The organism is Haliea sp. E1-2-M8 (assembly GCF_030649675.1).
Lineage (GTDB): Bacteria > Pseudomonadota > Gammaproteobacteria > Pseudomonadales > Halieaceae > Haliea.
Map to the genome: position 1 here is coordinate 57406 of NZ_JAUTDR010000008.1, position 57671 is coordinate 115076.

Genomic DNA, 57671 nt, shown 5'->3' on the forward strand with positions numbered 1-57671 from the left:
TATGGCGTCACCGGCTCGTTCGGCGGTGAGATCAACTCGATCCTGAAAAAACCGCTGCGCACCCCAAGAGCGGAGGTCGGTGCAGAATTCGGCAGTTATGACACGCAGAATTACTCCATTGATCTCGGTGGCCCCCTCAATGACGCAGGCACCGTCTCGGGGCGCCTGGTTGCCAAATACGGCGAATATGACCTGCCGCTCGACATCGACGGCGAAGATTTCCCCAACTACCAGTTCATGGTGATGGGTGCAGTGGCCTGGGATATCGCACCGATGACAACCCTGCGGGTGAGCTATTTGCACCAGGAACGCAACATGGATCCATGGGATGGTGGAGCTCTCGTCGAAAACCCCGACGGCACGCTGGCCATGCCCAATGCGGATCCCGAACAGTGGTACTTCTCCCATCCGGACCAGTCCAAGGAAACGCTGGACATGGAATTCGGCATTGTTGAGCTCGAACACCAGCTCGCCAGCGGCTGGAACTCCACCACCCAGCTGGCCTGGAACAAATACGATGAGGACCTCTCCTACTTCTATCCATTCGGCCCGTTTGGTGCGTACTCGCTGGGCGATGATGAAATCTACATCTACACCTACGATGTTGAGCGCGACGGCGAGGAACTCACGCTGCGCCAGTCACTGGGTGGCGATTTCGACCTGTTCGACAAGAACCATGAGTTCTTTCTCGCGGCAGAATATAGCGACAATCAGGATCCGGACCGTTTCCAGCTGCTGAACTCGGCCTTCCAGGGCTTTGGCACCATTGACATGTACGGCGCCGGCTACGACGGTCAGCCGCGCTTTGCCGACGGCTCCGAATTCAATCCGATCTCGGGTAATCGCGAGGCAATACTCGGTGTGCGGCAGGAGTTGCTCGACGAAACGGAAGACCTGTTGCTGAGTGCGCAGGTGCTGCTCAACCCGACCGAACGACTGCAGCTGATGTTCGGTGTGCTCTATCAGAAGAACAACAGCACCACAACCATTCCGATTAACTCCGGTGTTGTGAACAATCCGCCGGAAGTGACCAAAGTCGGCTTCGAAGAAGAGGTGTACCGCTTTGGCGCCACCTACGACATCGTCGACGATCTGGGCTTTGTTGACGATGCGCGGGTCTACTACAGCTACAGCGAGGGCTTTGAGCCGCAGATCTTCAATGATGCCGACGGCAATTCGGTGAGTGCGCCGCAGAAGATGGAGCAACACGAAATCGGCTTAAAAACCGAGATGTTCGACGGCGCGGTGGCGACCTCGCTGGCTCTGTACGACTATGAGATCACCAACATAGAAGTCTCCAGCGCGTTCCTCGGGTCCTTTGGCGGTTTCGGCAGTACCGTCCTGGAAGGTCTCCAGGAGGCTACCGGGGTTGAGGCCGAAATCATCGGCGAGATCCTGCCGGGCTGGAACGTCTCCGCAAACTACGCCTGGTCCGACATCGACATCGTCGACCCCAACAGTGGCTCGGCACCGCCACGGACCACCCCGGAGCATTCCGGCGCCATCATCACTACCTACGAGTTCCTCGAGGGCTCCATGGCGGGACTGCGCGTTGGCGCCACGCTCAAGATCAGCGGTGACTACAGCTTCATCGACGGTCCGACCAACGTCGGCCGCTTCGGTGCACTGGAAGACGGCGCTCACGAGCGCCTTGATCTGCATGCATCCTATGCACCGCGTTCGGGCCAGTTGGAGAATTTCGAGTTCTACGCGAATTTCAACAACGTGTTTGACGAGGACATCATGGTGGCCAAGCAGGGCAACCCGGGCTACGGCATCATGTTCATCGATCAGCAGCGCATGACCGTGGGCATGCGCTACATCCTCGAATGATGGGCCCTGTGCGCAGCATGACGCGAGCCGCACGGGGCAGTTTCTGCCTGCTCCTCGCGCTGTCGTTCGCCGTTCCGGCGGGCGCCAGCTACGGGATCTACGTGGGGCGCGAGCTCACGGCCGATGGCAGTGTGCTGCTGGGCGGCACCGGCGAGGAGGTCTCCAGTCACTGGCTGGAGATCGTTCCCGCCGGAACTCACCCCGAGGATGCCACGATCTCCGTTGGCGTCGACGAGCGCGCCAACTACCCGGGCGAGTTCATCGAGATTCCGCAGGCCCCCCGGACCGCGAAATACATCACGATGAACTACACCGACTACGAGGGTTTTCCTCCGCCGCTGACCAACGGCGGACTCAACGAGCACGGTGTCGCCGCGCGTGATATATGGGCTCCCTCACGACCTGAGCTCGCCGCAATGACCCCCGAGCCTCAGCGCGGCCCCAACTATTCGGATCTCTCCCGCATCGCCGTAGAGCGTGCCAGCAGCGCCCGCGAAGCGGTGGCAATCATCGGTGCGCTCATGGATGAGTACGGCTATTCCACCTACGGTGGCAATTCGCATCTGTTTGCGGACGCGAAGGAGGGCTGGGTGGTACTCAACTTCGCCGGTGGTCAGGGCCTGTGGATCGCGCAGCGTCTGGGCCCTGATGAAGTACGCATGTCCTACCCCGGCTACATTCACGAGGTACCACTGGACTACCGCGAACGCGACGACTGGATGGGCTCGGAAAACTTCACCTCCTTCGCCGTGGAGCAGGGCTGGTGGGATCCCGAATCCGGTGAGCCCTTTGACGCCAATGCGGTTTACGGCAATGGTGAAGGTCGCTCCGAAGGTGTACGCATCATCGAGGCACGACTGCGCGAGCAGGCGAAGGATGGCGGTGTCACACTGCGGCAGATGATGGACGCGGTGCGCGATCCGCTGATTTCGTCCGACGCTGCAGGCTACGGACAGGTAGCCCACATCCGTCAGCGGGATCCGCATCCGGAGCTGAAGATGCTCTGGGTGGCGCCTACCGGCTCGGTGACGGCACCCTTTGTTCCCTACTGGATTGCCGGGTCCGAGGTGCTGCCGGAGTTCGGCAAGCACCGCTACCTGACCAAGGGCCAGGCCTCGACCTTCGTCCGTCCGGACTTCGCGATTCAGGAGGCATCCCGCTTCGCAGGGCGACTGTTCAAGCGTTTGATGTACTACACCTGCGATGCCCCGGCGCGATTCCTGCCCGAGGTGACCGAGGCGCTGACGGCGTTCGAGAACCAGAGCATGGAACAGGCGAATGCCATTGAGGCGCGCTCGCTGGCGCTGTTCAAGGCGGGTGAGCCCGAGCTGGCGCGAGGCGTGATCGACGACTATTCATCAGCCCGGGCCCGGGCGGCGCTGGAACTGGGTGGCGCTCTGCTGGGCAGCATCGAGGCCCGGCACCGGCTGCTGGAGGGTCTGCAGGCCCCCGTGGACACGCGCGAAATTGGCACCCGCCACGGCCCCTATGTGAACTGCCGCATCGACTGATGGGTCAACCCGCCCGGGGCCGCTCAGGCAGCGTCCCCGGGCGGCAGTATCGGCGCCAGGATCTTTCGCAGCGGCGCCAGCTCTTCCTCGTAATTGCGCCAGCGCTGGACCGAACCGCGATAGATCGGCTGTCGGACCTGCCAGCGACTGGGCGTGCGCACCCCGCGCTCGGTGCGATGGAAATCCAGGCAGGCGGCTTCCCATTCCAGACCGCAGTGCTGCAACAGCCTCTGTACCTGACCCTCCGTGTCTTCCACCATGGCTTCATAGGGTAGATTCAGGATCTCGATCGGCAGCACCTCCTGCCAGTGCTGCATCAGCCGGTGATAATCCAGATAGTACCGCCCCAGAGTGTCGAGTCGATTGGCGAAATGGATCTGGTCGGCGAAGCTGGTGAAGTAGCAGGACAGGCAGTTGTCCAGTGGATGGCGCTGGCAGTGCACCACCTTGGCGCCGGGAAACAGCAGTGCGATCACGCCCAGGTGCATGAAGTTGAACGGCAGCTTGTCGGTAATGCGGTCGGCGCTGGTGGAGACCTTGTCCAACTGCTCCAGATAGCGCCGGCCCATGCGCCGCAGGGCCACGCGCCCGGTGGTCAGCAAGCCCTCCGGGTACGGCTCGCCGGAGCGCGACAGCTCACCGATCTGATAGCTCACTTTCAGCAGCATCGACATCTCGCCCCCGGCAGCGACCCGGGAATGGCTCGCCAGGATCTGTTCGGTCAGCGTGGTCCCGGAGCGGGGCATGCCGACCACGAAGATCGGACGCTCCGATGTGAGGCCGGAATCGACAGCCCCGGCGTAGAATGACCGGTCCAGCGTGCTAATCAGTCGATCAATGGCGCGACTGTAACCGTCGCTATCGAAGGGGTCGCGTGCGGCCTGGACGTCGTAGCCCCGCTGCAAATGCTGGAAGGCCTTGTGGTACTCGCCGGCACGGTCCGCATGATAACCCAGGGCAATGTTCAGCCGGATGCGGCCGTCCTCCGGCGTTGCCGGATTCCCGGCCAGTCGCTGTGCCGTTGCCACCCACTCCGGGGCGACCTCACCCTCGCGCATCTGCAGCAGCCGGGACAGCGCCAACGGGCTCTCCGGCTCCCGGCGCAGGATGGCGAGGTACTGCATCCGCGCCTGTCGGAAGCGGCCAGCAGACTCGCAAGCGTCCCCCAGGCCGAGGCGAATGCGCGGGTCGTCCGGATCTAGCTTCAGCGCCTCCTGGAACGTATCGATCGCCGCTGCCACGTCACCGCTCTTGATCTGCACATCGGCGAGCACTCGTAGCGGCCCCGGCTGTCCCGGCCGCAGCGTCACCAGCTTTTCCAGCAGCGGCCGGGCCTGGTCAAAGCGGCTCAATTGTCGCAGGGCCTGGGCCAGGTTGTTGAGGGCGTCGGGGTGCTCCGGGGCCAGCTTCAGCGCTCTGGAGAAGGGCTCGAGAGCCTCCTGGGGCGCATCTGCCTTGACCCGGACACTGCCCAGGTCGCTCCAGGCGTTGGCGTTGCGCGGCTCGATCGCAACCGACCGGGACAGCAGGCTGTCGGCCTCCTTCAGCCGGCCCTGTTGCAGCTCGGCCAGGCCCATGTAGTGCAGCGCCTGCCAGTGCTCCGGCTCCGCGGCGAGAATACCCCCGTAGATCCGGGCCGCCGCCGCGACGTCGCCCCGGCGCTGGAGTTCGACGCCCTTGCGGACGCGGGCGTCCAGAGTCACAGGCTTGTTCATCAGTCCCTGCCCCGGTCTGCTGGCACCCGATCGGGATCGGCGCCGACCAGGCAGCTGACCGCCTGACCGCCATCGTTGATGTTGCCTGCCGCTGGTGCCGACGGAATGCCATGGCGCAGCCGCACTTCGGTGCCGATGCCGGCCACCAGGTCACGGCCGATCGCCAGAGCCTCGGCGGCGCGTGCGTGGCTTTCCCGAGTGAGCATTGCCCGGGCGGTGTCGGGCTCGCCGGCGGCATAAGCGAGGGCGGTTGCGCGCTCGACAGGTGGCAGGCCGGCGCGGATAGTGTCCTCGAAGGCCGTCAGGGTGGTCTGAACACGGTCGAGCTGTTCTTCAGGGAAGGCACAGGTGAAGTACATCAGGCGCTTGAACACCCGGCCGGCGAATTCCGTGGCCTCACGCAGCTGGAAGTCGGGGTTGATGAAGTCTGGCCCCGAGCCCTCGGTGAGATAGCGGTGCTGGCCGTACTCGGCTGGCACATCCCGGGTGCCGATCCACCAGGGCAGAAATGGTGCCGTCACCGAGCCGGTAGGGGCGATCCAGAGCAGCGCGAGGTCCGGGTGCGGCAGATCACTGCGCAGGTGGGCCACCTGGCCGTAGCCGGCGTGATCGTCGGCGATTCGCGGATCCCGAACCAGGCCCATCATCTCTTTCACGGTCACCGGCGCCAGCGCGCGCAGCTCCTCCTCCAGCATCTGCGGCGAGACATACTTGGTACCCGGGTGGCGCATGATTCCGCCAAGGCCATAGACCTCGTCGACATTGAAGGGCTGATCGGAATCCGGCGCATACCAGCCCTGCTCGACGGCGAAAGAGATCAGGTTGGGCGACCCCATCCAGTCGTCGTGGTCGCGATAGTCCCCCGGGACGTCACCGATATAGCCAGGATAACTGACCCGGACGTCGTCCGGCCCCAGCCGCTCCGCGACCCAGAGCCCCTCTCCGCCGGCGAATTCCAGAACCACCCAGCCTTCGTTCTGGTCGGCGATCAGGTGCGAGTTGCCCCCGTAGGTGGTGTAGCCGTGCTGGTCGATCAGTGCGCCGATAATCGCCACCGCTTCGCGAGCGTTTGTTGCTCGCTCCAGGGCAATGCGGGCCAGGTCGCTATAGTTGGGCCCGGTCTGGCCAGGCGGCGTCATTGCCACCAGTTCCGGCCGGGACGGCGACCAGATATCGCGAATGGCGACCTGGTGTTCGTTGAGGCCACCGTTGGTGAGGGGCGCGGGGAAACCGGCGTAGCTGGTGTAGTTCATGGTTATGTAGCGGAAGGTCTCGCGAACCTGCGGAATCTCGATCAGACGTGCCGGCAGCGAGGCAAACTCTGTCGCGCCGACGGTGATCGTCGCGCCGCGGGCGTGGCTTTGCCGGGGGACGATCTCCAGCCAGTGACTGGACGGCTCCTCGCCCGTGCCGCCCAGCAGCACGCTACCGTCGGCCGTCAGGTTCTTGCCAACGTAATAACCATAACTGGCGCTCGCATCCGCAATGTTGATAGCCGCAAGCAGGATGAGCAGGTGGGGAATAAGTCGAATCAAGGTGCTGGCTCCGGTTGATCAGGGGTTTCAGCACACCGATTCTACCCTATCCGCCGGGTGCGGGTCAGCGCGGTCTCCGGGTCCGGACCTCGCGGTCTCACCCACCGGGTCAGCGAAAAGCGGACAACTCACGTGCTACAGAAACCGCAGAATTCCATTTGCTCCTGTCACCGCGCCGACCGGTTCCTTGACAATATCGCCTGCCGCAGCTTTATTCATTACAACTTCTACATCGTAATCAACACCAGCTGTAAAATCATCGACGGCGTGGGCCCGCGGTTAGGCCTGCTCCTCCAGGGACGGGCGCCGTGCAGTCGCTCTATAAAACTTCCGGTTTGCAAAAAACCGATCATCCTTGGAGAGAACAGCATGAATACAAAAAAACTGACCCTGATGGCCATGATGTTGCCCTTGGCCCTGGCACAGATGGCGAGCAGCGCGTCCAGTGACAAGCCCCCCAAGCAGAGCAACGCGTCAGGCATGCCTGCCCACCTCGCCGGACTGCGCCTGGCCGAGCCGGTGGTGCAAGCCGAAAATCGCAAAATCCACCCCAGCCTGATGCACGCAGATGGCCCGGTGGAGGTCATTATCCGCCTCAGTGAACCCTCGGTGGCGGAGTCCGGGGTGCCCCGCTTCGCGCGCGCCGAGCATAAGCAACGTGTCACACAGCAACAAAATGACTTCCGCAGTACCCTCGCCGCAGCCGGTGCCCAGGAACTGGGAGCCGTCGACACCGTACTCAATGCGATGTTTGCGCGGGTAGATCCGGCAGCCCTGGCCCAGCTGGCGAACAACCCCGCGGTGGTCGCCATTCGCCCGGTGGGCAATTATGAGGTCCACCTGGATGAAACCGTGGATTATATCGGTGCAGCCGCAGTGCAAACGGGCGGCACCACTGGCAGCGGCGTGAAGGTTGCGGTGCTGGATAGCGGTATTGACTACACCCACGTGGCACTGGGCGGGTCTGGCGATCCCGCGGAATACGAGGCCAATGATCCCGACGTCGTCGAAACCGGCACCTTTCCCACCGCCAGAGTCGTGGGTGGGTACGATTTCGTCGGCAGCCAGTGGCCGGGCGGGCCCCTGGCGGACGATGCGGACCCCCTGGATGACGGCCCCGCATCGGGCCACGGCACCCATGTTGCCGACATCATTGGCGGCAGCGGTGGGGTGGCGCCTGACGTCGACCTCTATGCGGTCAAGGTCTGCTCATCAGTTTCCTCCTCCTGCTCCGGTATCGCCCTGATAGAGGGTCTGGACTGGGCGGTAGAGGCGGAAGTAGACATTATCAACATGTCCCTGGGCAGCCCTTACGGCCAGGCCTTTGATGATGACCTGTCGACGGCGGTTGACGGCGCCACGGCAATGGGAGTGCTCACGGTCGCCTCAGCCGGCAACTCCTCGAATAAGCCCTACATTCTCGGCTCGCCTTCAGCAGCCCCCAGTGCCCTAAGCGTGGCCCAGACCCAGGTGCCCTCCGCCAGTCTGCAGCAGATCACCGCGCCCGGCGGCATAGCAATCCCAGCGGTCTTCCAGCCATGGTCGCCAGAACTGAAAGACCCCGTTACCGGGCTGATGCAGTACGGCGCCACAGATGGCAGCAACCTCAACGGCTGCGCACCTTTCGCCGAAGACCTCAGCGAGTATGTCGTGCTGGTGGATCGCGGTGCTTGCGCCTTCACTCTGAAGGCGGCCAATGTAAGCGCAGCGGGTGGTAAAGCAGCCATTATCGGCCTGGTCGCTCCCGGCGAACCCTTCGAGGGTGGCTCCAGCGGTGATACGGTCACGGTGCCCAGCTTCATGATCAGCCAGGCGGATTCGAATACGCTCAAGGGCATCAATGGCACCGAAGTCAGCATAGATCCTGCCAATAGTATCCCTCTGGTCGGCCAGATGGTCGGCTCTTCCTCCCGCGGCCCCAGCGTCCAGTTCAACGCGCTGGCAAAACCGGAAATAGGCGCGCCCGGTGGCTCCGTATCCGCCATTGCCGGATCGGGTACCGACACCGGCCCCTTCGGTGGCACTTCCGGCGCGGCCCCCATGGTCAGCGGCGCCGCGGCCCTGCTGCTCAGTGACAATCTCGAGCTGTCCCCGGCAGAGACTCGCGCGCTGCTGGTGAATACCGGCGAAACCGATATCCGCACCAATGCGTTCTCGGGGCTGGCCCCCATCGCCCGGATAGGTGGCGGTGAGGTCAGGGCCGACAAGGCCGCAGCTACGCCCGTGGCCGCCTGGGATGTGGACACTGAGTCTCCGGTACTGTCCTTTGGCTTCGTCGACGCCGCCGCAGACACGACCTTCTCCAAAACCGTGACTGTCAGGAACTACAGTGACCAGGACCGCACCTATACCATCACGCCGCAATTCCGCTATGACGAGGACGACACCGGCGCCGTCGTTATCACGACGGATCCGAGTTCTGTCACCGTGGGTGCAGAGAACGATGCCTCCTTTACCGTTACCGCGACGGTTGCGCCGGCAAAGCTGAAGACCTGGTACGGCAACTCGGGTGCGCTGGGTGCGGACCCCGCGTGGATCACGGACCTCGAATACGACGGCTATATCCAGTTGCAGGGCACCGACGAGGGCGACGCTATCCACCTGCCCTGGCATATTCTTCCGCGCAAGGCATCCGACGTGTCGGTCGCTGCTGGCCGTGGCAACAAGATCGAGCTGACCAACACCGGTGCCGGTACCGCCCGCGTCGAGGCCTACCACCTGATCGCGACCTCGCCCCAGTTAGCCGACGACCCCTTGACTGGTGGGCGTGGACAGAATAGCCCGATCACCGACTTCCGGGCTATCGGCTATCGCACCGAGCAGGTCCCGGCCAATGTCTGCGGTGCGACGGCGTCCTACGTGATCAGCTTCGCCATCACCTCCTGGGAACCCCAGACCCATGCCAACGTACCCAATCTCTGGGATCTGTACCTGGACTACGATGGGGATGGCATTCCGGACGCCAACATCTATAACTTTGAAGCCGCCGGCAACCTCAGCGATGGCCGCAACCTGACCTTCGCCGCGGGACCTGGCAGCCCCTATTCTGCATTCTTCTTCACCGACCACGAGACCAATAGCCGCAACACGGTCCTCAACGTCTGTGCCGAGCAGATCGGGTTGAAGGCGGGCGCGACCCACGATGCCATCCGCGTCGCCGTCGGCGAGGCCTATGACCTCTACTTCCAGGGCGAGGTCACCGACTCTTTTGCGTCATTCTCGGTGGGCAAGCCGGGCAATGACAACTCACCACTCACCTTCCAGGGCAACAACTCGGGCTACCAGGCGATTCCAGCTGGTGCTACCGTAAGCGCCACCCGGGGTGCGAACCGCCCCACGCTGTTGCTGATCCGCGGCGGCTCAGCCGGTGCTGAGGCCATCATCCTCGACTGATCTCCCCGCAGGCCTGCCTGCACTGCTGTAGCGCTCCGGACTCATGTCCGGGGCGCTGCCTCTCGGCAGCACTCCTCAATTGCCAAATGCGGGCATTCCCGCTACTATCCCCCTTCTGACAGGCAGCTAGCGCTGCCTTTTTGCGTTTCAGGGCCCGGCACTCGGGCCCCTGCACCAGGGAGATAGTGCCGGTGTCCGCATTGATGCAAACCTATGCCAGGCTGCCCGTGACGTTCAGTCACGGTGAGGGTGCCTACCTGTTCGATACGGACGGGCGCCGCTACCTCGACGCGCTCTGCGGCATCAGCGTCACCAACCTGGGTCATGCCCACCCGGCGGTAACCGCTGCGATCCGGGACCAGGCCGGCCGCCTGCTGCACACCTCCAATCTCTACCACATCGCCGCCCAGGAAGCGCTGGCAGATGCGCTCACCACGGTTTCCGACATGGAAACGGCGTTTTTCTGCAACTCCGGGGCCGAGGCCAATGAGGCTGCGATCAAGCTGGCGCGCCTCTATGGGCACCAGCGCGGAATCGACAAGCCCACCGTCATCGTGTTCGAGAACGCCTTTCACGGCCGCACCCTCGCCACCCTGAGCGCCACCGGCAACCGCAAGATCCAGGCCGGGTTCGAACCCCTGGTCAGCGGCTTCACCCGGGCACCGCTGAACGACCTCGAGGCCGTGCGCCACATTGCCGCCAATAACCCGGATGTGGTCGCGGTGCTGGTCGAGCCGATCCAGGGCGAGGGCGGGATCCGGGTGGCGGACCCGGAGTTCATGCAGGGCCTGCGCGCCCTTTGCGATCGGCAGCAGTGGCTGCTGATGCTGGATGAAGTACAGTGCGGCAATGGCCGGGCCGGCCACTATTTCGCCTGCCAGGGCATGGGAGTGGTGGCGGACGTGATCACCACCGCCAAGGGCCTGGGCAACGGCGTCCCCATCGGCGCCTGCCTGGCGCGCGGCCCCGCGGCAACGGTATTCACCGCCGGCAACCACGGCTCCACCTATGGCGGCAACCCGCTGGCCTGCGCCGCGGGCCTGGCGGTGGTCAACACGGTGGTCGGCGAGCAACTCGCTGCCCGCGCCACCGCTGCCGGAGCCCGCCTGCGCCAGCAATTGCAGGACGGCCTCGCTGGTTACCCGGGGCTGGTGGAAATCCGCGGCCGCGGCCTGATGCTCGGCGTCGAACTGCACCGCGACTGTGGCGAGCTGGTGGCGCAAGCACTGGCGGCGGGGTTGCTGATCAACGTCACCACCGGCAACACCATCCGCCTGCTGCCACCGCTGATCTGCAGCGACGCAGAACTCGATGAATTGGCCGCAGGCCTTGTTACGCTGATCCGGGACTTCGACTGAGGTCCCGGAGCACTCTCCCGCAGGAACTTTCCATGGCTTCACCCCGGCACTTTCTCACCCTTCTCGATTTCACTCCCGCCGAGCTGCAGGGGCTGATCGCCCGGGCCTCGGAAATGAAGCGCGACCACCGCGCGGGCGCAGACCAGCGCCGCTTTCACGGCAAGGTGCTGGGGATGATTTTCGCCAAGTCCTCCACCCGCACCCGGGTCTCCTTTGAAGCCGGCATGGCCCAGCTGGGCGGGCACGCCATGTTCCTCTCCCCCCAGGACACCCAGCTCGGCCGCGGCGAGCCGGTTGAGGACAGTGCCCGGGTCATCTCCTCCATGGTCGACATCGTGATGATCCGGACCTATGGCCACGACATTGTCGATCGCTTCGCCGAACATTCCTCGGTGCCGGTAATCAATGCCCTCACCGACGACTTCCACCCCTGCCAGCTGCTGGCGGACATGCAGACCTGGAGCGAGCACCGGGGCCCGATCGCGGGCAAAACCGCCTGCTGGGTCGGGGACGGCAATAATATGTGCCAGTCCTACATCAACGCCGCCCGCCAGTTCGACTTCCAGCTGCGCATTGCCTGCCCCCCGGGCTTCGAGCCGAGGCCGGAGCTGCTGGCCGCCAATCGCGACCGGGTTGAACTGACCCACGACCCGGTGGCGGCGGCGCGCGGGGCGGATCTGCTGGTCACCGATGTCTGGGCATCCATGGGCCAGGAGGCCGAACAGAAGACCCGTGCCCGCCAGTTTGCGCCCTATCAGGTAAACGAGGCGCTGCTGGAGCACGCGGCCAGTGATGCCCTCTACATGCACTGCCTCCCCGCCCATCGCGGCGAGGAGATCAGCGCCGGGTTGATGGACGCCGCCGACACGGTGATCTGGGACGAGGCGGAAAATCGGCTGCACGCCCAGAAAGCACTGCTGGAATTCCTGCTCATCGGCCGCTAATAACCACAGTCTCTAGCGCACCAGATTCTTAGAAGAAATTAATCGATCCCATCGGGCGCACCCCCTTTGCCCCGCCTCCCGGGGCCGACCCAACTCTGTTGCGGCCTCTGGGGTAAGTGGGCACGGACCTGCAATTCCACCAACAGCTTATCCACAACATAAACCCAGTCTTGCGGTCTTGCATTGCCCCTCAGGTCGCATTATCTTGTGTGCATTATCACTGTTCACCCCAATATATGGGGTTCCAACAACAATAAAGCCCTCAGCACCACCCTATTCGGAGTTGCCATGCAAACAGATATCACCCCCGCCGGCGGCGCTCAGGCCGGCCGTTCCACAACTGACGCACAACCGGTTACTGGCAGTATTGCCGCCACTGCTCCCGGCCAGCTGCGGGTCATCAAGCGCAACGGTACCGTGGTGTCCTTCGAGGAGAGCAAGATCTCGGTGGCGATCACCAAGGCCTTCCTCGCCGTCGAAGGGGGCACCGCCGCCGCATCGACCCGCATCCACGAGACCGTGGCCAAGCTGACTGACCAGGTCGCCAATACTTTCCGCCGGCGCATGCCCTCCGGGGGCACGGTGCATATAGAGGATATCCAGGACCAGGTCGAACTGGCCCTGATGCGCGCCGGCGAGCACAAGATCGCCCGCGACTACGTTATCTATCGCGAGGAGCAGGCGCGCAAACGCGCCGCCCGCAAGGCGCTGTCCCCGGCCGCCCAGGAGGCCGCCGGCAACATCAGCGTGGTGCAGATCGACGGCAGCCGCGCACCGCTGGATCTGGAGCGCCTGCACACCATCGTCACCGAGGCCTGCAGCAACCTGTCCGACGTCAGCAGCAGCCAGATCATCGACGAGGCCCTGCGCAACCTCTACGACGGCGTCACTGCCGCGGAGCTCTCCACCTCGCTGGTGATCACCGCCCGCACCATGATCGAGAAGGAACCCAACTACACCTACGTGGCCGCCCGCCTGCTGTGCGACAACCTGCGCGCCGAGGCACTCAACTTTCTCGGCGTGGCGGCATCGGCTACCCAGGCCGACATGGCGGAACTGTATGCCCGGGCCCTGCCCGCCTATGTCGAGCGCGGCATTGAGCTGGAACTGCTGGATCCGGCCCTGCGGCAATTCGACCTGGAGCGGCTGGGCCGCGCCCTGCTGCCGGAACGGGACCTGCAATTCACCTACCTGGGACTGCAGACCCTGTACGACCGCTATTTCATCCACAGCAATGACGTCCGCATCGAACTGCCGCAGGTGTTCTTCATGCGCGTCGCCATGGGGCTGGCCAATGCAGAAGCCGACCGCGATGCCCGCGCCATCGAGTTCTACGAGCTGCTGTCGTCCTTTGACTACATGAGCTCCACCCCCACCCTGTTCAATGCCGGCACCCTGCGCCCGCAGCTGTCGTCCTGCTACCTGACCACGGTCCCGGACGACCTGCACGGGATTTTCGGCGCCATCCAGGACAATGCCATGCTGTCCAAGTTCGCCGGCGGCCTCGGCAATGACTGGACTCCGGTGCGGGCCCTGGGCTCCTACATCAAGGGTACCAACGGCAAGAGCCAGGGCGTGGTCCCCTTCCTCAAGGTGGTGAACGATACCGCGGTGGCAGTCAACCAGGGCGGCAAGCGCAAGGGTGCGGTCTGCGCCTACCTGGAGACCTGGCACCTGGACATCGAGGAATTTGTCGAGCTGCGCAAGAATACCGGCGACGACCGCCGCCGCACCCACGACATGAACTCTGCCAACTGGATTCCCGACCTGTTCATGAAGCGGGTGTTCGACGACGGCGAGTGGACCCTGTTCTCCCCCAACGACGTGCCGGACCTGCATGATCTTTACGGCAAGCCCTTTGAGGAGCGCTATTCGTTTTATGAAGAGCAGGCCCGCAGTGGCAAGCTGAAGCTGCACAAGACCGTGCGCGCCCAGAACCTGTGGCGCAAGATGCTGGCCATGCTGTTCGAGACCGGGCACCCCTGGATGGCGTTCAAGGACCCCTGCAACCTGCGCTCACCGCAGCAGCATGCGGGCGTCGTGCACTCCTCCAACCTGTGCACCGAAATCACCCTGAACACCAGCAAGGATGAGGTTGCGGTCTGCAACCTGGGCTCCATCAACCTGCCCCAGCACATCGATGACAGCCGCCTCAACCTGGACAAGCTGCGCAAGACCGTGCGCACCGCGGTGCGGATGCTCGACAACGTGATCGACATCAACTACTACTCGGTGCCCCAGGCCGAGCGCTCGAACCTGCGCCACCGGCCGGTGGGCCTGGGCCTGATGGGCTTCCAGGACGCCCTCTACAAGCAGCATCTGGCCTACGGCTCCGACGCCGCGGTGGGCTTTGCCGACCGTTCCATGGAGGCGATCAGCTATTTCGCCATCGAGGCGTCCAGCGAGCTGGCGGCGGAGCGCGGCGCCTACTCCAGCTACGAGGGCTCGCTCTGGAGCCAGGGCGTTTTCCCGATCGACTCCCTGGACATCCTGGTGCGGCACCGCGGCGCCGACTATATCCAGGTGGACCGCAGCACCTCCCTGGACTGGGATGCCCTGCGGGCAGTGGTGAAGAGCCAGGGCATGCGCAACTCCAACGTGATGGCCATTGCGCCGACGGCGACCATCGCCAACATCACCGGCGTGTCGCAGTCCATCGAACCGACCTACCAGAACCTGTACGTCAAATCGAATCTGTCCGGCGAGTTCACCGTGGTCAACCCCTACCTGGTCGACGACCTCAAGGCGCGCGGCCTGTGGGATGGCGTCATGGTCAACGACCTCAAATACTACGACGGCAGCGTCCAGGCCATCGATCGCATCCCGCAGGACCTGAAAGCGATCTACGCCACCGCCTTCGAGGTGGAGCCACGCTGGCTGGTGGATGCGGCCAGCCGGCGCCAGAAGTGGATCGACCAGGCCCAGTCCCTGAACCTGTACATCAACAACGCCAGCGGCAAGAAACTCGATGTCACCTACCGCATGGCCTGGTACAGCGGCCTGAAGACCACCTATTACCTGCGCTCCCTGGCGGCTACCGGAACGGAGAAATCCACCATCAGCACCGGCAACCTGAACAAGGTCGCCTCCGGCGGAGGCGGACAGGCGGCGGGGCCAGCCCCGGTGCCCGCGGCCTGCTCCCTGGATGACCCTGATTGCGAGGCCTGCCAGTAGGCGGGCCGGGCACCTGGTTGAGATCACAGTTAAACAGAAGGACAGCACAGTATGTTGAGTTGGGACGACTACCACAGCGAAGAGGCTATCAGCACGGCGACCGCCAGGCAGGTACCGCCACCTCCGCCACCGCGGGAAGAGCCGGTAATGACTGCGGCGCCGCTGCCCACCGAGGCGACAACTTCAGCCGCGCCGGTCGCTGCCGATGCGGCGGACGCGGCAGCGGCGGAGAACATCGCGGCGGCGGCAAAAGCCCTGGAAAAACTGAACCTTGCCGCCGCCCTGGAAGAACTGGAGATGGGTGCGGCCCGGGTTTCGGTAGATGAGAAGGCGATGATCAACTGCCGCGCCGACCTCAACCAGCTGGTGCCTTTCAAGTATGACTGGGCCTGGCAGAAGTACATCGACGGCTGCGCCAACCACTGGATGCCGCAGGAAATCAACATGACGGCCGACGTCGCCACCTGGAAGAGCCCCGAGGGGCTGTCCGAGGACGAGCGCCGCATCGTCATGCGCAGCCTGGGTTACTTCTCCACCGCCGACTCCCTGGTCGCCAACAATCTGGTGCTGGCGATCTATCGCCTGATCACCAACCCGGAATGCCGCCAATACCTGCTGCGCCAGGCATTCGAGGAAGCCATCCACACCCACGCCTACCAGTACTGCATTGAGTCCCTGGGCATGGACGAGGGCGCGGTATTCAATATGTACCGGGAAGTGCCCTCGGTGGCCAAGAAGGCGGCCTGGAGCATCAGCCACACCCACGAAATCTCGGACCCCACCTTCAACACCGGCACGGTCGAGAACGACCAGACCCTGTTGCGCAACCTGATCGGCTTCTACGCCGTGACCGAAGGCATTTTCTTCTACTGCGGCTTTACCCAGATCCTTTCCATGGGCCGCCGCAACAAGATGACCGGCGTCGCCGAGCAGTTCCAGTACATCCTGCGCGATGAATCCATGCACCTGAACTTCGGCATCGACGTCATCAACCAGATCAAGCTGGAAAACCCCCACCTGTGGACCGCGCAGTTTCAGCAGGAAGTCATCCTGATGATCCTGGAAGGCACCCAACTGGAAATCGAGTACGCTCGCGACACCATGCCCCGCGGCGTGCTGGGGATGAACGCGGCGATGATGGAGGAGTACCTGCACTTCATCGCCAACCGTCGCCTTTCGCAGCTGGGCCTGCCGGAGCAGTTCCCGGGGGCGCAGAATCCATTCCCGTGGATGTCCGAGATCATGGACCTGCGCAAGGAGAAGAACTTCTTCGAGACCCGGGTGATCGAATACCAGACGGGCGGCGCACTGAATTGGGACTGACCCACCAACCGAGGATCTGATATGGAAAACCGCGACAACAATCCAAAGGACAGCGAAACGGTCCTGATGGCGCTGGACCAGATCAGCCAGACCATCGATGTCATGACCAGCGTGATTGGCCGCCTGCGCACCCATGTGCAGGAGCAGGCTGCCAGCCGGCAAAACGAACTGCAGGCGGAAATGCAGGCCGACCGGGTGCTGCACTGAGCTGCGGCACTGCGAGTTTCTCTCCGGGCGCGGTTGCCGCGCCCGTTCTCCTTCTACCCTGTTCCAATCTCACCATACTTCCTTAACGCAGCTCCGCCCGGCGCCGCAACAGGAACCTCTGCTCGTCTTCATCGCGGAAACAGGGCACCTCCGGCGGCGGACCAGCGCACGCCAGCACCTGGACTACCTCGCCCAGCACGACCTCTGTGATCAGGGGCAGGTCGAGATTGCCAATCTCCTCGAGGGGAATCCATTGCAGCTGCGACAGCTCATCCGAAGCGCGGGAAAAATCGTCCGGATCGCCGGCGACCGCAGACACATCCACCAGGAAAAAGCGTGCATCAAAGCGCCGCGGTGGACCCACCGGGGTGATCGCCCGGAACACATAGCGAAAGGCAGCCGCGCAGGGCAGGTGGCCGGTGGCACGAAAATCCTCCCAGTCCGCCGGCACCGGGCCGGCCCACTCCCCGGGTGTTCCCAGCACCAGGCCGGACTCCTCCCAGACCTCGCGTATGGCGGCCGCCTGCAGGGCGTGTACCCGTTCCGCCGCCGCCCCTTCCGCCAGCCGCGATGCGCACACATCCCCTACCCCTCCCGCCAGGGGCACCCGCGCATCAGCGGGGTCCACGGCGCCGCCGGGAAAGACGAATTTGCTGGGCATGAATACTGCCTTCGCCCCGCGCTGTCCCATCAACACCTGCGGGCGGGTAGTTCTGTCGCGAACCAGGATAACCGTGGCGGCATCGCGCACCGGTACGCCAACGGTCATGCTCCCTGCCGCTCCCGCCTACAGACTCCAGTCACCATTTTATGCTCCTCCCCGAGGTCCAACCCAGTATAAACGGTTGCGCCGGCAGGATCTGTGTCACCCCGTGCCGGCGGAAGCACAAGCCCGGGTTTTCGTCGGTTTTTCTTTAACCTGGCGGCAGTTATTGCCTATACTCTGCGCTCAACGCCATCAGACGAGGACGTACCATGTTGAAATCCCGATTGTTTGTCATGCTGCAGATCGTTGCATTGCTGGTCGCCAGCACGATGGGGACAGCACAGGCTGCTGTCATCGGCAATGCGGAGCACTTCGCCCAACAGGACCGCAGCCAACAGCTCGCACAGATTGATGCGGTACTGGCCAGGGACGCCGTCCAGCAACAGATGGTCGCCATGGGCGTCAGCCATGCGGATGCCATGGAGCGCATTGGCGCCCTGTCCAACGCCGAGTTGCAGCAGTTGGCGCAGAGCCTCGACACGCTGCCCGCCGGCGGCAGTGCCCTGGGTGTCCTCGGCGCCCTGTTCCTGGTTCTGTTGGTGCTGGAAATCCTCGGCGTGACCAACGTCTTCAGCGGGATTTGATGCATACGCCCAACACACCCTTCCCAGGGTCACCGCAGGGTAACTGACCAGGGGGTTGTCGTGGGTAGAAGCATCATGGCGCTGGCGCTGGTCACGCTGTTAGCCGCCTGCGCGTCTACCACTCCGCCACCACCCCGGCAAGCCGCGAGCGAGCTGGCAGCGGTGCCCTTCTTCCCCCAGACTGCCTACCAGTGCGGGCCAGCAGCCCTGGCCACGGTACTGGTGCACAGCGGGGTGGCCACCAGCCCCGAGACGCTCGCTCCCCAGGTCTACCTGCCGGATCGCCAGGGCAGCCTGCAACTGGAACTGCAGGCAGCAACCCGCCGGGCCGGGCGCATTCCCTATACTCTCGACACCAGCCCCGAGGCGCTGCTGGCAGAGCTTGCGGCCGGCAATCCGGTGCTGGTACTCCAGAACCTCGGGCTGCGCTCAATCCCCCGCTGGCACTATGCGGTCGTGGTAGGCTACGAGCCGACGCAACAGCGGGTCATTCTGCGCTCCGGGACCGAGCGGCGGCGGGAAGAACGCTGGTCCCGTTTCATGGCGAGTTGGGCGCGCGCGGGCTTCTGGGGGCTGGTCGTGCCGCCTCCCGGGGAGCTGCCGGCGAGCGCCAGCGCGGAAGGTATCGGGCCGGAGCTCGCCCGCCAGGAGGCGCAGCTGGAGCCGGCGCTTGCCCGGGCCGCCTGGGAACGTGCGCTGCTACGCTGGCCGGAGGACCCGGATATCCTCTTCGCCGCCGCCAATGCCCGCCGCATGGAGGCGGGCCCGGAGAGGGCGGCAACGCTGTACCAGCGCCTGCTGCGTCTGGCGCCTGCACATCAGGCCGCGCGCAACAACTTTGCCGACCTGCTGCTGCAGGCGGGCTGCCCGGCTGCCGCCGCCAGAATTATCGCACCCGCGCGTGCGGCTGCGCCCGGGCTTGCGCCGCCCGTCCGGGACGCCATAACAAGCACCGCGGCTGCGATTGCCAGCCAGCTGACGGACAATGCAATCGACCCGGCTCACTGCCGGGCTCTAAGCGAGGACCTGCCCAAGCCATGACTACCGTTCTGCGCACACCGGACCAGAATTTTGCCGGGCTCCCCGACTTTCCCTGGGAACCCCGCTACCTGCAGTTTGCCGACAGTCGGCTCGGCCCCCTGCGCATGCACTACCTCGATGAAGGGCCGCGCCAGGGGCCGGTGATACTGCTGCTGCACGGGGAGCCCAGTTGGTGCTTTCTCTATCGCCACATGATCCGCGACCTCACCGCGAGCGGCCTGCGCTGCGTAGCGCCGGACTTGATCGGGTTCGGGCGTTCGGACAAACCCGTGCAACGCAGCGACTACAGCTATGCCGGCCACGTCGCCCAGATGGTGGAGTTCGTCAGCACACTGGATTTGCGGGACATCATCCTGGTCTGCCAGGACTGGGGCGGCCCGATCGGGCTGTCGGTTCTGGCGCAGATGCCGGAGCGCTTCCAGGCGGTGGTGGCCGCAAATACCCTGCTGCCCAACTGTGAGGGGCCACCCGCCGGGGTTGAGCCCTGGCCGGGAGACATTGTCACCCAGTGGGTCGCTGCGACCCAGGCGGCCACGGATCTGCCCATTGCCGATGTGGTCGCGGGGGTTTGCGTGGCCCCACTGTCCGCGGCCGTGCGCGCCGCCTATGACGCGCCTTTCCCGACACCCGCCCACAAGGCAGCGGCGCTGGAGTTTCCCAATCTGATTCCGATCCGCGAGGAGATGCCCGGTGTCGCCGAGAACCGGCGCACCTGGCGCCTGCTGGAGCAGTGGCAGAAGCCCTTTGTCACCGCCTTCAGCGATAGCGACCCGGCAACGGCTGCCTGGGCGGATGTATTCCGCCAGCGCATACCCGGCGCCCGGGGCCAGAACCACCCCGTAATCCGCGGTGCCGGCCACTTCCTGCAGGAGGAGCAGGGCCCCGCACTTGCCGCGGTGGTGGCCGAAGTGGCAAGCTCCCTGGCCTGAATCACCCTTTCCAGCGCGGGCAGCCACGCCATGACCACTGACCAGGCACTGATCCTGACCATCCTGCTCGCTACCATGGGCATGTTTCTCTGGGGGAAGTGGCGCCACGACATGGTGGCGCTGGGCGCGCTGCTGGCCTGCGTGATCGCGGGCCTGATTGAACCCGGCATCGCATTCGGCGGCTTTGGCCATCCGGCGGTAATCACGGTGGCCTGTGTACTGGTGCTGAGCCGCGGCCTGCAGACCTCGGGCGCGGTGGATGCGCTGGCGCGCCACGCCCTGCCGCGAGAGGGCGGGCCAGTCCTGAGCCTGGCGGCGCTGACCGCCCTGGGTGCGGCGCTGTCGGGATTCATGAACAACGTCGGCGCGATGGCCCTGTTGATGCCCGTCGCCGTGCAGATGGCGAAACGGCACGAGCTGCCTCCGGGGCAGGTGCTGATGCCCCTCGCCTTCGGCACCATCCTCGGCGGCATGACCACCATGATCGGCACACCGCCCAATCTGATCGTGTCCGGGTTCCGCGCCGAGACCAATGGCAGCGGCTTCGGCATGTTCGATTTCACACCCGTTGGCTTCGCAGTCGCCACGGCCGGGGTTGTGTTCATAGTATTGATGGGACGGAAACTGGTACCTCAGCGCAAGCAGCAGGGGGCGGGGGATTTTGAAACCAGCGCCTATCTCACCGAAGCGCGGGTTGTAGAGGGGAGCAAGGCAGAAGGGATGACCCTGTGGGAGCTGGAGTCGGCACTGGATGAAGCAGGGGCGCAGGTCGTCGGGCTGGTGCGCAACGAAGTACGCCTGACGGCACCCAACTCGGCGCGGCGAATTCGCGCAGCGGACATCCTGGTCATTGAAGCGGAGGTCGACGCCCTCGGGGGTATCCTGTCGCAGTTGGGCTTGAAGCTGGAGGAATCAATTAAACCTGAAACCCCGGAGAACGGCGCTGACGAGGAAGCGGTGGCGGATCCGCGAACGCCGGCGAAGGAGTCTGACGCCGAGGACGAGGAATCCGGAGAGGGGGAGTCGGAGGCCGACCGGCCGGGCCGTGACGAAGTCGTACTGACCGAACTGGTGGTGCTGCCGGCTTCGAGCCTGGAGGGCCGTTCCGCCAGCGACATCCAGCTGCGCAGCCGCTACGGCCTGAACCTGTTGGCCGTGTCCCGCGAAGGGTCCCGCTCCCACACCCGCCTGCGCACCATGTCCATACGCCCCGGGGATCTACTGCTGATGCAGGGCTCGGCTGCGGGGACGGGGGAATTTGCCGGTGACCACGGCTGCGTACCGCTGGCACAGCGGGACCTGCGCATACCCAACAAACGCAAAGCCGTGCTGGCGAGCGTGGTGATGGCGCTGGCCATCGGCGGCGCCGCCTTCGGCCTGCTGCCCGCCTCAGTGTCATTTGCCCTCGGTGTTCTTGCCTCGATGGCACTGCGTACGGTGCCACCGCGCAATGTCTACACCGCTATCGACTGGCCGGTGATTGTCCTGCTGGCCGCGCTGATCCCGGTGGCAGGGGCCATGGCGTCGACCGGGACCGCGGACCTTATCGCGCGCTTTCTGCTGACCACGGTAGCCCGGGGCAACGCGGTCGCGGCACTGGCACTCGTCCTGGTGGTCACCATGTTCCTCTCCGACTTGATGAACAACGCGGCCACCGCCGCGGTCATGTGCCCGATTGCGCTGGGCACAGCCGGCGCCCTGGGAGCCAACCCGGACAGCTTTTTGATGGCGGTGGCGATCGGTGCCTCCTGCGCATTTCTTACTCCCATCGGTCACCAGAACAACACCCTGATCCTGGGGCCCGGGGGGTTTCACTTCGGCGACTACTGGCGCCTGGGCTTGCCGCTGGAAGTGCTGGTAACAGCGATCAGCATCCCCCTGCTGCTGCTGGTGTGGCCACTCTGATGCAGGGCCCAGTCACCCGGTCTCGACCAGCATTGAATCACCAGCATCATGACACTCTTTGCGCGCGCTAAAGCTGTTCTGGCTGCCGGCGACTGCTTCAGTCTTCGTACCGTGGAGCGCTCATTTCAGGCGCGATCCGCCGCCGCTTCCCGAGCCAGCGGATTATCGCAAGCTGTATCCCGATACCGAGCAACAGCAGCACTGCCGGACGATCGATCACGGCGCTTCCGACGTACAGTAAGGTACTGATGCCTGCAGGCAGCAAGGCATAGGGAATCTGCGTCCTGACGTGCGCGATATGATCCGCGCCGCCAAAAATGGAGGACATCACGGTAGTGTCCGAAATCGGCGAGCAATGGTCACCGAAAACGGCGCCGGAAAACGTCGCGCCGATGACAATCTGCACAACCGTCATGTCATTTGCGCTCTCCGTCAATCCCATCGCAATGGGCAAGGCAATCGGCGTCAGAATCGCCATCGCTCCCCAGGACGAGCCCGTCGTGAACGAGATCACCGCCGCCGTCAGGAAGACGACGAGTGGCAGCATGGCGGACGTCATCCAGGGCGCTGTGAGCGTACGCACATAGTCGGCCGTTCCCAGCGCATCACACGCAGCCGCGATGCTCCAGGCAAGAATCATGATGACCAGGGCGGGAAGCATCGTTCGAAAGCCCGCAAGGATGGCGTGCTCACAGTCCCCCAGATTCATGCCGCGCGTCACGGCGAGCAAAAGTCCGGTAAAAGTCATCGCCACAGCCCCGGCCAGAAGAGCGACACTGATGTCTGCCTCGGCGAGTATGGCGCCCGGCGAGATTCCCGCTTCCGGCCCTGCAGATTGCCAGGCACCCCAGGCCGTGCCAGCGAGGAGTGCCACAATCGGCAGGATAAAATGATGAAGTCCGGCATCCGCCGGCTCATGCACCTCTCCCAGGTCGTCCTCGACATCCGACAACGGAACGTCTCCAGGAGCAACGGGTTGATCGAGCGCGTGCGAACGCTGTTCCGCATCCCGCATCGGGCCGAAGTCCTCTCCGAAAAAGATGATTGTGGGCACTGCCACCAGCGTCAACACGCAATAGAAATTCCATGGAATCGACTGCAGGAAAACGACGTAAGGCGAGGCACCGATCCAGTGTGAGGCGGCGAAGACGGCGGCAATGAGTCCGACCTGGTAACCGATCCAGTCGGAAACGGGACCGATTGTGGCGACGGGCGCTGCGGTGGAATCGAGAATATAGGACATCTTCTCGGTCGACACGCGATACTTGCGTGCGAGGCTGCGGGTGGCATTACCCACGATGACCGTATTGATGTAGTCATTGAAGAAGACGAGGAGGCCAAGAATGTAGGCAAGGAATTGCACCTGCCTGGCAGTCGCAATGCGCCTTGACAGCGACGCGGCAAGCGCGGCAGAGCCTCCGATACGGTGCATCAGCGCGGCCCCGGAACCCAACAGGGAAATCAGGATCAGAAAACGCGCATTCCATTCGTCGGTGACTACTGCGGTGATCCATTCAAAGGCCTGTTCGAGCCCGGCCATGGGATGCCATTGGGATATGACGAGGCCGCCAACCCACACCGCTACGAACAGCGCAATGACAGTCCGTTTCAGGGTGAGCGCGACGACCACGGCAACAAGCGCCGGAAGTAACGATTCAATCCCTGCCATTCGAGCTCCCGTGCACTGCCCTGCCTCTACTGAGCGGCAGCCCGGACGGGCCACAGTCGGAGACTATAGCAAAGGCCCCCGTAGTGGAATGGAGGCCTGTTCAAATGCGTGCTGTCGTACCATGGGGCCATTGAGCGCCACTGGGGGCGGCGGTGGTTAGCGGTTCACGCCGGCCGCCGACACCGGTATAATCAAAGCCCCCGCCGGTGCCAGCCACCCCCGATCCGCAGGCACCCCCGACCCACCGACACAGGACAGCGACATGATCTACCAGAGTGACACGCTCACCGTGACCCGCCTGGAAGGCGACATCGCCGAGCTGCATTTCGACCTCAAGGGCGAATCGGTCAACAAGTTCGACCAGGCGACTGTCAACAGCCTGACCGCGGCCCTGGACGCGCTGGAGGCGGAAAGCGGCCTCAAGGGCCTGCTGGTGACCAGCGGCAAGCCGGTGTTTATCGTCGGCGCCGACATTACCGAGTTCACCAGTATTTTTGGTGCCGGCGCCGAAGAGATCAAGGGCTTCACCGCCGCCAACAATGCCAACTTCAATCGCCTGCAGGCCCTGCCCTATCCAAGCTGCGTGGCGATCAACGGCTTCGCCCTGGGTGGCGGCTTCGAGATCTGCCTGGCCTGCGATTTCCGGGTCATGAGCAGCGCCGCGAAAGTGGGCCTGCCGGAGACCAAACTCGGGATCCTGCCGGGCTGGGGCGGCACCGTGCGCCTGCCGCGGATCATCGGCGTCGACGAGGCCGGGACCTGGATTGCCTCGGCCTCCGAACAGCGCGCCGACAAGGCTTTCAAGGCCGGCGCGGTGGATGCGGTGGCGGAGCCCGAGCAACTGCGCGCCGTGGCCCTGACCACCCTGAACAACGCCATCGCCGGCAAGCTGGACTACGCCGGACGCCGCCAGGCCAAGAGCAGCCCGCTGCCCCTGAACGATACCGAAGCCACGATGGCCTTCTTCACCATGAAATCAATGGTCCAGCAGCAGGCAGGGCGCAACTACCCGGCACCGGTGAAGGCAGTGGAAGTGATCGAGAAGGCCCATGGCATGGGCCTGGAAGGCGCCCTCGAGGTCGAGGCCGAGGGCTTCGCCGAACTGGCTGTCACCCCGGTGGCGGCCGCGCTGGTGGGGGTGTTCCTGGCCGACCAGCTGCTGGGCAAGAAAGCGAAGGACTGGGAGAAAAAAGCCGACAAGAAGGTGACGCGGGCCGCCGTGCTCGGCGCCGGCATCATGGGCGGCGGTATCGCCTACCAGTCCGCCTACAAGGGCGTGCCGATCCTGATGAAGGACATCAACCAGGAGGGGCTGGACCTGGGTCTGGCCGAGTCGGGCAAGCTGCTGGCCAAGCGCGTGGAGCGCGGCCAGATGACAGCGGCGGAGATGGGTGATGTGCTCAACAGCATCGACCCGACCCTGACCTACACCGGCTTCGATAACGTCGATATCGTGGTCGAGGCCGTGGTCGAGAACCCCAAGGTCAAGCATGCGGTGCTGGCGGAAACGGAAAAGGAGATTGACCAGGACACCATTCTCACCTCCAACACCTCCACCATCTCCATTACCTATTTGGCGCAAGCCCTGCAGCGGCCGGAGAACTTCTGCGGCATGCACTTCTTCAACCCGGTGCACGCCATGCCCCTGGTCGAGGTGATCCGCGGTGAAAAGACCTCGGACAAGGCGGTGGCCCGCACCGTGGCCTACGCCAACAAAATGGGCAAGAAAGCGGTGGTGGTGAAGGACTGCCCCGGCTTCCTGGTCAACCGGGTCCTGTTCCCCTACTTCGACGGCTTCTCCAAACTGGTGCGCGACGGCGCCGACTTCCAGGCCGTGGACAAGGTCATGGAGCGCTGGGGCTGGCCCATGGGTCCGGCCTACCTGATGGACGTGGTCGGCATCGACACCGGGGTCCACGCCGCCGAAGTGATGGCCGAGGGCTTCCCCGACCGCATGAAGCTGGATTTCAAGACCGCGACCGAGGTCATGTTCGAGCACGATCGCTTTGGCCAGAAGAATGGCAAGGGCTTTTATGAGTACGTGCCGGACAAGCGCGGCAAACCGAAGAAAACCCCCAGCGAGGAAACTTACAAGTTGCTGGAAGAAGTTGCCGGCGAGCGCGCGGAGTTCGACGCCGATGACATCGTCGCCCGCATGATGCTGCCGATGGCCACCGAGCTGGCCCGCTGCCTGGAGGAAGGTATTGTCGGCACCGCCGCCGAGGCCGACCTGGCACTGCTGTTTGGCGTCGGCTTCCCCCCTTTCCGCGGCGGCATATTCCGCTGGATCGACACTGTGGGGCTGGACTATATCGCTGAGGCCTCAAAGAAATTTGCCCACCTGGGCAAGTCCTACGAGCTGACCGCGGGCATGCAGGCCAAACTCGCCGCTGGCGAAACCTATTACTGAGCACCGGGTGAACTGAGGAGAATTACCGTGAGTCTGAATCCAAGAGACGCCGTTATCGTCGATTTCGCCCGCAGCGCCATGGGGCGCTCCAAGAATGGCTGCTTCCGCAACGTGCGCGCGGATGACCTGTCGGTCGCCGTGATCAAGGGCCTGCTGGCGCGCAATGACAAGCTCGATGTCAATGAAATCGATGACCTGATCTGGGGCTGCGTGCTGCAGCGCGGCGAACAGGGCATGAACCTGGCCCGCCTGCTGGTGTTGCGCGCCCAGCTGCCCTTCACCATTCCCGCACAGACGGTGAACCGCCTCTGCGGCTCCTCCATGTCCGCCCTGCATACCGCGGCGGCCAATATCATGGCGGGCCTGGGTGACGTCTATCTGGTCGGCGGCGTCGAGCATCTGGGTCATCTGCCGATGATGGACGACGTCGACATCAACCCGAAGCTGGGCCTGAACGTGGCCAAGGCGGCGGGCATGATGGGCATGACCGCGGAATATCTGGCCCTGCTCCACGGCATAGGCCGGGAACAGCAGGACCAGCTGGCCCTGCGTTCGCACCAGCTCGCCCACAAGGCCACGGAGGAGGGCAAGTTCGCGCGCGAAATCATTCCGGTCGAGGGCCACGACCAGTCCGGCGCCCTGACGCTGGTGGAGCGGGACGAAACCATCCGCCCGGATACAACTCTCGAGGGCCTGGCCAGTCTGCCGCCCGCCTTCAACCCCCAGGGCGGCACGGTAACCGCCGGCAATTCCTCGCAGATATCCGACGGCGCCTCCGCCATGCTGGTGATGTCCGCCGAGCGGGCCCAGGCTCTGGGCATGACGCCGGTCGGCCGCATCCGGGGCATGGGCCTCGCCGGGGTAGACCCTTCGATCATGGGCTATGGCCCCGTGCCCTCCACCCGGAAAGCCCTGAAGAAGCTGGGCCTGACGATCAAGGACATCGAGATGGTGGAGCTGAACGAGGCCTTTGCCGGCCAGGCCCTGCCGGTACTGAAAGACCTGGATTTGCTCGATGACATGGAGGCAAAGGTGAACGTGCACGGCGGCGCCATCGCCCTGGGCCACCCTTTCGGCTGCTCCGGCACCCGCATTACCGGTTCCCTGCTGACCGTGATGCAGGAGCGGGACCTCACCATGGGAATCTCCACCATGTGCATTGGCCTCGGTCAGGGCATTACCACGGTGGTGGAGCGGCTCTAGGCCTGCCCGTGGGGGCCTGCCCGTGGGAGCTCGCTCCGCGAGCGATAGCCCAAACCATCGCCCACAGAGTGGGCTCCTACATCAAACGTGTAGGAGCTCGCTCCGCGAGCGATAGCCCAAACCATCGCCCACAGAGTGGGCTCCTACATCAAACGTGCAGGAGCTCGCTCCGCGAGCGATTCACCACACCGCTATTCGCCGCCCAGCAGGCTGTCGATACGCCGTAGTGACGCCAGCAAATCTGCAGTTGCCAGCTTCGAGCCGCGGAAATACTCCTCCGCCATTGGCATGATCGCACAGCGCTCCGGCAGCGCGGCGTCCTCTTCCAGCATCTGGTAGACGGTCGGCAGGAACACGAACTGCAGCCACTGGGGCAGAGTCAGGGTGTCCACGCAAAACGGTTCGACCGAGGCCAGCGCCCGGGACGATGGCGGCACCCTCTCCCACAGCGACAGTTGCCGCAGCTCGGCTTCGATATCAATCAGGGTTGCAGCTACTTCATTTCGCATCGGGTTCCCGGCTGCAATGGCGCTAGAACTTTTCCGGCCGCAGCACATCGACGTTGCTGAGGTAGAGAATCATGGCATAGTTGTCATAGTAATGCGCTCGCAGCCCTCCGGCTATCCGCTCGGCGCTGCTGTCGTCGCAAACCACCTCGATGCGGATGTTCCGGTTCGCCTCCCAGTTGCCCTCCCTGACCCCGCGCGCACCCTTGCCGCGGGCCTCGGTAATAGTATAGCCATGGGCACCCCAGCGCTGAATGTCGCGCAATAGATGGGCCTCAATGGTGGACTCGGTGACGATGGTCAGCAGGCGCCGCTGATGCTGATGCATGCTCAGCTTCCTCCGAAAATGGCATAAGCGTGGCGTGTCAGCCAATGGTACAACGGAATGCCCACGACGACATTGAATGGAAACGTAACCCCCAGCGACGCCGCCAGGGACAGCGCGGGGTTGGCTTCGGGCACCGAGATGCGCATCGCCGCCGGGACCGCGATATACGAGGCACTTGCCGCCAGAGTGGCCAGCACCACGGCGCCGCCTACCGACAGCCCCAGTAGCCAGGCCAGTACAAGGCCACAGATGGCCGCCACCACCGGTGCCAGCACCCCGAAGCCCAGCAGGAACAGACCGTAGCGCCGCAGGGTCCCCAACTGGCTGGCTGTGACCAGGCCCATCTCAAGCAGAAACAGCGCCAGCAGACCCTGGAAGGGGCTGAAGAACAGCGGCGCAATACCTTTCAGGCCCTCCTCCCCCGCTGCCCAGCCAATCAGCAGCCCGCCTACCAGCAGCACGATGCTCTTGCCCAGCAGCACTTCGTGGGCGGAGCGGCGCAGGCTGTCGCCACTGCCCAGGCCCTTGGCGAGCACGATACCGACGAGGATGGCCGGGATCTCAAGCAGCACCACAAACACGGGCATGTACGCCTCGTAGCTGATGTCGCGGGCCGAAAGCCAGGCCACAACCACGGCAAAGGTGCCGACGCTGACCGAGCCATAGTGAGCGGCAATAGAGGCGGCATCCGTCCGCGGCAGGCGGCCGAAGTAGAGCAGCACCGGGAAAGCCAACAGCGGCAGGGCGAAGCCCATGGCTATTACTGCCAGCATCTGCGGCACCAGCGCCAGGAAGGGTTGTCGCGCCAGCTCTATCCCGCCTTTCATGCCGATGGCCAGCAACAGCAGGATACTGAGCAGTTCATAGACCTGCACCGGCAAGCGCAGTTCGGAACGCAGCACCCCGGCGGCAATACCGAGCAGGAAGAACATGACTACAGGATCAATCAAGCGCGCTCTCCTTTTCGCGGTACTGGGTGAGCTGCAACACTGTGCGCACACCCTGCTCCAACAGTGCGGAGCTCACGGCGCAAAGGGTAGCATGGCCGAGCTTGCGACCGTGTGCGGGACGTTTACCGTAAAGGTGCAGGTGCGCCCCGGCAACCGCCAGGAGCTCCCGCCGCTCCGGGACCTGACCGACGAAGTTGATCATGGCTGCGGCGCCGCGCGCATCCGTGGCGCCCAGGGGCAAACCGGCTACGGCGCGCAAGTGGTTTTCGAACTGGGAGGTTACCGCACCTTCTATGGTCCAGTGACCACTGTTGTGGACCCGGGGCGCATATTCGTTGGCGAGCAGGCTGTCGCCGACCTGGAACAGTTCCAGCGCCAGTACCCCGACATAATCAAGGGCCTCCAGCAAGCGCCGGCAGTAGTCTTCAGCGAGCATCTGCAGAGGATCCTGCAGCAGCGCACGGGACACACTGAGAATGCCGTTGCGGTGCCGATTCTCCGTCAGCGGCCAGAAGCGGCACTCGCCTTCGCGACTGCGCACGGCGATGACCGAGACTTCGCGGTCGAAGGGAACCATGGCTTCCAGCAGACAGGGGACCCCACCCACCGCGCGCCAGGCTGCCGCGGCGTCGGCGGTCTCCCGCAGCACCACCTGGCCCTTGCCGTCGTACCCCATATGCCGCGTTTTCAACACCGCTGGCAAACCGGTCTCCGCCATGGCACAGACCAGTTCCTCGAGGGTGTCCACGGCAACACAGTGGGCGGTAGGTAACTGCAGGCGGCGAAACAGGTCCTTCTCCAGCAACCGGTCCTGGGCCAGGGCAATTGCCCGGCTGCCCGGCAGCAGCGGCCGCCGCTGCGCGAGATATTCCAGCGCCGCCAGCGGTACATGCTCGAGTTCGGTCGTCACTACATCGATAGCGGCCGCAAAGTCAGCCAAAGCGGCCTCCGCCTTGAAAGCGCCGGTCACCAAACGACCCACCGGTGCTGCGCAGGCCTCCGGCGCCGACTCCAGGAACACACACTGCAGGCCCAGCGGGTGGCCCGCCAGGGCGAGCATCCGCGCCAGCTGGCCTCCCCCCAGAATCCCAATCCTCACGCCAGCGGCTGCCTTGGGTCGGGGTGGTCCAGCACGCGCTCCGATTGCTGCGCCCGGTACAGTCGCAAGCGCTCACGCAACTCGGGATCGTCGCCGGACAGGATCGCCGCCGCCAGCAGCGCGGCATTGACCGCGCCGGCGCTGCCAATGGCCAACGTGCCGACCGGAATACCCGCCGGCATCTGCACGATCGAGAGCAGGGAATCCATACCGTTCAGGGCACGGGACTGCACCGGCACCCCGAGCACCGGCAGCAGGGTCTTGGCAGCCATCATTCCCGGCAAGTGGGCGGCGCCACCGGCGCCGGCGATGATTACCCTGAGCCCGCGTTGTTCCGCCGCTTCGGCGTAGGCGAACAGCTTGTCGGGGGTGCGATGGGCGGATACCACTTCCACTTCATGCGCCACCTGCAGCGCGAGCAGGGTCTCCGCGGCGCCCTGCAGGGTGTCCCAGTCCGAGCGTGAACCCATGGTAATACCCACCAGCGGTGCACTCATTGTCCCGGCACCGGGAGCGTCGTTGCGAGGCGTGGTGAAGCGGAAGTGACGACAAACATGGCGCTCCTCAAATCAGACCAGGGCCGGGGGCTACTGCACGGCGGGCATCCTACAGAAACCCCAAGCTATGATATATTCGATTTTTATACGCGATTTATTCGAGTAAACCTGAAATGACCCCGCTCAACTACAATCATCTGTACTATTTTTTCCATGTCGCCACGGACGGCAGCATCACCCGGGCCAGCGCGCGCCTGAACCTGACCCCGCAGACCATCAGCGGGCAGATTGCCGCGTTCGAGGAGCAGTTGGGCACCAAACTGTTCCGCCGCGAGGGGCGGCGCCTGCGCCTGTCGGCAAAGGGACGCCAGATCTACAGCCACGCTGAAACCATCTTCCTGCTGGGCAGCGAGATCCGCCAGATGCTGCAGACAGACAGCGCCGCTACCGAGGTTTTTCGGGTGGGGATCACCGAGGTCATACCCAAGATCCTCGCCAATCGCCTGCTGCAGCCGATCCTGCGGCGGCCGGGTGAGATGCGGCTGGTCTGTCATGAGGGCGACCAGGAGACTCTGCTCGCGGAACTTGCGGTAGACCGGTTGGACTGCATCATCACCGACCAGCCGCTGGAGTCCGGCAGCCATATCAAGGCCTGGAATTACCGGATTTTCGACAGCGGCTTTACCTTTTTTGCGGTGCCCGAACTGGCTGCCACCTGCAGCGACAATTTCCCCCACAGCCTGTCAGGACAGGCTTTCCTGGCCCCCGGTCGCAAGGCCAGCATCCGCTCTTTCCTCATGGCCTGGTTCGAAAAGCACGGCCTGGTGCCGAAGATCATTGCCGAGTTCGACGACAGCGCCCTCTTGAAATCCTTTGGCCAGGCCGGCCTCGGCATTTTTGCTGCCCCCAGCATTATCGAGGACTACGTGATGTCGCAGTACGGGGTTGCGGTGATCGGGCGCACGCGAGAGTTCGTCGATGTATTCTACGTAATCTCGCCAGAGCGGCGCCTGCAGCATCCAGCCACCCTGGAGATCGTCAATAGTTCACTGGGGTCAGGTCCCGCATGGTAGCAATCCATGGATACTACCATGCGGGACCTGACCCCTTTTAGCTCACCTTTTACCTCGCGAGGTCACGCTTGAAGGGAGGCAGCGAATCGAGGATCGCCTGTCCGTAACGGCGGGTGAGGATGCGCCGGTCCAGCAGAGTTACCCGGCCCGAGTCCTGCTCGCTGCGGAGCAGGCGGCCACTGGCCTGGACCAGCTTCAGCGCCGCATCCGGGACGCTGATCTCCATGAAGGCGTTGCGCCCCTGAGCCTCCACCCATTCCGCCAGCGCTGCCTCTATGGGGCTGTCGGGCACCGCAAAGGGAATCTTGGCAATCACCACGTGACGGCAGTAGGCACCGGGCAGATCCACCCCCTCGGCAAAACTGGCCAGACCGAAGATGATACTGCCGCGGCCGGCATCCACCGCCTCCCGGTGCTGGCGCAGGATTTCCTGTTTACTGCCGTCCCCCTGCAGCAGAATCATCTCGCCCAGGCTGTCACGCAGGCCCTCGTAGACCTCCTGCATCTGCCGCCGGGAGGAGAACAGCACCAGGCTGGCCTCGCTGCGATCCAGCAATCCGGGCAACTGGGCCACCAGGGCCGCGGTATGGGCTTCCGCATCGCCGGGATCACAGTCCATCGCGGGAACGCGCAGGGTGGCACGGGAATAGTCGAAAGGGCTCGCCACCACCTTGAAAGCCGCTTCCCGGGGCACGCCGGAGTGCAGGATAAAACGCTCGAAGGAGCGCAGCGCGGTGATGGTCGCGGAGGTCACCACCACCCCGGCGGCGCGCGACCACAGGTACTCCTCGAGGATATCGGCCGCAAGAATCGGGCTGCAGCGCAAGTCGAAACCGAACTGGCCTCCGCTGTCGAGCAGGGTGATCCAGCGCGCTTTGGGCGGCACTTCGCCCTCGCCGCTGACCGCGTACTCCTGCCACAGGGCGAGGGTGGACTCGGCCCGGCCCAACAGGGCCCCCAGACTGAGGTGCCAGGTTTCAATCTCGCTCTTGTCCAGCCCGGCGTCGTCCTCTTCCAGCGCCTCCTCCAGCCGGCTCTCGACTTTTGCCAGGCCAGTGGCTAGCTGCTGGAACTGTGCCACCAGGCCGGCAGCCAGGGGCTGCAAGACCTCGGGGACGTGCCCGTGGGGAAAGCGCAGCTGCTGCTCGTCGCCGCGGCCATTGCCCGGGGGACGCTCGGCGAACAGGGTGGCGACGGTCTGCTCCGCGACCTGGAGCCCGGCCTGGGCCTCGTCCATCACCCCGGGCAAGGCCTGCAGCGTACGCTGCAGGTCCACCATCGGCACCAGCACCGAGGCAGCCTGGGCCAGCAGCTTGCGGCTCTCCTGCAGCCACTGGCCAGTGGTATGCAGGCGGCAGAAGCTGGAGAAATGCGACAGGGCCTTGTCCGGCAGATGGTGGCCCTCGTCAAAAATGTAAATGCTGTCCTCCGGGGCCGACAAAATGGCGCCGCCACCCAGAGCCAGATCTGCCAGCACCAGGTCGTGGTTGGCGACAATCACGTCAGCGTACTGGAGCTGGTCCCGGGCCCGGAAAAAACTGCACTGGCTGATATTGGGGCAACGGCGGCCGCTGCACTGGCTGTGGTCGGTGGTGGCGCCAAACCAGATCGCCTCCGGCAGCTGCCCGGGCCAGTTGTCCCGGTCTCCGTCCCATTCACCGCGGCCCAGGGCCTCCACCATGGCGCTATAAATCGGCAGTGCCTCGGCGGCCTCAGGTGCCTGGAGCTCGTCGGGGTACAAAGGCAGCAGATCACCGCCGCCGCTGCCGGCCAGCTCCCGGTCCAGCTTGGACAGGCAGACGTAGCGCCGGCGGCCCTTGGCCAGGGTATAGCTGAACTCCAGCCCGCTGTGATGACGGATATCCGGCAGGTCCTTGTTGACGAACTGCTCCTGCAGGGCGACGGTGGCGGTGGCAACCACCAGGCGCTTGCCCAGGGCCTGGGCCAGAGGAATCGCGGTAACCGCATAGGCAATGGTCTTGCCGGTGCCGGTGCCGGCCTCGATTACACAGACGGCCGGGTTCTCCGGGTCGGCGCGTCCAGTGTCGGGGACAATGCGGGCCAGGGCATTGGCGATCTCGGCGATCATCTGCCGCTGCCCCCAGCGCGGGCTCAGCCCCTTGCCGGCCATGATCGCGGCGTAGGCTTCGCGGATCTGCTCCTTGAGGGCGTCGCTCAGCAAGGGGATGCGCACTCCCCGCCGCCGGCCAGGCCCAGCTTGCTGGTCACTGCGTTGCCGTAGATGGCGAGGGCGAAGGGCCGGTGAGCCACGGGCAGCGCTTCGATCCGGGCCTCGAACTGAGCCCGGGAACAGCTCCCGTCTTCCAGAGCCAGATTATCGGGGATACTGACCGCATTCCCGTGCAGCATGCGGTAGGCGTAAAGATTGGTGGGGTGGAGGCAGTAGTGCGCAACCACCTGGCGGTCGATTGCTGCGGCGACCTGGTCCGCGTCGGCAAACTCCCCGACCAGCGGCGTACCGAACGCGACATGCACCCGGCCCTTGTCCCCGGCGATGCCGCGGGCAATTGAAGCGACATCCTCCTGCTCGGCCTTGGCATAGCTGCCCGTGCTGCTGCGCAGGTACAGCTCCCGCGCCTTGAGCCCGTCGCAGGGGTCCAGCTCGTAGGAAATCGATACCGGCACAATGCCGAGCGCATTGACCACCTCGCTGAAGCTCTCGGCCTGCTTGTCCCGGCTCATGGCCAGCATCTTGATGACCGCCGGCTCGGTGCGGTCGACACCGTCCTTGGCCCTGCCCTCCCGCTGGGCGATCCAGACCGGCGCCCGCTCCTCCTGCAGCGACATCCGAATGTAGTTGGCCAGATGGCGTGAAGCCGCCAGCAATTGGCGGCCGCTGCCGTGAGAGCGTTTTACGATAAAGCTCTTGTTCAGCCGCATGAGGTCCGAGACCCACGGCTTGGTCAGCAGGTTGTCGCCGATAGCAATGCGGACTGTCTGGTGCCCGCCGCGATGCAGGGCGTAGTTGGTAAACGCCGGGTCCATCACAATATCGCGATGATTGCTCATGAACAGCCAGGGTCGTGCGGTATCCAGCTCGTCGAGGCCCGATACCGAAAAGCCGGCCGTACTGTCGGCGATGACTTGCTCGACGTAGTGCTTGATCACCATCTGCATGCCGTGGACGTCACTGACGCCCCGTAGTTGACGGCCCAGATACCAGCGCACAGCCGGCCGGCACAGGGCCGGCGCCAGCGCTGCCATCTTACCCAGCCTCAGGCGGGCGATGGCATCCAGCAATTCCCGGTCACCCAGCAGGCCCCGCACCACCGCCGGCACCTCTGCGTCCCGGTAGGGGCGAATATCGGCAAAGGGGTCGTTCAAGCAGGAATCCTCGGGTTCAAGAAGCGGCACACGATACCCAAATTCACCGGCCCCGTCATCCGCCCGATCCGGCCACCGCGGGGGGCGCAGCCGCGCTGACAGCAGCCCGCTGTTCTGCTAATCTGCGCTCCACCCACGAGAGTCGTGCACCTTTTGGAGAAACCATGGAAGCAACTTCTGCATCACTACTCACCTTTGGTATCGCGGCCCTGCTCGCCAGCTGGGTGCTGCTGTTGATCCAGTCCTGGAAGGAGGATTACGCCTGGGGCCTGTGCACCCTGATCCTGCCTCCCTTCGCCTATCTGTACGGCTTGTTCCGGCTGGACAAGGCCGGCCAGGCCATTCTGCTGGCGGTGATTGGATTGATTCTGATCTGGATGGCCTGACCCGGCCCCCGGGGTTACAGCGTATTAAACATTTGTAACCTTGCGCCGCCCCGGCCTCCGCGTTATTTTTTAATCTTGAAAAACAACAGGTTACCGCAACACGCCCCCCTCAGCCACAACCGCCTGTTACCCGATTTCCCATAATCTTACGAAACCGTAACTGTTCTACACACGTAAACAGCGGGTATCCTGAGCTCAATCTGGTCGGCGTCGCGCCACTGCGGTTCAGGCCTCATACCAACCCGTACCCCTTGCAAGGAACTCTCCATGAAATTTGCCAAGATCGCTGCCGCCTCTGCCCTGCTGGCCCTGTCCGCCGGCGCCCTCGCCGCCAAGCCCACCAGCATTGTCTTTCAGGGCAACCACGAAACCGCCGCCGGCATCGCCTTCACCGAGTACCTGGTCAAGTGCTCCAACGGCAAGACCGCAACCATGACCGCCTGGGAAAACCGCCGCAAGTGGTGCGTGGGCAACGAACTGAATGACCAGTGCGAGCGCAAGCAGATCAAGGCCGCCAAAGCCGCCTGCGACGCCGCCTGAGCCGCTACTCCAGGTAGCGCCGGCGCAGCTCTTCGCGCTCGGCGCTGCCGACTCCCAGTACCTCCTCCAGGTACGTCTCCACCGCACCGTAATCTGCAATTGCCTGCAGCGCGCGCGCCAGGTAAGCCTCGTGCACTTCCAGCATGGGTAGAATCGCCTCTTCCGGCACCGACTCCAGCCCGTATTTCGCCCGCAGGCGCCCTACTTCCTGCTGCGGATGGTAGAAGCGCTCGGTAAGCATGTAATCCTGCATGACCTGCTCCACCGGCACGCCCAGCGCCAACAGGATTACCGCCACGGCAAAGCCGGTGCGATCCTTGCCCGCGGCGCAGTGCACCAGAAACCGGGCATCCTGCCGCTGCAGAATCTCGTTGAACATGCGCGTATAGATTGGACCCTGACTCTCGACGAAGTCGCGGTTGATCTCCACCATGAAGTCAAACATCGGCTGCCGCCCGCCGAGATCCAGCCGCCCCTCGGTGAACGCGGCGGCATTGCTGCCTGGGGTAATCGGCAAGCTGGCAACCTGCGGCTGACGCGCCTCGGGATAGCGGCTGGGGCTGCTCTGCTGCTCGTCCTCGCGGCGGAAGTCGCACACCAGATCCAGCTGCAGGCTGTGCAGCAAATCCAGATCCTGCGGGGTGAGCCCCGACAGCTGGCCGGCACGGTACAGGTATCCCCAACGCACACAGCGCCCATCGGCGCCGCGATAACCGCCAAAGTCGCGGAAGTTGGGCGTGCCCTGCATGCCCAGCTTGCGCTCCATGGCCAGCACTTCGTTGCCGTGCTGGTCACTCAGGCGAAACTGGTGGCGTCGCGCCACGGGCAGGCCCGCGATACGGGCTCGCGGCGCGGACTCTTCATAGTGAGCCTGCACCTGGCCGTGACCGCCCAGCGGGTCAACCCGCACCCGGGTGCCCGGATCGCTCGCCGCCCACTCTATGTGATAGTCGCCTTCGGCGGCGCGCCAGATTTGAACCGCATCGGAAATAAGGGGCATAGCTTGTCTCTGCTTCTTGAATTAATGAAAGGACGCCCCGGCCGGGGGCGCCTCAGCCGGGTGCGCCAGGCCCGCGGGCAGGGCCAGCACCGCCCGCAACAGGGTTTTCACCAGCGCCAGCTGGCGTTCCAGCGCCTCTTCGCTGAACGGGTCCTGGCCCAGCAGATCGCGATACATCGGGGCCATGGTGACATAGGACATGACCAGGTTGTTGAAAGCCATCACCGCCCAGGGCTGCAGTCCCGCCTGCCCCAGAGCCCGCAGCCCGGGCTGTGCCAGGCCTTCATCGGTGCCAAACATGGGCTGGAAAAAACGTTCGATCAGGTCGTTGGTGCCGGGGCCGCCAGACAGCGCCGCATGCTGTAGCAGGCGCGCCAGATTGGGATTGGCGTGGTGTTTGCGCACTATCGCCTCCAGCCAATCCTGCAGGCGCTGATCGCTGATGGGCCCCCTGGTCAGCTCCTCCATCGGCGCCGCAAAGTCGTCCAACAGCCGCCCCAGCACAGCCCGGTACAGCGCTTCCTTGTTGCGAAAGTGATTGTAGAGGCTGGGCGAACGGATGCCGACACGCTCGGCGACATCGCCCAGGGAAGTACCCTTATAGCCCTTTTCGGCGAACAGATCCTCCGCCGCATCCAGAATGCGTTCCGGCGTGGTCGCAGCGGGCTCCCGGGCAGATCCTTTGGTCAAAAGCATAGACGCAGTTCCGACGGTGACAAGACAATCCGGCAGTATACCGCAGCGAACCCTGATCATGAATCATCCCGGAGCGCGGATATGCCTTCTCTGGTTGACAAGCAACGGCCCAATGTGAATAATCTCGCCTCCTGAATTTTGCCAACCCACGAGGATCCTACAGTGGCCAACTCTCCACAAGCCAAGAAGCGCGCTCGTCAGGCTGAAAAGCGTCGCACCCACAACGCGAGCCTGCGTTCGCTGGTTCGCACCAACATCAAGAAAGTCGTCGCTGCAATCGGCACTGGTGATGCACAGCAAGCCAGGGCCGCCTACGACAGCGCGGTGCCGGTTATCGACCGGATGGCCGACAAGGGCATCATCCACAAGAACAAGGCTGCCCGGCACAAGAGCCGCCTCAATGCGCAAATCAAGACTCTGGCTGCAGCCTGACCGCGCGCAGACCTGCCTCCCACAAAAAAGCCGGCTGAACGCCGGCTTTTTTGTGTCTGGGAAAAAGCGCAAATGGGGTCAGGTCCCGCAGCGGGACCTGACCCTTTATCTCTTCAGCCCGCTTTGCGCGGAGCCTCCTGATCTTCGTTGAGCTTCTGGAACTCCGCCAGCATGCTCTGCTCGTAGCCCTGGGCCTCCTCGGTATCCAGCGGGCGCTCCAGCAGGGTCCAGTCGATATCGCCATCGGTTGCCAGGTTCTCGAACTCCAGGATCCCCAGCGACTCAAACTTGGGCCGGATCTTGTCGGTCAGCAGGCCAATACGCTTCAGGTTCGGAATCACGCGCTGGAACAGCAGATTGCGGAAGGTGGACATCACAAACCCTTCCAGCACCTGCAGGCGGGCCTCCTCCACATCCCAGCCGAAGTGGGCGAATACGTCGGTCGCCACCAGGCGCTCACGGCTGACCACGCAGGCCTCGTAGGCAAACTGGGCCCGCTCTTCGCGCTCCTCGTCAGTCAGTGTCTTGACGAACTCCTCCAGGTAGTTGACCCCGAAAGTCACGTGCCGGGCCTCATCGCGGGTCACCAGGTAAACCACATCCTTGAGTACGGGATCCGGCGTGGTTTCGCGGGTAGTATTGAACGCCGACAGGGCCAGACCCTCGATTACCAGCTGCATGCCGATGAACTTCATGTCCCAGCGCGCATCCGTCAGGATCTTGTCGATGATCGCCTTGAGGTGGGTATTGATCGGGTACATCACGCCAATACGCTTCTGCAGGTATTTGTTGAACACCTCGACGTGGCGGGCCTCGTCGAAAGTCTGCGATGCGGCATACAGCTTTGCGTTCAGTGTCGGGGCGCAGGAGCAGAGCTGCGAGGCCACCAGCAGTGCACCCTGCTCGCCGTGCAGGAACTGGGACAGGCTCCAGGCGTTCATGTGCAGCCAGAACTCCTTGCGGGTCGGCTCGTCCATGTCCAGGTAGGGCTGGTAGGTATGCAGGTTCATCAGTTCCGGCATCCGCTCCTCTTCCGGCCAGGGGCGGTCCCAGTTGATGTCCATCTCCGGATCCCAGTTGAGCTGCTTGCCCAGGTCGTACAGCTTCTTGATGCGGTCGTCCTGGATCTTGTAGTCCCAGTTGTAGGAACCGGTCAGCGGCGTGTTGAAGATTTCGGCGATGTAATCGACGTCGCCCGCAGTCAGCAGCTCCTCGAGATCGGGATTATCACTCGGATAGTCGGCACCGGCAAAACGCTGAATCTTGCGAGGGGTATCACTCCATTCTACTTTCATGAGCATGCTCCTGAGGGCTTGTAGCAGTTATGTCACACTACTATGGGAGAACATGCTGCGGCCAACAAGGTAAAGTCTTGTCAAAATGAGGTCATTTATGGCCAAATAAGGCATGCCCAGAGCCAGCGCCCCGGCGCAATACATTCTTATCCTCATCGACATGGTCGAGAACCGGGGCTATCCGCGGCAGCGCCTGCTGGCCGGTACTTCCCTGGCGCAGTCCGGCCTGACCGGAATCGGCGCCCGGGTCAGTGAAGAGGACTTCAGCCGCGTCGTCAGCAATGCCTTTGACCTCACCGGCGACACCGCCCTTGGCCTGCACCTGGGCTTGCGCCTGAACCTGAGTGCGCACGCTGTCCTGGGCCAGGCTTTCATGACCTGCCGCGACCTGGGCCAGGTGATGGAGCTGTTCCTGCGCTACTACCACCTCCTGTCCTCCCCCACGCTGCACCTGGAACAGGATGTGATCGACGGCCGCTGTGTGCTGACTACCGTGAGCCCGCCGCGGGACAATCCGGTGGAGTTCGCCAGCGAGGTCATGTACGCCGCCATCTTCAACACCCTGCGCGGCCTGCTCGGCAGAAATGACCTGCAACTGCGCGTTGAGCTGCCGTATCCGCCCCCGGTCCACGAACAGATCTACCACGAAGTCTTTGGCGAGGACGTGCACTTCAACTGCCCGCTGGGGCGGATTTCCTTCGACGCGGCGCTGCTGAGCACCCCCCTGCCCCTGTCCAACCCCGCCCTGCGCTCCCTGTACGAGGAGGAGTGCGCCCGCTTGCTGGCGGACCTGGAGGAGGGCGAGTCGGTGGCCGAGCAGACCCTGCGCCTGCTGCGCAAGCTGGAAGGCCAGTACCCGCAGATGCCTCAACTGGCGCAGATGCTGAATTTCAGCCCGCGCACCTACCGCCGGCGCCTGGGCCAGGAAAGCACCTCCTACCAACACCTGCTTGACCGGGTCCGGGCCGAGCACGCCACCCGCTACCTGCAGAACAGCCGCCTGCCCCTGTCGACCATCGCCTATCTGGTCGGATTCAATGACGCCTCGAACTTCCGTCGCGCCTACCAGAAGTGGACGGGACGGGCGCCGCGGGAACTGCGCGTTGACTAGCTCCGGGCTCGCTGGCAGGCGTCACCCTGGTCAGCTGATCATTTCGTTGAGGTAGCGCTCCACTTCCGCCTTGAGGGGCCTCTGGAAAGCCGAAGCCAGCAGGCCCAGCCGCACCGAGACATCCACTACCCCGTCGTGAAAGGACAGCAGGCCATCGATACCGCCGCCCTTGATATGAACGCTGTCACCTTCCCAGCGCGAGCGCACGCCGTGCTCATCCTGCAGCCGGTCCGCCAGCCGCTGGGCTGCCTGCCGCAGCTCTTCCTTGGGCATGGTGTAGGGTTTGCTGAGCCGGAATCCAGCCATGGTTGCTGCGCCTGTCAGGTTTTGCCAGACACAGATTAGCCCGTACCCCGGCGCATGACCAGCCAGTTTCCCGCCAGCACCAGGGCAAAGCCGGCCAGGCCCAGCAGGGTCCACTGGTAACCCTCGAACAGGGTGGAGATAAGCAGGGCGACCACGGGGAACAGGAGCGAGCTGTAGGCGGCCCGATCCGGGCCGATATTGCCAATCAGGGTGACATAGGCCCAGAACCCGACCACCGAACCAAACACCGCCAGGTAGAACAAAGACCCCATATAGGTAAAGTCCCAGTCCACCGTAATGGGGGCGCCGGTCAGCAGCGCAGACCCATACAGTGCGAGCGCGCCATAGAGCATACCCCAGGCATTGCACACCAACACCGGCAGGCCATTGCGGCTGTTGCGGGCAGCGAAGATATTGCCGAAGGAGGCCAGGCAGGTGCCGACAAAACACAGCAGCAGGGCGCGAAAGCTGGCGTCGGTGAGGCTGAAGCTCTCCAGCTGAGGCAGGAACACGGCGACCATGCCGACCAGCCCGATGCCCGCACCCAGGGCCACCATCTTGCTCGTCGGCAGGCGCAGGAAGATCGCGCCGTTGACCATATTCAGGATCACCATGGTGGAAAACACCACCGCCACCAGGCCGCTGGCCAGTTCCGCAGTGGCGTGGTAGATGAAAATGTAGTTGCCGCTGAACAGACACAGGCCCTGCAGACAGACCATGACATGGTCTCGCCGGGACAGCGGCAGCAGGCGCCGGCGCAATACCAGGTAGAGAAATATGAGCAGGGCGGCCAGCATGGAGCGGTGGGCGATGGACACGATCGGCGCCACGGTGCCGAGCTGGAACTTGATGGCGATCCAGGTAGAACCCCAGATCACCACCGTGATGGTGTAAAGCAGCAGATTACTCATCGGCAGCGGCCAGCCCAAAGCGCGCACTTTAGCGCATCCGCAGGCCCCGGCCTATGCTGGCGACGGACGCCACCGCGGCATCAACGCTTGATAAACTCGCCCGCGTACCAGTTCAGCATGGCAATCTTTTCATCCAGCGGCTTGTCGGGCTCCATTTCATAGACGTTGCGGAAGCCGATGATCACGTCGGTGACACCGATGTCCTCCAGTTTGCGGATACCAGCCTCGGTAAACGCGTCCTGGCCGGTGGTGTAGACCCGGAACGGACGCTCGTCGGTGCCATGTTCAGCGCGCAGCTCGTGCAGACGACGGATGTAGCCTTCCAGCTGCTGCATGTCGGCGCCCGCACACATCCAGCCGTCCCCGACCTTGGCTGCCCGGCGCAGCGCCGGCTCCGCGTGCCCTCCAACCAGGATCGGCGTGGGCGCCGTGGGCACCGGGCACATCTTGATCGCGGGCAGCTTGTGGATCTCGCCGTCATAGCCAAAGAACTCGCCTGTCTCCAGGCCGCGCAGGATATCGATCTGCTCATCCAGGCGCAGGCCGCGTTTCTCCCAGGGCACGTCACAGACCGCGAAGTCCTCCTCCCAGGGGCTGATGCCGACACCAAAATCAAAGCGGTTGTTGGACAGGGCCTGAATACTCTGTACCTGCTTCGCCACGACCGCAACCTGGCGCACTGCCAGCTTGTAGACAAACGTCGCGAAGCGAATTTTCTCGGTGACCGCCGCCATTGCCGCGACCGCGATCAGGCTCTCCAAAAAGGGCACGCTCTCCAGGAACTCGCGACTACCATCCTTGTTATACGGGTACTTGGAGCTGGCCTCCTGGGGGTAGCAGATGCTGTCCGGAATGGTAATGCCATCGTAGCCCGCCGCTTCCGCCGCCTGCACCAGGGGCAGGTAGTGGTCGGCATCGCTCATCCCTATCTGGTAGCTGAATCTCATGCTGTTGCTCCTGTCTGTTGGTTGGTCGGCCGCCCTGTAGCGTCCGCTGCTGTCACTGCCACCACTGTAACCGCCCGACAGGCGGTGGTCATCGCCCGGTTGAAAATAGCCCAGGCTGGCCTCAAATACTGAACCTAGTACTCTGCCTGCACCAGCATACGTCCCGTTGCCGCCGCGGGATCAACCAGCCACCTGAATGGATTACACTTGCCCCATGAGCCATGACACCCATGCCGTCAATCCGGCAGCCGACAGCAGCCGCCGCTTCCTGTTCGAGCAGGCCGATATCCGCGGCGAGATCGTCCAACTGGGCGCCAGCCTGCGCGACATGCTCGCCGTGCACCAGTACGCCCCGGGAGTGCAGCGCCTGCTGGGGCAATTCCTGGCGGCAGCCACCCTGCTGAGCACAACCCTCAAGTTTGAGGGCCGGCTGATCCTGCAGGCTCGCAGCGGCGGCCAGGTGCCCCTGCTGATGGCGGAGTGTAGCAGTGACCTGCAGATACGCGGCATCGCCCGGGGTGCGCAGCTGGCGACCTCCGAGGATTTCGACCAGCTGCTGGCAGACGGCACCCTGACGATCACCGTTGAGCCGAGCGCTACCAGGGCATCGTGCCCCTGTCCCGACACTCCCTGGCCGCCAGCCTGGATGCCTACTTCGAGCAATCGGAACAGTTGCAGACCAGGCTCTGGCTGGCGTGTGACGGCCAGTCCGCCGGCGGCCTGCTGCTGCAGCAGCTGCCGGCCCAGGTCAGCCGTGACCCGCAGCTGCGCGAGCAGCAGTGGCAACATGTCTGCACCCTGGGAGAGACAGTGACCCCCAGCGAACTGCTGCAGCTGCCCCTGGCGGACCTGCTCTACCGGCTCTACCATGAGGACCCGGTGCGGCTGTTCGATCCGCGCCCGGTCAACTTCCAGTGTAGCTGTTCGTTGCAGCGCAGCCGCAACGCCCTGTCGGCCATAGCCTCCACCGAACTGGAGGACATTCTCCGGGAGCAGGGTTGTATTACCGTGGACTGCGAATTCTGCAACCAGCAGTACCGGTTCGAGCGCGAGGATCTGACCGATCTGCTGCAAGCGGGCCCGGCGCCGACGCTGCATTGAAGCCCGGCGGAGATCGCCGAATTTTTCTCCCATCTGGTTCGCATCGGGGATCGATTCTGACATAATGACGCCCCCCGAAAGTCCCACAGAGGCCACTCCGCCCCCAAAGGCGGGCTGCAATCAGCAGCTTGAAGACAGGACACGCCATGACCCTTGATATCAACACACCCCGGGAGTTTATCGACCTGGGTATTGCGCAGCTGGTTGAAGAAGCGCTCAAGCGCGATGAAGGCATTCTGGCGGACAGTGGCGCCCTGCTGGTCACCACCGGCCACCGCACCGGCCGTTCACCGGCCGACCGCTTCATCGTCCGCGAGCCCAGCACCGAAGACAGCATCGAGTGGGGCCCGGTCAATCGCCCCTTCGACAGCGAGCGCTTCGATGCCCTGTGGGACGAGGTTGAAGCCTACCTGGGGGAGCGCGACCAGTTCATCTCCCACCTGCACGTAGGCGAGCACAGCGACCACTACCTGCCGGTCAAGGTTGTCACCGAAACCGCCTGGCACGGCCTCTTCGGCCGCAACATGTTTATCCGCCCCAAGCAGTTCAATGTCGGTCGCAAGCCTGAGTGGACCGTACTGAACGCCGCCGGCTTTGTCTGCGCCCCGGAGGATCACGGCACCAACTCCGACGCTATCGTGGTATTGAACTTTGCCCGCCGCAAGGTGTTGATCGCCGGCATGAACTACGCCGGTGAAATGAAGAAGGCCATGTTCTCGGTGCAGAATTTTCTTCTGCCGGAGAAGGACGTGATGTCCATGCACTGTTCCGCCAACGTGGGCGAGGACGGCGACACCACCCTGTTCTTCGGCCTCTCCGGTACCGGCAAGACCACGCTGTCGGCGGATCCCGAACGCTACCTGATCGGCGACGACGAGCACGGCTGGGCCAAGGGCTCCGTATTCAACATCGAAGGCGGCTGCTACGCCAAGACCATTGACCTCAGCCAGAAAAACGAGCCGGTGATCTGGGACGCCATCCGCTTCGGCGCCATCATCGAAAACGTGGTGCTGGACGACCAGCGCCACGCCGACTACAGCGACACCTCCCTCACCGAGAACGGTCGCTGCTGCTACCCGCTGGAGCACGTCGCCAAGCGCACCGAGTCCAACGCCGGCGGTGAGCCCAAGTGCGTAATCTTCCTGACCTGTGACGTCTCCGGTGTCCTGCCGCCGGTCTCGATCCTGTCCAAGGAAGCGGCCGCATTCCATTTCCTCAGCGGGTATACCGCGCGGGTCGGCTCCACCGAACTGGGCGCCGCCGCGGGCATCCACCCCACCTTCTCCACCTGCTTTGGCGCGCCCTTCATGCCGCGCCCCGCCAGCGACTACGCCGAACTGCTGATGAAGCGTATCGACGACTTCGGCAGCCAGGTCTACCTGATCAACACCGGCTGGACCGGCGGCTCCGGCGCACCCGGTGGTACCGGCGAGCGCTTCCCGATCCCGGTTACCCGGGCGATCGTGGCCGCAGCCCAGAGCGGGGCCCTGCTGAACGCCCCGCTCGAGCATCTGGATATCCTCAACCTGGATTTCCCCACCGCCATCCCCGGCGTCGACCCCAAGTTCGTCAACCCGCGCAACAGCTGGGGCGACATCGCCGCCTATGATCAACAGGCCACCAAACTGGCGACCCTGTTCCAGGAGAACATCAGGAAGTTCGACGTCTCCCCGGCCATCGTCGCCGCGGGGCCGCAGGCGAGCTGAGCGCAGCCCGGCTGAGCGCAGCCCGGCTGAGCGCCGCCCGACTAAGCCGCTTCGATCAAATCCTGCAGGCGCTGCTTGCGATGCAGCAGGCGGGCACCCACCTGCTCGCCCGCCAGATACAGGCAGGGCACCAGCAGCAGGGTGACGAAGGTTGCGAACAGCACGCCGAACGCCAGGGAGGTCACCATCGGAATCAGGAACTGGGCCTGTACACTGGTCTCGGCCATGATCGGCAGCAGGCCCACGAAGGTGGTGAGTGAGGTCAGGATAATGGGGCGAAAGCGGTCCTCGCCGCCCTGCAGCAGTGCCTTCAGCACCGGATGCCCGGCGTCCCGCAGCTGGTTGATGCGGTCAATCAGCACCAGGTTGTCATTGACCACCACCCCGGCACAGGCGATCACCCCGAGGAAGGAAAACATGCTCACCTGCCAGTTAAGAATCAGGTGGCCAAAAATCGCCCCCATAACGCCAAAGGGGACGGCCGTCAGCACCAGCAGGGGCTGGAAATAAGAGCGGAACGGCACCGCCATCAGGGCGTAGATCACCAGCATCGCCAGCACCAGGTACTTCAGCATGGCATTGAGGAAGTCGGACTCTTCCTGCAGCTCCCCGTCCAGGGCCAGGCTGAGCCCGGGATAGCGCTGCTGCCAACCCGGCAGGTGGTCGCGCAGAATGGCGTTGACTACCGCGCGCGGCTCCACGCTGCCAGCCGATACTTCGGCGGACACCTCCAGGGTACGCTTGCGATCCAGGCGATCAATACTGAGGTATCCGGGCTCATAGCGGATCTCGGCCACAGTGGCGAAGGGCACTTGCTCCCCGGCAGGGGTCCGCACCCGCATTTCGTTGAGGTTGTCAACGGAGAGGCGCTCGGCCTCGGGATAGCGCACCATGACCCGCACATCCTCACGGGTCCGGGGAATGCGCTGCACCTCCGCGCCGTAGAATGCCTCCCGCACCTGGCGGGCGAGATCGGCCAGCGTAATACCCAGGTTCTCCGCCGCCGGCTTCAGCCCCAGCACGATCTCCTCCTGGGGGTCCTGCAGGCTGTCGTTGATATTGTAGACCCCGGGATACGACTGCAGCACCTTCCGTACTTCGGCGGCAACGGTGATCAGGTCTTCCAGGGACGCGGCTGCAGCGACCAGGCGGATGGGCTTGCCCATCTCGTTGATGGTGTAATCCATCTGGAAATCCTGCACCGGCGGCAGCTCGCCGATGGTCTCGCGCCAGCGGTCCGCAAGCTCGCGGGTATCAATGTCGTCGGAAATGGTCTCAATAATCACCCTGATTACATTGGCCTCTCCGCTGGAGTCGATGTTGCCGATGGCGGGGCCAAACGCGGTCAACTCAGGGCTCCCGTTGTATTCGTGCTTCAGCTGCAGCGCCGCCGACTCCACCTGCCGCAGCACCTTCAGGGTGTCGCCAAAGGCGCCCCCTTCGGGCAGCTCGATCTCGGCGATCACGTAATCGGAATTGATCGAGGGGAAAAACGCCGAGCGCAACCAGCCGCCGCCATAGAGGGCCAGACTGACCAGCAGCAGGCTGAGGAAGAGCGCCGCGACCAGCAGGTAGTGGCGCAGGCAGAGGGCCAGGAATGGCCGGTAGCGCTGCCTGGCAAAGTTCGTCATGCCGTCGGCAAAGCGCAGGCGCACGGTCTCTACCCGGCGCATGAACGCAAACCGGCTGGGCTTTACCGGTGGCATGTGGGCCAGGTGCGGGGGCAGGATCAGCAGGCACTCCAACAGCGACAGCGCCAGGGCAATGATGACCACCGTGGGGATGGCAACAGCGGCCTGGGCCATGTCTCCCGGCATGAAGAACATGGGGACAAAGAAGATCATGGTGCTGACCACTGCGTAGATAACGGGCTTGAGCACCGCCTGGGTACCGTTGATAGCCCCGGCGAGGCCGCGCTCTCCCGCCACCTGGCGGGCGTGGATGGACTCGCCGACAATAATCGCGTCATCCACCACAATCCCCAGAATCAACAGGAAGGCGAACAGCGAGATCATGTTGAGACTGGTGCCGGTGTACTGCAGCATGAACAGGGTACCGATAAAGGCCACGGCTATCCCGACGCAGACCCACATCGCCAGCCGCGGCCGCAGGAACAGCACCAGCACCAGAAATACCAGGAGCAGACCGCCGATACCGTTCTTGAGCAGGGTGTCCACCCGGCCCTTGAAGGGCACCGAGGAATCCCGCCAGACCGCGAGCTCGACCCCGGGCGGCAGGCGCTTGCGTGTCTCCTCCACCCAGCTGTGCACCGTTTCGCTGGTGGCCAGGGTGTTGGGGCTGCTGGTCACGAAGACGTGCAGGGTGTGAGAGGGTTTGTCGTTGAAGCGGGTGAGGACATCCATATCCTCGAAACCGTCGACCACTGTGGCCACATCCCGCAGCAGCACCTGGGTGCCGTCGCGCCGGGTGACAACAGGGATGCGCTCGAACTCGAAGCGGTCGTAGGCCTGGCCCCGGGTCTGCAGGCGGATGTCACCGCCGGCATCCTTGATCGCACCGGCCGGCAGGTTCAGGGAGGAACTGCGGATGGCCGCGACCACGTCGCTGAAGGTCAGTCCGTAGCGGCGCAGGGTATACTCGGACACTTCCACCGACACTTCATAGGGCCGCGGCGTTGCCAGCTCCACCACCGAGACGTTGGGCTGCGACGCGAGATCGTCGCGCAACTGCTCGCCCAGGCGTTTGAGGTCCCGCTCGTTGAGATCACCGGCCAGTGACACCGCCGCCATGTAGTGCCTGAAGGCCAACTCGGTCACGATCGGCCGCTCGGCTTCAACCGGGAAGGTATTGATAGCATCGACCCGGGTCTTGATTTCCGCCGTCAGCCGCTGCATGTCGTAGCCGGGCTCCGCCTCTACCACCACGGTGCCGATGCCTTCCCGGGCGGTGGCGCGAATCTCCTTGATACCGCTGAGATCGTGGATCGCCTCCTCGATACGGACGCAGATCTGTTCCTCTACTTCCTTCGGCCCGGCCCCGGGATAGGCCAGGGCAATGCTCACCCGGTTGAGCTCAAAGGTCGGGAAGAACTGTTTCTCCAGGGCCGGCACGCCCAGCACCCCGCCCACCAGCAGAAACAGCATCAGCAGGTTGGCCGCGATCGGGTTGTGGATGAACCAGCGAATAGGGCCGCCCACGGTCAGCGATCCGCCCCGGCGACGCGCGCCACTTCCTGCGCCTCTACCCGCATACCCGCAACCATGATGGTGGGCTCGCGAACGATCACCCGGTCACCCCGCTGCAAGCCCTGCACCCAGACCCGGCCGGCCTCACTCTGCAGCACACTGACCGCGCGATTCACCACCTGCTGACGACTGTCCACCAGCATCACCGCGGTGTCACTGCGCAACGCCGACCGGGGCAGGCTGCTCACCCCTTGCAGGGTGCGACCGGCGACGGTGGCGCTGACGAACATGCCCGGTACCAGCGGCGGCCGTTCGCCCCCGGGGCCGCGGGCAAAGGGTTCCCGAACTTCGGCCACCGCGTACAACACACGGCTGTCCTCGTCGATATTGGCATCGGTGCGCACGATCCGCCCCTGCCACTCCCAGTCGCGATTGCCGAAAGTGGCGCGCAGGGTGACCGCGGGCAGCTCCACCGCGTCGTCGCCCCGGTAGTGCAGGGGCAGGTCCAGCAGCGCCACCTGGCCATCGGTCAGCGGCAGCCTGACTTCAACCGCATCCGTCGCGTAGACCCTGGCGATACGGGTACCGGGGGTGACGTACTGGCCGACATCGACGAATTTTTCACTGATGCGGCCATTGAAGGGGGCGGCAATGCGGGTACGCTCCAGATCCAGTACCGCTGCTTCCAGGTCCGCTTGCGCCGCCTTCAGGGCCGCCCGGGCGGAGGCCAGTTGGGGTTCGCGCAGGAACAGGGCATTGGCTGCGGGGCTTCCCAGGTCGCGCCACTCCCGTTTTGCCTGCAGGGCTGCGCCTTGCTCTTCGGCCACTCGCTGCTCTGCCGCCGCCACCTGGGACGCGGCCCGGGCGATGGCGAAGCGGTAGTCGACATCCTCGATAGCCACCAGGGGATCATCCTCACGGAAGAAGCTGCCGGCAGCAAAATCAGGCGCCACGAATTCCACCCTGCCCGCGACCCGGCTTACCAGGTCAATCGCGAGCACCGGGCGTACAGTACCCTGGGTGGTTACATCCAGCGCCAGCGGCCGGGGCTCGACGCTGACCACATCCACCAGGGGCACCGCCTCTGCAGGCAAGGGCTCGGGTTCAGGTTCCGGCTTGCCCACCAGCAGACCCCAGGACAGCAGGAACCCCAGCCCGATAACCACGGCTGTCGCCAGCACTGAGCGCGAAATTTTCAATGACATGGGACACCTGACTGTTCGGGGCTACCGGGGTGCGAGGGTGGGCCGCACCCTGTACCAAGCATCATACCGGATCCGGACAAAGATACGCAGGGGTTGCCGCCGCGGATGGTCGAACCGGGAATTTGTCGCTTCTAGTAGGAACATTCTAATTTTACTCCCTACACTCGCTCCATCTGGTGTTGCTTTACACCGATTTTCTCAAGCAAGGAGTACTGACATGGCTGACGAAAACACCACTTCTGAAACCACAACCGCCGCCACTGGTAGCAAAACTGCACCGAAGCGGGCCTACACCAAGCGCAAGGCCGCCCCGAAGACCGCAGCCGCCCGCAAGGCACCTACACGCCAGCGCGCCCCGAGCAAGTCGGCAGCCGTAAAGACGGTCGAAAAGGTGGAAACCAAAGCGCGTACCTACAAGCGTCGCGCCACCAAGGCCGCCACTGCCTACGAGCGTGATGCAGAGAAAGCCGCCAACAAGCTGTCCAACCGCGCTCGCACCGTGAGCCGCAACGCCTTTCTCGCCAGCCTCGGCTTTTACGGCAAGGCCTATGACGAAATGCAGGCCCGCCTCGACCGTCTCCAGACCCGCCTGGACGCACGCGGCAAGGCCGCCAATGTCGCCTACGCGGAACTGGTCAAGCGCGGCAGCAAGGTCGAGGACGATGCCTGGAGCCTGATCACCGACCTCGAACTGGACGCCATGAAGGATCGCAAGAAGCTGGATGCCAGGCTGGCAAAGGCCCGTGCCCGCTTCAACGAGCTGCGTTCCTCAGTCGGTTTCCGCTCGGCTGCCTGAGCACCACTTTCTGCTCCCTGGCAGACAGGGTTAGTTTTGGGGTCACTATGTGGCCCCTTTTTTTTGTTTCTGGTTAAATGACCGCGCGGGTGGCAGCGTCTGCCATCGGTGTGGAGGACAGCTTATGAGCGATGACAAGAGCGAAAAGAGCAAGGTCACCGACAAGGCGAGCGAAATCGCCCGCAACATCTGGCTGGCAGGCGTAGGCGCCTATGGCCGGGCGGTCGATGAGGCACAAGACAGGATGGAGAAGGCCGGCATGGAGACCCCGAAGCTGTTCCGCGAGCTGGTCAAGGCCGGCGCGGCGCTGGAAGACGAGGCCCGCAAGGGGATATCCAGCAGCAGGACGGCACGCGCCTCGGTGGAGGACCGCATACACCGGGTACGGGAAAGCTTCCAGCTGCAGCTGCCCGCGCGCGGCGAAGACCTGCTGGCGCTGCACGAGAAGATTGATCGCCTGACACGCAAAGTGGATGACCTGACCGCGGCGCTGGCAGCCCAGGGCAGCCGCAAGCCCACCGCCAAGAAGAAAGCCGCTACCCGCCGGGCACCGGCCAAGACCAAGGCGGCGCCGGGTCGCAGGAGCGCTGGCAAGAAACCCGCCTGAACCGCACTCCAGGCCAGGCTGACTTGAAAACCCGCGACCGCATACTCGTCACCAGCCTTGCCCTGTTCAACGAGGAGGGCGAGGCGCACACCACCACCATCGATATCGCCAATGAACTGGACATCAGCCCGGGCAACCTCTACTACCATTTCAGGGGCAAGGACCAGATCATCGGCGAGCTGTTCCAGCAGTACGAACTCGCCCTGAGTGACACCCTGAGGGCGCCGCTGGAAGGCACTCTGAGTCCCGCACCGGACCGGGTCGAAGACAACTGGTACTACCTGTACGTGGTGCTGGAGGAGATGTGGCAGTACCGCTTTCTCTATCACAACCTGGACGATCTGCTGCAGCGCTATCCAGCGATCCGCAAGGGTTTTCGACGCCTGCTGCAACTACAGCGCTCGGCCCTGCTGGCTATCTGCCACAACCTGCTGGAGCAGGCGGTAATCGATACCGGCGAGGAGCAGCTGCTGAGCCTGGTCGACAACATGACCCTGGCGCTCACCTACTGGTTCAGCTACGACCAGTTACTGCACGAGCCCCGCGCTCCAACGGTCATCATCCACCAGGGGGTGCTGCAGCTGCTGACCATGGTGGCACCCTACCTGGGCGACGCCCAGCTCCGCTTCTACCGCGATTGCCAGGCCATCTTCGAGAGCATGATCGGGGACGAGTAACCGGACTGAATCGCTCAGGTGGCAGCGTTTTTCCGCAGCAGGATGACATCGTTTTCCGGGAACACCGCAGTGGCACCGTGGCACTGCGCCCACCAATTCCAGGTGTCGCGGCTGAAAAAGCAGACATGCGTCGGATCGTTCTTGTAGTGCCAGGTAGCGAAGGCTTCCCGGTCCCGCACCAGTTTGGTCATGATGCCCAGGGTGCCCCCGGGCCGCAGCAGCGCCCACAGTCGCTCCAATTCCGCGCCGGGACGATGCAGGTGCTCCACCACTTCCGTTGCGGTGATGAAGTCATAGCAGACCTCAAGAGCGCCGGGGTTCGGGAAATAGAACGGGTCATACAGACTCACCCGGTGTCCGGCCTCGCGCAGCATCGCCGCCAGCGCCGGCCCGGGGCCGCAGCCAAACTCCAGACCGCTGCAACCGGCGGCCAGGCGCTGCAGCAGGGGCCCGGCGAGCCGGCCCAGAAAACCGCGGTAGGCGGGGTCGTCGGGCCGGTTCTGGTGCAGGTCATACTCCGCTTTTTCCCGCTCTGGCGCGAGCAGGAAGGCCGGCGGCACCCACACCAGCAGGCAGCGCCCACAGCGCAGGTAGGGGCGCCGCCGGTCCCGGTGAAAGTCGCCGCCCGGGCCATCGCAGAGGGGGCAGTGCATCTCCCGGCTCATCTGTTATTATCCTCGCTCCACCCGCGAATCCCTCGCAAAAAAGGAGATTAACATGACGATCAAGGCCGGGGACAAGGTCCCTGCAGCAACCCTCAAGACCATGGGCGAGAAAGGCCCGGTCGACATCACCACCGACGACATCTTCAAGGGCAAGAAGGTCGTGTTGTTCGCGGTACCGGGGGCGTTCACTCCAGGTTGCAGCAACACCCACCTGCCCGGCTACGTGGTCAACGCGGACAAGATCAAGGCCAAAGGTGTGGACACTATCGCCTGCATGGCGGTCAATGACGCCTTTGTCATGGATGCCTGGGGCAAGGCCCAGAACGCCGAGGCACTGTTGATGCTGGCTGATGGCAACGGCGATTTCACTGCCGCGCTGGGCCTGGAACTGGACGGCACCGGCTTTGGCCTCGGCACGCGCAGCCAGCGCTTCGCGATGATCGTGGAAGACGGCACGGTGAAGCACCTGAACGTGGAGCCCGGCGCCGGAATCGATGTCAGCTCCGCCGAGACCATGCTGGCGCTGCTGTAATCGGAAGTCAGGCTACAAGGATGTAACACAGGGTGCTGATCACCAGCGCCCCCAACAGGTTTAGCAGGAAGCCCTCCCGCGCCATCTGCGCCGTGGTAATCAGGCCGCTGCCATAGACCACCGAGTTCGGCGCCGTCGCCACCGGCAGCATGAACGCGCAGCTCGCACTCATCGCCGCCGGCACCATGATCAACTCCGGCGGGATTTCCGCTGCCAGCGCCGCCGCCGCCAGCACCGGCATCAACAGGGTCGTGCTCGCGGTATTGGAGGTGGTCTCGGTCATGAAGGTCACCACCAGGCAGATCATGAGCAACAGCAGCCATACCGGCATGTCCGTCATTCCCGCCAGCCACCGGCCCATGACATCACTGAGACCGGATGCCACGAAACCGCTGGCAAGGCAGATGCCGCCGGAAAACAGCAGCAGCACACCCCAGGGAATGGTGCTGGCCCGCTCCCAATCGAGCAAACGTTCGCCCTTGCCGTTGGGCAGCACGAACATCACCACCACTGCCAACAGGGCCACGGAGGCATCGTTGGCCTGGGGCAGGCCCAGCCAGGTCTGCCAGCCGCCAAAGGGCTCGCTGCGGGTCACCCAGGCCAGGGCGGTCAGGCCGAACACCAGCAGCACCCGCTTCTCTTCGCTGCGCCAGTGGCCGGTATCGGGCAGCTCGACAGCAATACGTCCGGACAGATTGCGGGTCAGCAACAGCGCCATCAGCGGGATCATCACTACTACCACGGGCAGGGCCCAGCCCATCCAGCGGCTAAAGCTGATCTCGGTGCCCGTGGTCTGCTCGTAGACCTGCATGAAGATCAGGTTGGGCGGGGTGCCAATCGGCGTACCGATGCCACCGACACTGGCTGCATAGGCGACCCCAAGCAGCAAGGGCACGGCAAGCTCCCGGCGCTGATCCGTGGCTTCCAGTACCGCCAGCGCCACCGGCAGCAGCATGAGTGTGGTCGCCGTGTTGGAGATCCACATGCTCAGCCCGGCGGCCGCAATCATGAAACCCATTACCAGCCGGCGCCCGCTTTGGGCACCGACCAGCCGCACCATGCCGATGGCGATGCGACGGTGGGCGCCCGAGTGCTCCATCGCCTTGGACAGCAGAAAACCGCCCAGCAACAGCAGGATCAGTGGCGAGCCGTAGGCTTGCCCCACCTGCGCCGGGGTCAGCACCCCCAGCAACGGCAGCAGGGCGATGGGGAGCAGGGAGGTGACCGGGATCGGCACCGGCTCGAACACCCACCAGAGTACGCACCAGATCGCCACCATGCCGACAATGGCGATATCCTCGCTGTAGCCAGCCTGCAGCAACAGCAGGGCCAGCGCCACAGCCAGGGGCGGTGTACCCCAGAGCAGCAAACTGCGCCAGAGCGTCACTCGCTGGCAGCTCCCGGCATCGGCAGGCGAACGATGCGGTCGCCGACGTAGGAGCCGATGTACAGGTCGCTCCCGCGCTGCAGGGCCACGGTGCCCGCGCCCAGCGGCGGTCCTTCGCGCTGCAGCAGAGGTTGCGCCACCATGGTTGCGGGATCTATCGCCACGATGGTAAAGGGCAGCAGACTGGGCTGGTGGTGATCCTGCTCCAGACTGCGAAACAGCTGCCACAGGGACGCCTGGTGGGAAGCCACCAGCAGCCGGCCATCGTCCGCCCAGCTGGAATTGTCCGGCTTCTCCACCGCCACCTCGGCCAGCAGGGCGCCGCTGTCCACCGCGTGCCGGCGCACACTGCCACCAAAGTAGATGTTGAGATAGAAGCTCTGCTCATCCGGGGCCAGCAGAATCCCGTTGGGATGGGCGCCCCCGGTCCCGGGCAGCGGCTCAAACCCCGCAACAGGCGTCCAGCGATAGACAAAACCAGTGTCGCGGCCAAACGCCGCCAACAGCGCCGACCACAGTTGCCGGCGCCGGTCCGCCATGTGGGTGACCAGCAGGCTGCCGTCCGCCAGCCCGATCACGTCGTTGAAGTTGCCCTCCTCCGGCGCAATGGCACAGCCGCGCCAGACTGCCCGCGGCCGATCCGCCTCGGCGTCCAGCAATTCGAAAAACTCCACCGACTCCCGCTCCGTGTGATTCACCACCAGCAGCTGCCAGCGGCCATCGGCCCGTTGCCGCAGATCCAGGCCATGGGCCCCCAGCCAGCTGGAAGGCTTGCGACAATCCGCCTGCCCCCAGAGTTCGGCCTCTGCCGGCGCGGGATCCGCCGACAGCAGGGAATGGACGCTGTCGTCCCGGGTGTCCAGCAGCCACAGGCCGCCGGGTTCGGCCATCTGGCCAAAGATCAGGTCGCGGCCGTTGGGCGCCGGCACCAGGTCCTCGGGCGCCGCCAGGCCACAGATGGAATGAATACCGTCGATTTCTTCGCAGGGAATGGACTCCGCGAGTGTGTTGGGTGCGGCCCAGAACAGAAATGACAGAATGAGAGCAAGGAGTGGATTTATTGGCATTATCAATCCTCGTTGTACAAGCCTGCATCCTGCCCAGCCGCGCGGGATCTGTAAAGTGCGGGACGCGTAGTCGGGACGCCTGGTTTGGGACGCGGAGTTTGGGAGCGCAATCCGGGGACGCCTAGACCAGGACGCGCAGTCCGGGACGCGTAGTCCGGAACTACGCGTCCCGGATCGCTTCGTTCTGGTGGCGGCCTGACGGCCGCTGCGTCGCTCCGGGAACCGGGGGCTCCGATACTCCATTGCGGGCGCTTGCGGCGCGCGTACCCATGTCAATCTTGCGCTGCCGTCTGGCGGCCGAGTTTGTAAGCTGGTCGGGCACTCGCCAAGACGAAGGTGCTGGTTGAGCTGACCTGTTCCTACTTACAGTGCTGGAAGCTGGTAGCCACTAAGGAGGCTGGGGGGGCGCACCGACGCCCTCCAAGTCCGTATCGAAGCCCCCGCCCCCCGAATCAACGCGGGTACTTTGGGTCGATCACTATCGACTTCGTCTCAGTGACGGTCAGCCGATGCGTTGCAACCTGAATCTCGCATTCACTGCCTCCACCCTCCGCTGACAATGTACCTCTGTCTCGGTCTTCCACCCGCGTTGATCCGGTGCGGGGATCTCGTTTTGCGGACTCGGAGGGCGTCGGTGCGATCACCTTTCTCCCTTAGTGGCTACCAACTCGCAGCCCTAAAAGTGGGAACAGGTAAGCTCCAAATCTGCCGCTGCTATGCCCAGTGCCGTCACAGCTCACACCGTGCGCGCGCGGACGGCAGCGCAAGAACACAAAGGGAATGCGCGCCGCATGCGCCCGTAGTGAAGCAAAAGGAGCATACCCGTGGCGGAGCGACGCAGCGGCCGCAAGGCCGCCACCGCGACGAAGGGAACCCAGACCGACGCAGCGGCCGCAAGGCCGCCAGCAGAACGAAGCGAACTGGAGCACGAAGCAGCCAGCAGTCCGGCACTAGAGCGAAATGCCCGCAAGCAGTACACTGCAGCCATGAACCGCGACTTTCCCGCCACCCTGGTCGACCCCTTCCAGCGCCGCATCAGCTACCTGCGCCTGTCGGTCACCGACCGCTGCGACTTCCGCTGCGTGTACTGCATGGCGGAGGACATGCAGTTCGTGCCCAAACCCCAGGTGCTGACCCTGGAAGAGCTGTACCGGGTGGCCGAAGCTGCGGTCGGGCTGGGGGTGCGCAAAATTCGCCTCACCGGCGGTGAGCCGCTGATTCGCAACAACATCCTGTCCCTGGTGCAACGCCTGGGTGCGCTGCCCGGCCTGGAGACACTGGCACTCACCAGCAATGGCTCGCGCCTCGCGGAGCTGGCGGCTCCGCTGCGCGCGGCCGGCGTCAGCCGGGTCAATATCAGCCTCGACAGCCTGCGCCCGGACCGCTTCCGCGAACTGACCCGGTTCGGCGACCTGGCCAAAGTTATTGCGGGGGTGGATGCCGCGGTCGCCGCGGGTTTCGAACGGATCAAACTCAATGCGGTAATTCTCAGGGGCCGCAACGACGATGAGGTGTTGGACCTGGTGGAGTTTGCCCGCCAGCGCGAGATCGACATTGCCTTTATCGAGGAAATGCCACTGGGGCAGATCGAGGAACACAGCCGGGCGCTCAGCTTCTGCAGCAGCGCCGAGCTCGAGCAGCTCATTGGCAGCCACTACCCGCTGCAGCCACAGGGGGACCCGAGTGGCAGCGCCGGCCCCGCCCGCTATTTCAGCATGGCCGACAGCCGCAGCCAGGTCGGCTTTATCTCACCCCACAGCAACAACTTCTGCCACCTCTGCAACCGGGTACGCGTCACGGTGGAAGGGCGCCTGCTGCTGTGCCTGGGCAATGAGCATTCGGCGGATCTGCGCCCGGTGC

Annotated in this window: 48 protein-coding genes and 1 pseudogene (2 of these 49 only partly in view); 27 read left to right on the forward strand and 22 right to left on the reverse strand. The window is 64.1% G+C overall.

Annotated elements, in window-relative coordinates; genetic code table 11:
* Both Q6D67_RS08405 and Q6D67_RS08410 read left to right on the forward strand, forming a co-directional pair.
* Positions 1–1833 carry the 3' portion of a TonB-dependent siderophore receptor gene (locus Q6D67_RS08405; RefSeq protein WP_304705153.1) on the forward strand. It extends 480 nt beyond the left edge of the window, so 1833 of the gene's 2313 nt are visible here — the last part of the coding sequence; its start codon lies off the left edge, out of view; it ends in the stop codon at positions 1831–1833.
* Positions 1834–1850: 17 nt separating this feature from the next.
* Positions 1851–3344, forward strand: a complete 1494-nt coding sequence (locus Q6D67_RS08410; protein ID WP_304705154.1) for a C69 family dipeptidase — start codon at positions 1851–1853, stop codon at positions 3342–3344.
* Between the two features lie 23 nt (positions 3345–3367).
* Here Q6D67_RS08410 and Q6D67_RS08415 read toward each other — a convergent pair whose 3' ends face one another.
* A complete protein-coding gene (locus Q6D67_RS08415) occupies positions 3368–5059 on the reverse strand; it encodes a tetratricopeptide repeat-containing sulfotransferase family protein (protein WP_304705155.1) in 1692 nt (563 codons plus the stop codon).
* Positions 5059–6594, reverse strand: a complete 1536-nt coding sequence (locus Q6D67_RS08420) for a C69 family dipeptidase (protein ID WP_304705156.1) — start codon at positions 6592–6594, stop codon at positions 5059–5061. The genes Q6D67_RS08415 and Q6D67_RS08420 overlap by 1 nt, the downstream gene beginning before the upstream one ends.
* A gap of 369 nt (positions 6595–6963) precedes the next feature.
* On the opposite strand from Q6D67_RS08420, the gene Q6D67_RS08425 reads away from it, so the two are divergent.
* The 6 genes from Q6D67_RS08425 (at position 6964) to Q6D67_RS08450 (ending at position 16993) form a co-directional block, all read left to right on the forward strand.
* A complete protein-coding gene (locus tag Q6D67_RS08425; RefSeq protein ID WP_304705157.1) occupies positions 6964–9987 on the forward strand; it encodes a S8 family serine peptidase in 3024 nt (1007 codons plus the stop codon).
* Positions 9988–10178: 191 nt separating this feature from the next.
* Entirely contained in the window at positions 10179–11345 is a 1167-nt protein-coding gene (locus Q6D67_RS08430; protein WP_304705158.1) for an aspartate aminotransferase family protein, read from the forward strand.
* 32 nt (positions 11346–11377) lie between these two features.
* Positions 11378–12289 carry an ornithine carbamoyltransferase gene (gene argF, locus Q6D67_RS08435; RefSeq protein ID WP_304705159.1) on the forward strand — a complete coding sequence of 304 codons (912 nt, stop codon included), beginning with the start codon at positions 11378–11380 and terminating at the stop codon, positions 12287–12289.
* A 288-nt stretch (positions 12290–12577) separates the two neighbouring features.
* On the forward strand, positions 12578–15463 hold the full coding sequence (locus Q6D67_RS08440) for a ribonucleoside-diphosphate reductase subunit alpha (RefSeq protein WP_304705160.1): 2886 nt from the start codon (positions 12578–12580) through the stop codon (positions 15461–15463).
* Positions 15464–15514: 51 nt separating this feature from the next.
* On the forward strand, positions 15515–16786 hold the full coding sequence (locus tag Q6D67_RS08445; RefSeq protein ID WP_304705161.1) for a ribonucleotide-diphosphate reductase subunit beta: 1272 nt from the start codon (positions 15515–15517) through the stop codon (positions 16784–16786).
* A 21-nt stretch (positions 16787–16807) separates the two neighbouring features.
* Positions 16808–16993, forward strand: a complete 186-nt coding sequence (locus tag Q6D67_RS08450; protein ID WP_304705162.1) for a hypothetical protein — start codon at positions 16808–16810, stop codon at positions 16991–16993.
* An 82-nt stretch (positions 16994–17075) separates the two neighbouring features.
* On the opposite strand, the gene Q6D67_RS08455 is transcribed toward Q6D67_RS08450, so the two are convergent.
* Positions 17076–17762 carry an NUDIX hydrolase gene (locus Q6D67_RS08455; RefSeq protein WP_304705163.1) on the reverse strand — a complete coding sequence of 229 codons (687 nt, stop codon included), beginning with the start codon at positions 17760–17762 and terminating at the stop codon, positions 17076–17078.
* Positions 17763–17968: 206 nt separating this feature from the next.
* Here Q6D67_RS08455 and Q6D67_RS08460 point away from each other — a divergent pair, with 206 nt between their 5' ends.
* The 4 genes from Q6D67_RS08460 to Q6D67_RS08475 are packed head-to-tail and all read left to right on the forward strand — an operon-like array spanning position 17969 to position 22218.
* The gene (locus Q6D67_RS08460; protein WP_304705164.1) at positions 17969–18343 is read left to right on the forward strand and encodes a PA2779 family protein; all 375 of its coding nucleotides are present in this window, start codon (positions 17969–17971) and stop codon (positions 18341–18343) included.
* Between the two features lie 60 nt (positions 18344–18403).
* Positions 18404–19384: a PA2778 family cysteine peptidase gene (locus tag Q6D67_RS08465; protein WP_304705165.1), complete on the forward strand. Its 981-nt coding sequence runs from the start codon at positions 18404–18406 to the stop codon at positions 19382–19384.
* Positions 19381–20313: a haloalkane dehalogenase gene (locus tag Q6D67_RS08470; protein WP_304705166.1), complete on the forward strand. Its 933-nt coding sequence runs from the start codon at positions 19381–19383 to the stop codon at positions 20311–20313. Before Q6D67_RS08465 ends, Q6D67_RS08470 begins: the two co-directional genes overlap by 4 nt.
* A gap of 30 nt (positions 20314–20343) precedes the next feature.
* Positions 20344–22218, forward strand: a complete 1875-nt coding sequence (locus Q6D67_RS08475; RefSeq protein WP_304705167.1) for an SLC13 family permease — start codon at positions 20344–20346, stop codon at positions 22216–22218.
* 97 nt (positions 22219–22315) lie between these two features.
* Here the strand turns inward: Q6D67_RS08475 and Q6D67_RS08480 are convergent, their stop codons facing one another.
* On the reverse strand, positions 22316–23887 hold the full coding sequence (locus tag Q6D67_RS08480; protein WP_304705168.1) for a Na+/H+ antiporter NhaC family protein: 1572 nt from the start codon (positions 23885–23887) through the stop codon (positions 22316–22318).
* Positions 23888–24149: 262 nt separating this feature from the next.
* Here Q6D67_RS08480 and fadB point away from each other — a divergent pair, with 262 nt between their 5' ends.
* Both fadB and fadA read left to right on the forward strand, forming a co-directional pair.
* Positions 24150–26297, forward strand: coding sequence for a fatty acid oxidation complex subunit alpha FadB (fadB, locus tag Q6D67_RS08485; RefSeq protein WP_304705169.1), 2148 nt, complete (start codon positions 24150–24152; stop codon positions 26295–26297).
* Between the two features lie 27 nt (positions 26298–26324).
* A complete protein-coding gene (gene fadA / locus Q6D67_RS08490; RefSeq protein ID WP_304705170.1) occupies positions 26325–27500 on the forward strand; it encodes an acetyl-CoA C-acyltransferase FadA in 1176 nt (391 codons plus the stop codon).
* Positions 27501–27691: 191 nt separating this feature from the next.
* Here the strand turns inward: fadA and Q6D67_RS08495 are convergent, their stop codons facing one another.
* The 5 genes from Q6D67_RS08495 to purE are packed head-to-tail and all read right to left on the reverse strand — an operon-like array spanning position 27692 to position 30880.
* Positions 27692–28009, reverse strand: a complete 318-nt coding sequence (locus Q6D67_RS08495; protein WP_304705171.1) for a YqcC family protein — start codon at positions 28007–28009, stop codon at positions 27692–27694.
* Positions 28010–28031: 22 nt separating this feature from the next.
* Positions 28032–28334, reverse strand: a complete 303-nt coding sequence (locus tag Q6D67_RS08500; RefSeq protein ID WP_304705172.1) for a transcriptional regulator — start codon at positions 28332–28334, stop codon at positions 28032–28034.
* A 2-nt stretch (positions 28335–28336) separates the two neighbouring features.
* On the reverse strand, positions 28337–29284 hold the full coding sequence (locus Q6D67_RS08505) for a sodium-dependent bicarbonate transport family permease (RefSeq protein WP_304705173.1): 948 nt from the start codon (positions 29282–29284) through the stop codon (positions 28337–28339).
* Positions 29277–30383 carry a 5-(carboxyamino)imidazole ribonucleotide synthase gene (locus tag Q6D67_RS08510; protein WP_304705174.1) on the reverse strand — a complete coding sequence of 369 codons (1107 nt, stop codon included), beginning with the start codon at positions 30381–30383 and terminating at the stop codon, positions 29277–29279. The genes Q6D67_RS08505 and Q6D67_RS08510 overlap by 8 nt, the downstream gene beginning before the upstream one ends.
* Positions 30380–30880: a 5-(carboxyamino)imidazole ribonucleotide mutase gene (purE, locus tag Q6D67_RS08515; protein WP_304705175.1), complete on the reverse strand. Its 501-nt coding sequence runs from the start codon at positions 30878–30880 to the stop codon at positions 30380–30382. Before purE ends, Q6D67_RS08510 begins: the two co-directional genes overlap by 4 nt.
* Positions 30881–31053: 173 nt before the next feature.
* On the opposite strand from purE, the gene nhaR reads away from it, so the two are divergent.
* The gene (nhaR, locus tag Q6D67_RS08520) at positions 31054–31953 is read left to right on the forward strand and encodes a transcriptional activator NhaR (protein ID WP_304705176.1); all 900 of its coding nucleotides are present in this window, start codon (positions 31054–31056) and stop codon (positions 31951–31953) included.
* 49 nt (positions 31954–32002) lie between these two features.
* On the opposite strand, the gene dinG is transcribed toward nhaR, so the two are convergent.
* Together dinG and Q6D67_RS08530 are read right to left on the reverse strand one after the other, a co-directional pair.
* A complete protein-coding gene (gene dinG, locus Q6D67_RS08525; RefSeq protein ID WP_370551940.1) occupies positions 32003–34147 on the reverse strand; it encodes an ATP-dependent DNA helicase DinG in 2145 nt (714 codons plus the stop codon).
* Positions 34129–35298: a 1-acyl-sn-glycerol-3-phosphate acyltransferase gene (locus Q6D67_RS08530; RefSeq protein WP_304705177.1), complete on the reverse strand. Its 1170-nt coding sequence runs from the start codon at positions 35296–35298 to the stop codon at positions 34129–34131. Before Q6D67_RS08530 ends, dinG begins: the two co-directional genes overlap by 19 nt.
* A 164-nt stretch (positions 35299–35462) precedes the next feature.
* On the opposite strand from Q6D67_RS08530, the gene Q6D67_RS08535 reads away from it, so the two are divergent.
* Together Q6D67_RS08535 and Q6D67_RS08540 are read left to right on the forward strand one after the other, a co-directional pair.
* The gene (locus tag Q6D67_RS08535; protein WP_304705178.1) at positions 35463–35684 is read left to right on the forward strand and encodes a hypothetical protein; all 222 of its coding nucleotides are present in this window, start codon (positions 35463–35465) and stop codon (positions 35682–35684) included.
* Between the two features lie 267 nt (positions 35685–35951).
* The gene (locus tag Q6D67_RS08540) at positions 35952–36224 is read left to right on the forward strand and encodes a hypothetical protein (RefSeq protein ID WP_304705179.1); all 273 of its coding nucleotides are present in this window, start codon (positions 35952–35954) and stop codon (positions 36222–36224) included.
* A gap of 4 nt (positions 36225–36228) precedes the next feature.
* On the opposite strand, the gene Q6D67_RS08545 is transcribed toward Q6D67_RS08540, so the two are convergent.
* The gene (locus Q6D67_RS08545; RefSeq protein ID WP_304705180.1) at positions 36229–37224 is read right to left on the reverse strand and encodes a tyrosine-protein phosphatase; all 996 of its coding nucleotides are present in this window, start codon (positions 37222–37224) and stop codon (positions 36229–36231) included.
* Between the two features lie 21 nt (positions 37225–37245).
* On the reverse strand, positions 37246–37920 hold the full coding sequence (locus tag Q6D67_RS08550) for a TetR/AcrR family transcriptional regulator (RefSeq protein ID WP_304705181.1): 675 nt from the start codon (positions 37918–37920) through the stop codon (positions 37246–37248).
* 162 nt (positions 37921–38082) lie between these two features.
* On the opposite strand from Q6D67_RS08550, the gene rpsT reads away from it, so the two are divergent.
* Positions 38083–38352, forward strand: a complete 270-nt coding sequence (rpsT, locus tag Q6D67_RS08555) for a 30S ribosomal protein S20 (protein WP_304705182.1) — start codon at positions 38083–38085, stop codon at positions 38350–38352.
* Between the two features lie 113 nt (positions 38353–38465).
* Here rpsT and Q6D67_RS08560 read toward each other — a convergent pair whose 3' ends face one another.
* A complete protein-coding gene (locus Q6D67_RS08560) occupies positions 38466–39647 on the reverse strand; it encodes a ferritin-like domain-containing protein (protein ID WP_304705183.1) in 1182 nt (393 codons plus the stop codon).
* Between the two features lie 112 nt (positions 39648–39759).
* Here Q6D67_RS08560 and Q6D67_RS08565 point away from each other — a divergent pair, with 112 nt between their 5' ends.
* A complete protein-coding gene (locus Q6D67_RS08565) occupies positions 39760–40758 on the forward strand; it encodes an AraC family transcriptional regulator (protein ID WP_304705184.1) in 999 nt (332 codons plus the stop codon).
* Between the two features lie 30 nt (positions 40759–40788).
* On the opposite strand, the gene Q6D67_RS08570 is transcribed toward Q6D67_RS08565, so the two are convergent.
* From Q6D67_RS08570 to Q6D67_RS08580, 3 genes are all read right to left on the reverse strand, one after another.
* On the reverse strand, positions 40789–41064 hold the full coding sequence (locus Q6D67_RS08570) for a polyhydroxyalkanoic acid system family protein (protein WP_304705185.1): 276 nt from the start codon (positions 41062–41064) through the stop codon (positions 40789–40791).
* 35 nt (positions 41065–41099) lie between these two features.
* The gene (locus Q6D67_RS08575; RefSeq protein WP_304705186.1) at positions 41100–41975 is read right to left on the reverse strand and encodes a DMT family transporter; all 876 of its coding nucleotides are present in this window, start codon (positions 41973–41975) and stop codon (positions 41100–41102) included.
* Positions 41976–42055: 80 nt separating this feature from the next.
* Complete coding sequence (locus Q6D67_RS08580) at positions 42056–42922, reverse strand: TIGR03619 family F420-dependent LLM class oxidoreductase (RefSeq protein WP_304705187.1); 867 nt, start codon at positions 42920–42922, stop codon at positions 42056–42058.
* A 214-nt stretch (positions 42923–43136) separates the two neighbouring features.
* Between Q6D67_RS08580 and Q6D67_RS21780 the strand changes: the two are divergent.
* From Q6D67_RS21780 to Q6D67_RS08590, 3 genes and pseudogenes are all read left to right on the forward strand, one after another.
* Positions 43137–43445: pseudogene (locus Q6D67_RS21780) on the forward strand (Hsp33 family molecular chaperone HslO); the annotation flags it as partial.
* An 86-nt stretch (positions 43446–43531) separates the two neighbouring features.
* Positions 43532–44023 (forward strand): Hsp33 family molecular chaperone HslO, encoded by a 492-nt coding sequence (locus Q6D67_RS21785; protein ID WP_370551941.1) that lies wholly within the window; start codon positions 43532–43534, stop codon positions 44021–44023.
* A 146-nt stretch (positions 44024–44169) separates the two neighbouring features.
* Positions 44170–45729 carry a phosphoenolpyruvate carboxykinase gene (locus Q6D67_RS08590; RefSeq protein ID WP_304705188.1) on the forward strand — a complete coding sequence of 520 codons (1560 nt, stop codon included), beginning with the start codon at positions 44170–44172 and terminating at the stop codon, positions 45727–45729.
* Positions 45730–45770: 41 nt separating this feature from the next.
* Here the strand turns inward: Q6D67_RS08590 and Q6D67_RS08595 are convergent, their stop codons facing one another.
* Together Q6D67_RS08595 and Q6D67_RS08600 are read right to left on the reverse strand one after the other, a co-directional pair.
* Positions 45771–48887, reverse strand: coding sequence for an efflux RND transporter permease subunit (locus Q6D67_RS08595; protein WP_304705189.1), 3117 nt, complete (start codon positions 48885–48887; stop codon positions 45771–45773).
* Between the two features lie 2 nt (positions 48888–48889).
* Positions 48890–50080, reverse strand: coding sequence for an efflux RND transporter periplasmic adaptor subunit (locus tag Q6D67_RS08600; RefSeq protein WP_304705190.1), 1191 nt, complete (start codon positions 50078–50080; stop codon positions 48890–48892).
* Between the two features lie 217 nt (positions 50081–50297).
* Between Q6D67_RS08600 and Q6D67_RS08605 the strand changes: the two genes are divergently transcribed.
* From Q6D67_RS08605 to Q6D67_RS08615, 3 genes are all read left to right on the forward strand, one after another.
* On the forward strand, positions 50298–50876 hold the full coding sequence (locus Q6D67_RS08605; RefSeq protein WP_304705191.1) for a hypothetical protein: 579 nt from the start codon (positions 50298–50300) through the stop codon (positions 50874–50876).
* Between the two features lie 124 nt (positions 50877–51000).
* Complete coding sequence (locus Q6D67_RS08610; RefSeq protein ID WP_304705192.1) at positions 51001–51483, forward strand: phasin family protein; 483 nt, start codon at positions 51001–51003, stop codon at positions 51481–51483.
* A 23-nt stretch (positions 51484–51506) separates the two neighbouring features.
* Complete coding sequence (locus tag Q6D67_RS08615) at positions 51507–52160, forward strand: TetR/AcrR family transcriptional regulator (protein ID WP_304705193.1); 654 nt, start codon at positions 51507–51509, stop codon at positions 52158–52160.
* A 14-nt stretch (positions 52161–52174) separates the two neighbouring features.
* Here the strand turns inward: Q6D67_RS08615 and Q6D67_RS08620 are convergent, their stop codons facing one another.
* Positions 52175–52825 (reverse strand): class I SAM-dependent methyltransferase, encoded by a 651-nt coding sequence (locus tag Q6D67_RS08620; protein ID WP_304705194.1) that lies wholly within the window; start codon positions 52823–52825, stop codon positions 52175–52177.
* Between the two features lie 52 nt (positions 52826–52877).
* Here Q6D67_RS08620 and Q6D67_RS08625 point away from each other — a divergent pair, with 52 nt between their 5' ends.
* Complete coding sequence (locus Q6D67_RS08625; protein ID WP_304705195.1) at positions 52878–53357, forward strand: peroxiredoxin; 480 nt, start codon at positions 52878–52880, stop codon at positions 53355–53357.
* Positions 53358–53364: 7 nt separating this feature from the next.
* Here the strand turns inward: Q6D67_RS08625 and Q6D67_RS08630 are convergent, their stop codons facing one another.
* Complete coding sequence (locus Q6D67_RS08630) at positions 53365–54744, reverse strand: SLC13 family permease (protein ID WP_304705196.1); 1380 nt, start codon at positions 54742–54744, stop codon at positions 53365–53367.
* The gene (locus tag Q6D67_RS08635; protein ID WP_304705197.1) at positions 54741–55811 is read right to left on the reverse strand and encodes a hypothetical protein; all 1071 of its coding nucleotides are present in this window, start codon (positions 55809–55811) and stop codon (positions 54741–54743) included. The genes Q6D67_RS08630 and Q6D67_RS08635 overlap by 4 nt, the downstream gene beginning before the upstream one ends.
* Before the next feature lie 986 nt (positions 55812–56797).
* Between Q6D67_RS08635 and moaA the strand changes: the two genes are divergently transcribed.
* A protein-coding gene (gene moaA, locus Q6D67_RS08640) for a GTP 3',8-cyclase MoaA (RefSeq protein ID WP_304705276.1) crosses the window boundary here: on the forward strand, positions 56798–57671 show its 5' portion. It continues 137 nt past the right edge of the window; only the first 874 of its 1011 coding nucleotides appear in the window; its start codon is at positions 56798–56800; the stop codon falls past the right edge of the window.

Bases quoted from the DNA above. Each gene is read 5' to 3' on its own strand.
- Q6D67_RS08410 (WP_304705154.1), top strand. From the start codon at position 1,851: ATGACGCGAGCCGCACGGGGCAGTTTCTGCCTGCTCCTCGCGCTGTCG.
- Q6D67_RS08415 (WP_304705155.1), bottom strand. From the start codon at position 5,059: ATGAACAAGCCTGTGACTCTGGACGCCCGCGTCCGCAAGGGCGTCGAA.
- Q6D67_RS08425 (WP_304705157.1), top strand. From the start codon at position 6,964: ATGAATACAAAAAAACTGACCCTGATGGCCATGATGTTGCCCTTGGCC.
- argF (WP_304705159.1), top strand. From the start codon at position 11,378: ATGGCTTCACCCCGGCACTTTCTCACCCTTCTCGATTTCACTCCCGCC.
- Q6D67_RS08440 (WP_304705160.1), top strand. From the start codon at position 12,578: ATGCAAACAGATATCACCCCCGCCGGCGGCGCTCAGGCCGGCCGTTCC.
- Q6D67_RS08445 (WP_304705161.1), top strand. From the start codon at position 15,515: ATGTTGAGTTGGGACGACTACCACAGCGAAGAGGCTATCAGCACGGCG.
- Q6D67_RS08450 (WP_304705162.1), top strand. From the start codon at position 16,808: ATGGAAAACCGCGACAACAATCCAAAGGACAGCGAAACGGTCCTGATG.
- Q6D67_RS08455 (WP_304705163.1), bottom strand. From the start codon at position 17,762: ATGACCGTTGGCGTACCGGTGCGCGATGCCGCCACGGTTATCCTGGTT.
- Q6D67_RS08460 (WP_304705164.1), top strand. From the start codon at position 17,969: ATGTTGAAATCCCGATTGTTTGTCATGCTGCAGATCGTTGCATTGCTG.
- Q6D67_RS08470 (WP_304705166.1), top strand. From the start codon at position 19,381: ATGACTACCGTTCTGCGCACACCGGACCAGAATTTTGCCGGGCTCCCC.
- Q6D67_RS08475 (WP_304705167.1), top strand. From the start codon at position 20,344: ATGACCACTGACCAGGCACTGATCCTGACCATCCTGCTCGCTACCATG.
- Q6D67_RS08480 (WP_304705168.1), bottom strand. From the start codon at position 23,887: ATGGCAGGGATTGAATCGTTACTTCCGGCGCTTGTTGCCGTGGTCGTC.
- fadB (WP_304705169.1), top strand. From the start codon at position 24,150: ATGATCTACCAGAGTGACACGCTCACCGTGACCCGCCTGGAAGGCGAC.
- Q6D67_RS08495 (WP_304705171.1), bottom strand. From the start codon at position 28,009: ATGCGAAATGAAGTAGCTGCAACCCTGATTGATATCGAAGCCGAGCTG.
- Q6D67_RS08500 (WP_304705172.1), bottom strand. From the start codon at position 28,334: ATGCATCAGCATCAGCGGCGCCTGCTGACCATCGTCACCGAGTCCACC.
- purE (WP_304705175.1), bottom strand. From the start codon at position 30,880: ATGAGTGCACCGCTGGTGGGTATTACCATGGGTTCACGCTCGGACTGG.
- nhaR (WP_304705176.1), top strand. From the start codon at position 31,054: ATGACCCCGCTCAACTACAATCATCTGTACTATTTTTTCCATGTCGCC.
- Q6D67_RS08535 (WP_304705178.1), top strand. From the start codon at position 35,463: ATGGAAGCAACTTCTGCATCACTACTCACCTTTGGTATCGCGGCCCTG.
- Q6D67_RS08540 (WP_304705179.1), top strand. From the start codon at position 35,952: ATGAAATTTGCCAAGATCGCTGCCGCCTCTGCCCTGCTGGCCCTGTCC.
- Q6D67_RS08545 (WP_304705180.1), bottom strand. From the start codon at position 37,224: ATGCCCCTTATTTCCGATGCGGTTCAAATCTGGCGCGCCGCCGAAGGC.
- Q6D67_RS08550 (WP_304705181.1), bottom strand. From the start codon at position 37,920: ATGCTTTTGACCAAAGGATCTGCCCGGGAGCCCGCTGCGACCACGCCG.
- Q6D67_RS08560 (WP_304705183.1), bottom strand. From the start codon at position 39,647: ATGAAAGTAGAATGGAGTGATACCCCTCGCAAGATTCAGCGTTTTGCC.
- Q6D67_RS08565 (WP_304705184.1), top strand. From the start codon at position 39,760: ATGCCCAGAGCCAGCGCCCCGGCGCAATACATTCTTATCCTCATCGAC.
- Q6D67_RS08570 (WP_304705185.1), bottom strand. From the start codon at position 41,064: ATGGCTGGATTCCGGCTCAGCAAACCCTACACCATGCCCAAGGAAGAG.
- Q6D67_RS08575 (WP_304705186.1), bottom strand. From the start codon at position 41,975: ATGAGTAATCTGCTGCTTTACACCATCACGGTGGTGATCTGGGGTTCT.
- Q6D67_RS08580 (WP_304705187.1), bottom strand. From the start codon at position 42,922: ATGAGATTCAGCTACCAGATAGGGATGAGCGATGCCGACCACTACCTG.
- Q6D67_RS08590 (WP_304705188.1), top strand. From the start codon at position 44,170: ATGACCCTTGATATCAACACACCCCGGGAGTTTATCGACCTGGGTATT.
- Q6D67_RS08600 (WP_304705190.1), bottom strand. From the start codon at position 50,080: ATGTCATTGAAAATTTCGCGCTCAGTGCTGGCGACAGCCGTGGTTATC.
- Q6D67_RS08605 (WP_304705191.1), top strand. From the start codon at position 50,298: ATGGCTGACGAAAACACCACTTCTGAAACCACAACCGCCGCCACTGGT.
- Q6D67_RS08610 (WP_304705192.1), top strand. From the start codon at position 51,001: ATGAGCGATGACAAGAGCGAAAAGAGCAAGGTCACCGACAAGGCGAGC.
- Q6D67_RS08620 (WP_304705194.1), bottom strand. From the start codon at position 52,825: ATGAGCCGGGAGATGCACTGCCCCCTCTGCGATGGCCCGGGCGGCGAC.
- Q6D67_RS08625 (WP_304705195.1), top strand. From the start codon at position 52,878: ATGACGATCAAGGCCGGGGACAAGGTCCCTGCAGCAACCCTCAAGACC.
- Q6D67_RS08635 (WP_304705197.1), bottom strand. From the start codon at position 55,811: ATGCCAATAAATCCACTCCTTGCTCTCATTCTGTCATTTCTGTTCTGG.